40 protein-coding genes and 2 pseudogenes (1 of these 42 running past the window's edge) are annotated in these 57,671 nt (G+C 65.3%); 15 read left to right on the top strand and 27 right to left on the bottom strand.

Features of this window, described 5'->3' with window-relative positions:
- Positions 1 to 197: 197 nt before the first annotated feature.
- Both ABKS89_RS30355 and ABKS89_RS30360 read right to left on the bottom strand, forming a co-directional pair.
- Entirely contained in the window at positions 198 to 560 is a 363-nt protein-coding gene (locus ABKS89_RS30355; RefSeq protein WP_171039382.1) for a DUF3969 family protein, read from the bottom strand.
- Positions 547 to 4,845: pseudogene (locus ABKS89_RS30360) on the bottom strand (hemagglutinin repeat-containing protein); the annotation flags it as partial. The gene ABKS89_RS30355 and the pseudogene ABKS89_RS30360, both read right to left, overlap by 14 nt.
- Positions 4,846 to 5,333: 488 nt before the next feature.
- Here ABKS89_RS30360 and ABKS89_RS30365 point away from each other — a divergent pair.
- Complete coding sequence (locus ABKS89_RS30365; protein WP_348588816.1) at positions 5,334 to 5,660, top strand: hypothetical protein; 327 nt, start codon at positions 5,334 to 5,336, stop codon at positions 5,658 to 5,660.
- 386 nt (positions 5,661 to 6,046) lie between these two features.
- Here ABKS89_RS30365 and ABKS89_RS30370 read toward each other — a convergent pair whose 3' ends face one another.
- The 9 genes and pseudogenes from ABKS89_RS30370 to ABKS89_RS30410 form a co-directional block, all read right to left on the bottom strand.
- Positions 6,047 to 16,372: a two-partner secretion domain-containing protein gene (locus ABKS89_RS30370; RefSeq protein ID WP_348588815.1), complete on the bottom strand. Its 10,326-nt coding sequence runs from the start codon at positions 16,370 to 16,372 to the stop codon at positions 6,047 to 6,049.
- A 56-nt stretch (positions 16,373 to 16,428) separates the two neighbouring features.
- Positions 16,429 to 18,129: a ShlB/FhaC/HecB family hemolysin secretion/activation protein gene (locus ABKS89_RS30375; protein ID WP_348588814.1), complete on the bottom strand. Its 1,701-nt coding sequence runs from the start codon at positions 18,127 to 18,129 to the stop codon at positions 16,429 to 16,431.
- Positions 18,130 to 18,296: 167 nt separating this feature from the next.
- The gene (locus ABKS89_RS30380; protein WP_081519030.1) at positions 18,297 to 18,545 is read right to left on the bottom strand and encodes a hypothetical protein; all 249 of its coding nucleotides are present in this window, start codon (positions 18,543 to 18,545) and stop codon (positions 18,297 to 18,299) included.
- 278 nt (positions 18,546 to 18,823) lie between these two features.
- Positions 18,824 to 20,002 (bottom strand): gamma-butyrobetaine dioxygenase, encoded by a 1,179-nt coding sequence (locus ABKS89_RS30385; RefSeq protein ID WP_348588812.1) that lies wholly within the window; start codon positions 20,000 to 20,002, stop codon positions 18,824 to 18,826.
- A gap of 13 nt (positions 20,003 to 20,015) precedes the next feature.
- Entirely contained in the window at positions 20,016 to 20,945 is a 930-nt protein-coding gene (locus ABKS89_RS30390) for an alpha/beta hydrolase fold domain-containing protein (protein WP_518301066.1), read from the bottom strand.
- Between the two features lie 12 nt (positions 20,946 to 20,957).
- Positions 20,958 to 21,428: pseudogene (locus tag ABKS89_RS30395) on the bottom strand (thioesterase family protein); the annotation flags it as partial.
- 82 nt (positions 21,429 to 21,510) lie between these two features.
- A complete protein-coding gene (locus ABKS89_RS30400; RefSeq protein ID WP_348588811.1) occupies positions 21,511 to 22,476 on the bottom strand; it encodes an L-carnitine dehydrogenase in 966 nt (321 codons plus the stop codon).
- A 124-nt stretch (positions 22,477 to 22,600) separates the two neighbouring features.
- Entirely contained in the window at positions 22,601 to 23,485 is an 885-nt protein-coding gene (gene cdhC / locus ABKS89_RS30405) for a 3-dehydrocarnitine:acetyl-CoA trimethylamine transferase CdhC (protein WP_138213504.1), read from the bottom strand.
- An 87-nt stretch (positions 23,486 to 23,572) separates the two neighbouring features.
- The gene (locus ABKS89_RS30410; RefSeq protein ID WP_081519024.1) at positions 23,573 to 24,511 is read right to left on the bottom strand and encodes a choline ABC transporter substrate-binding protein; all 939 of its coding nucleotides are present in this window, start codon (positions 24,509 to 24,511) and stop codon (positions 23,573 to 23,575) included.
- A 228-nt stretch (positions 24,512 to 24,739) separates the two neighbouring features.
- Between ABKS89_RS30410 and ABKS89_RS30415 the strand changes: the two genes are divergently transcribed.
- Both ABKS89_RS30415 and ABKS89_RS30420 read left to right on the top strand, forming a co-directional pair.
- Complete coding sequence (locus ABKS89_RS30415) at positions 24,740 to 25,714, top strand: GlxA family transcriptional regulator (protein WP_348588809.1); 975 nt, start codon at positions 24,740 to 24,742, stop codon at positions 25,712 to 25,714.
- 240 nt (positions 25,715 to 25,954) lie between these two features.
- On the top strand, positions 25,955 to 26,425 hold the full coding sequence (locus ABKS89_RS30420) for a nuclear transport factor 2 family protein (RefSeq protein ID WP_138213497.1): 471 nt from the start codon (positions 25,955 to 25,957) through the stop codon (positions 26,423 to 26,425).
- Between the two features lie 179 nt (positions 26,426 to 26,604).
- Here ABKS89_RS30420 and ABKS89_RS30425 read toward each other — a convergent pair whose 3' ends face one another.
- From ABKS89_RS30425 to ABKS89_RS30440, 4 genes are all read right to left on the bottom strand, one after another.
- Positions 26,605 to 28,233: a GMC family oxidoreductase gene (locus ABKS89_RS30425; RefSeq protein ID WP_348588808.1), complete on the bottom strand. Its 1,629-nt coding sequence runs from the start codon at positions 28,231 to 28,233 to the stop codon at positions 26,605 to 26,607.
- Between the two features lie 140 nt (positions 28,234 to 28,373).
- Complete coding sequence (locus ABKS89_RS30430; protein WP_138213493.1) at positions 28,374 to 29,207, bottom strand: ABC transporter ATP-binding protein; 834 nt, start codon at positions 29,205 to 29,207, stop codon at positions 28,374 to 28,376.
- A complete protein-coding gene (locus ABKS89_RS30435) occupies positions 29,195 to 30,001 on the bottom strand; it encodes an ABC transporter permease (protein ID WP_088420737.1) in 807 nt (268 codons plus the stop codon). Before ABKS89_RS30435 ends, ABKS89_RS30430 begins: the two co-directional genes overlap by 13 nt.
- Positions 30,002 to 30,059: 58 nt before the next feature.
- Complete coding sequence (locus tag ABKS89_RS30440) at positions 30,060 to 31,034, bottom strand: ABC transporter substrate-binding protein (RefSeq protein ID WP_138213492.1); 975 nt, start codon at positions 31,032 to 31,034, stop codon at positions 30,060 to 30,062.
- Between the two features lie 318 nt (positions 31,035 to 31,352).
- Between ABKS89_RS30440 and ABKS89_RS30445 the strand changes: the two genes are divergently transcribed.
- The 5 genes from ABKS89_RS30445 (at position 31,353) to ABKS89_RS30465 (ending at position 37,909) form a co-directional block, all read left to right on the top strand.
- Positions 31,353 to 33,746, top strand: coding sequence for a carbohydrate-binding family V/XII (locus ABKS89_RS30445; protein ID WP_348588807.1), 2,394 nt, complete (start codon positions 31,353 to 31,355; stop codon positions 33,744 to 33,746).
- A 79-nt stretch (positions 33,747 to 33,825) separates the two neighbouring features.
- Positions 33,826 to 34,800, top strand: coding sequence for an AEC family transporter (locus ABKS89_RS30450; RefSeq protein WP_348588806.1), 975 nt, complete (start codon positions 33,826 to 33,828; stop codon positions 34,798 to 34,800).
- Positions 34,801 to 34,987: 187 nt separating this feature from the next.
- The gene (locus tag ABKS89_RS30455) at positions 34,988 to 35,524 is read left to right on the top strand and encodes an HI_0983 family protein (RefSeq protein WP_348588805.1); all 537 of its coding nucleotides are present in this window, start codon (positions 34,988 to 34,990) and stop codon (positions 35,522 to 35,524) included.
- Positions 35,525 to 35,812: 288 nt separating this feature from the next.
- Entirely contained in the window at positions 35,813 to 37,117 is a 1,305-nt protein-coding gene (locus tag ABKS89_RS30460) for a CitMHS family transporter (protein ID WP_138213488.1), read from the top strand.
- Between the two features lie 33 nt (positions 37,118 to 37,150).
- Positions 37,151 to 37,909, top strand: a complete 759-nt coding sequence (locus tag ABKS89_RS30465) for a TerC family protein (protein ID WP_138213487.1) — start codon at positions 37,151 to 37,153, stop codon at positions 37,907 to 37,909.
- Between the two features lie 90 nt (positions 37,910 to 37,999).
- On the opposite strand, the gene ABKS89_RS30470 is transcribed toward ABKS89_RS30465, so the two are convergent.
- The gene (locus ABKS89_RS30470; RefSeq protein ID WP_138213486.1) at positions 38,000 to 38,473 is read right to left on the bottom strand and encodes an LEA/WHy family protein; all 474 of its coding nucleotides are present in this window, start codon (positions 38,471 to 38,473) and stop codon (positions 38,000 to 38,002) included.
- Between the two features lie 17 nt (positions 38,474 to 38,490).
- Positions 38,491 to 39,798 carry a PQQ-dependent sugar dehydrogenase gene (locus ABKS89_RS30475; protein WP_348588803.1) on the bottom strand — a complete coding sequence of 436 codons (1,308 nt, stop codon included), beginning with the start codon at positions 39,796 to 39,798 and terminating at the stop codon, positions 38,491 to 38,493.
- Positions 39,799 to 40,137: 339 nt separating this feature from the next.
- Here ABKS89_RS30475 and ABKS89_RS30480 point away from each other — a divergent pair, with 339 nt between their 5' ends.
- A complete protein-coding gene (locus tag ABKS89_RS30480; protein WP_348588801.1) occupies positions 40,138 to 41,862 on the top strand; it encodes a Na/Pi cotransporter family protein in 1,725 nt (574 codons plus the stop codon).
- 98 nt (positions 41,863 to 41,960) lie between these two features.
- Complete coding sequence (locus tag ABKS89_RS30485; protein WP_138213482.1) at positions 41,961 to 42,995, top strand: AraC family transcriptional regulator; 1,035 nt, start codon at positions 41,961 to 41,963, stop codon at positions 42,993 to 42,995.
- An 83-nt stretch (positions 42,996 to 43,078) separates the two neighbouring features.
- Here ABKS89_RS30485 and ABKS89_RS30490 read toward each other — a convergent pair whose 3' ends face one another.
- Entirely contained in the window at positions 43,079 to 44,035 is a 957-nt protein-coding gene (locus ABKS89_RS30490) for an NAD-dependent epimerase/dehydratase family protein (protein ID WP_138213481.1), read from the bottom strand.
- A gap of 207 nt (positions 44,036 to 44,242) precedes the next feature.
- On the opposite strand from ABKS89_RS30490, the gene ABKS89_RS30495 reads away from it, so the two are divergent.
- Positions 44,243 to 45,616, top strand: a complete 1,374-nt coding sequence (locus tag ABKS89_RS30495) for a M16 family metallopeptidase (protein WP_348588799.1) — start codon at positions 44,243 to 44,245, stop codon at positions 45,614 to 45,616.
- Positions 45,617 to 45,641: 25 nt separating this feature from the next.
- Here ABKS89_RS30495 and ABKS89_RS30500 read toward each other — a convergent pair whose 3' ends face one another.
- Positions 45,642 to 46,193, bottom strand: coding sequence for a GNAT family N-acetyltransferase (locus ABKS89_RS30500; protein WP_138213479.1), 552 nt, complete (start codon positions 46,191 to 46,193; stop codon positions 45,642 to 45,644).
- Positions 46,194 to 46,317: 124 nt separating this feature from the next.
- Positions 46,318 to 47,607, bottom strand: a complete 1,290-nt coding sequence (locus tag ABKS89_RS30505; RefSeq protein ID WP_192225664.1) for an MFS transporter — start codon at positions 47,605 to 47,607, stop codon at positions 46,318 to 46,320.
- 427 nt (positions 47,608 to 48,034) lie between these two features.
- Here ABKS89_RS30505 and ABKS89_RS30510 point away from each other — a divergent pair, with 427 nt between their 5' ends.
- On the top strand, positions 48,035 to 48,691 hold the full coding sequence (locus ABKS89_RS30510; RefSeq protein WP_348588797.1) for a serine protease family protein: 657 nt from the start codon (positions 48,035 to 48,037) through the stop codon (positions 48,689 to 48,691).
- Here the strand turns inward: ABKS89_RS30510 and ABKS89_RS30515 are convergent.
- Both ABKS89_RS30515 and gltP read right to left on the bottom strand, forming a co-directional pair.
- Positions 48,673 to 49,902 (bottom strand): spore maturation protein, encoded by a 1,230-nt coding sequence (locus tag ABKS89_RS30515; protein WP_348588796.1) that lies wholly within the window; start codon positions 49,900 to 49,902, stop codon positions 48,673 to 48,675. The genes ABKS89_RS30510 and ABKS89_RS30515 overlap by 19 nt on opposite strands.
- 108 nt (positions 49,903 to 50,010) lie before the next feature.
- A complete protein-coding gene (gltP, locus tag ABKS89_RS30520; protein ID WP_138213474.1) occupies positions 50,011 to 51,360 on the bottom strand; it encodes a glutamate/aspartate:proton symporter GltP in 1,350 nt (449 codons plus the stop codon).
- Positions 51,361 to 52,044: 684 nt separating this feature from the next.
- On the opposite strand from gltP, the gene ABKS89_RS30525 reads away from it, so the two are divergent.
- Positions 52,045 to 52,704, top strand: coding sequence for a DUF3313 domain-containing protein (locus tag ABKS89_RS30525; protein ID WP_138213473.1), 660 nt, complete (start codon positions 52,045 to 52,047; stop codon positions 52,702 to 52,704).
- Between the two features lie 224 nt (positions 52,705 to 52,928).
- On the opposite strand, the gene ABKS89_RS30530 is transcribed toward ABKS89_RS30525, so the two are convergent.
- From ABKS89_RS30530 to ABKS89_RS30550, 5 genes are all read right to left on the bottom strand, one after another.
- Positions 52,929 to 53,399, bottom strand: coding sequence for an inhibitor of vertebrate lysozyme family protein (locus ABKS89_RS30530; RefSeq protein WP_138213472.1), 471 nt, complete (start codon positions 53,397 to 53,399; stop codon positions 52,929 to 52,931).
- A 38-nt stretch (positions 53,400 to 53,437) separates the two neighbouring features.
- Positions 53,438 to 53,599, bottom strand: coding sequence for a DUF1328 domain-containing protein (locus tag ABKS89_RS30535; protein ID WP_017518828.1), 162 nt, complete (start codon positions 53,597 to 53,599; stop codon positions 53,438 to 53,440).
- Positions 53,600 to 53,776: 177 nt separating this feature from the next.
- Positions 53,777 to 54,094, bottom strand: a complete 318-nt coding sequence (locus ABKS89_RS30540; protein WP_348588794.1) for a hypothetical protein — start codon at positions 54,092 to 54,094, stop codon at positions 53,777 to 53,779.
- A 279-nt stretch (positions 54,095 to 54,373) separates the two neighbouring features.
- The gene (locus ABKS89_RS30545; protein ID WP_138213470.1) at positions 54,374 to 54,808 is read right to left on the bottom strand and encodes a ferritin-like domain-containing protein; all 435 of its coding nucleotides are present in this window, start codon (positions 54,806 to 54,808) and stop codon (positions 54,374 to 54,376) included.
- A gap of 33 nt (positions 54,809 to 54,841) precedes the next feature.
- The gene (locus tag ABKS89_RS30550; RefSeq protein ID WP_348588792.1) at positions 54,842 to 55,696 is read right to left on the bottom strand and encodes a BON domain-containing protein; all 855 of its coding nucleotides are present in this window, start codon (positions 55,694 to 55,696) and stop codon (positions 54,842 to 54,844) included.
- A gap of 229 nt (positions 55,697 to 55,925) precedes the next feature.
- Between ABKS89_RS30550 and algB the strand changes: the two genes are divergently transcribed.
- On the top strand, positions 55,926 to 57,272 hold the full coding sequence (gene algB / locus ABKS89_RS30555) for a sigma-54-dependent response regulator transcription factor AlgB (RefSeq protein WP_348588791.1): 1,347 nt from the start codon (positions 55,926 to 55,928) through the stop codon (positions 57,270 to 57,272).
- Positions 57,269 to 57,671: the beginning of a KinB sensor domain-containing domain gene (locus tag ABKS89_RS30560; RefSeq protein WP_348588789.1), read on the top strand. It continues 1,391 nt past the right edge of the window; the window shows 403 of its 1,794 coding nt (coding positions 1-403); it begins with the start codon at positions 57,269 to 57,271; the stop codon falls past the right edge of the window. The genes algB and ABKS89_RS30560 overlap by 4 nt, the downstream gene beginning before the upstream one ends.

Below are 57,671 nucleotides of genomic sequence, written 5' to 3' on the forward strand. Positions count from 1 at the left end.
AAAGGCGCTATAGCGTGCCGATTCTGGGGATCCTGCTAGTGCGGCTCATCGCTACGCATCGACGACGGCCGCATTAGAGAAAAAGGGGACATAGCGAAAAAGCGGGCAGATTTATTTTATGTACTCTAATCCGGGCTCGTCAGCTGGCTTTTGAGTAGAAAAATAAATTCGCCCCTTGTCCTGCGTTCACCAAAGGGCTAATTACACAATTTTTTGGCAAACAAACGCTGTCCATCCTGAAGTATTTCCTCGATCTTCTTAATTTCACTTAGAGAGTCTTTTATAATTCCATCTATAACGTCCGGAAACTGATTTGGAATTAAACTCTCTACATCCTCCAGCTCACATCCTCTCTCAATCAAATCAACCAATCCACTAGAGCATCTAGAGCGAGCAAGCTGGGTCGCCATATATGGAGAAAACAATATGCGCTCCGCCTCAACTACACTAATTGACTTCTCCTTAAGAGCAAATGCCAAGCCAACAACAACAACAGAGAAGAACTTATCCAAAGCACTGGATTCAGCTGAGTCCACAACAAATCTTTCATCTACTTGCATTGCTCCACCCCGGCTTAACCTTAACATCAAACACCTTCCCGCTCTGGCTCTGAAAATAGTGCACTGAAACCCTATTTCCGGAAGAATCAAACCCATCTTTATAAATCTTTTTCCAGTCGCCTGACTCGACCTTTCTCAACTCAGAAAGCAGACTGGTTTCTTTAACCGTATTTTTCGTCGTTCCTCCGCGAAGTTCTTTAAATCCGTCTGGATACTTTGGTGCCACACGAATCGAATCGTAGACATTTTTAATCTCCGACTCACTATACATATTCCCAGGAGAGGGAATTTCCCCCACAGGCGATGTGGTGCTCCAACCGCCGTTTTGCTGCGCCTCACTCCCACCATTTGAAACTGGGAGGTCTACTCCACCATCTGCCCCATACCCCCCACTCCCCGGCTTCCAGAGCGTTGGATCCTCAGCCGGCGTGGTCAACGGCAGGTTGTCCTGCTGGACTATCGGGTTGTCATACAGGCCCGAAACCGCTCCCCCGTTCATGATCTTGTAGATCGCCAGCGCCGCTGCCAGGGTCGTAAGGTTCGTCGTCGAGGAAGCAGAGCCCGAGGTCCAGGTCGGCACACCGGTGGTGGGATCGAGGCCGTCGCCGCCGGAGGCGTCTCCAGATTGTTGTTTCCCCTGGCTGGCGAGGATGCCGGCGACGGTCAGAAGTACGCCAGTGACGCTGGGCCTGCCGTTGACACCACCACTAGAGGAAGCGTTCTGGACCAGCAAATCCAGCTTCTGCTGGGAGTCCAGGATCTGCAGTATTTTCTGGGCGCCCTTGGGGTCACGCTTAGCGACTTCAGCCAGGGCATCGGCGACCACCTGGCCCGCTTCGGAGTTGGCGTCACCTTTGAGTTGGTACTGGAAGAGCTTGCGCGCTGCGGCGCTGCGCTCCTCCGCCGAGCCATTGGCCAGGTCCCGGCGGGCCATGGCCTGCGGGATGCCCAGCGCTTCACCGACCTTGGTCACCGAGTTGGTGCTGGCGTACAGCTCCTCGCCCTTGTGCTCATCCTTCAGCAGCTCCTGCGCCTTGTCTGTATCGCGGTTGAGGCCTGCAAGGTCTTGCCCTGGGTTATCGCGCACGACGATCTCGCCGGCGCCCACGGTGGCGCGGTTGACCTGTTCGGCGTTACGGATGTCGTAGCTGCCAGCAATGAACTTGTTGGGGACCTGGGCCTGGTCGTTGGTGGTCTTGCCGTTGTCCTGGTTTTCCTTGCTGTTGTAGGCCATGCCCGAGGTGATATCGACGCTCTTGTAGCGATCCTTGTCGTACAGGTCGCTGTGGCCGAAGGTGCCGGTGTTGAGCAGCAGGTCGCCGGTGTTGCTGGCGATGACGGCGCCATCGAGCTGGGTGTGGCCTTCGGTGTAGATGTCGACGCTGTCGCGGCCCTGGATGCGGGTTTGCTCGCCGACCCAATTGCGCTTGCCGTCGGTCTTGCTGACGGAGATCGCGCCGCTGCCACCACCGAAGCCGCCCGAGCCGCTATGGCTCTGGCCGTTGCCTTCGATGCGATCCTGGTCACGCACGGAGGCGACGGTGAGGTCGCGACCGACGTCGATCTTCACGCCGCCACCTTCCACCGTAGCGCCGGCGATCAGGGTGTCGCGGCCGCTGCGCAGGTCGATGTCGCCACCGGCGTTGAGGTGGGCGTTGTTCTGCCGTGAGCCGTTCTGCTCCTGGTCGCTCCAGGCCACCGAGCCGGCGCCGTAGATGCCGCTGTTGGAGGTGTTGGTGCCGGAGCCGTTCGAGCCGATGCTGCTGGAGCCTTGCTGGCTGGCAACGTTGTAGTTGCCGACGCCGATGCCGACCGAGCCGCTGACGCTGTCGCTGTGGTCCTTGCTGCGGTAGTTGCTCTGGCTGCTCTGGATGCTCAGGTCGCGCCCGGCATCGAGCACGATGTTGCGCCCGGCGTCCGCCTGGGTGCCTTGCAGGGTGATGTCGCGGCCGGCCTGGGCAATGATGTCGCGCCCAGCGTTGAGGGTGGAATTGCGCGCGTCGTACTGCTGGGCTTCCCTGTTGCTTTGCTCCTGGTTGGCACCGACGTAGATGCTCGCGGAGGCGCCGGCATCGCTAGTGCCGTCGATGGTTTTCAGCACGCTGGAAACCTTGCCGAAGACGGTCTCGCCGTCGCCCAGGTGGCCGAAGTTCTGGATACCGGTGCTGATGCTCTGGCTGCCCTGTACGCCGATGCTGGCGCGCTGGTGCCGCTTGACCCGCTCCTGCTCGCTGGTGTCCTGCCCGGCATCGGCGACGATGTCACGGCCGGCGACCAGGCGAATGTCACGGCCGGCATCGAGGTCGCTACCCTGCTGGCGGATATCCCTGCCGGCGCGGATGTCGAGGTCTTCCCCGGCGCGAACCTGGCTGCCCGCCGCTGCCGTGTCGACCTGCTTGCCGTGCTCGGCATTCCAGTCGATACCCAGGTAGGCGACGCCGGTGGTTTCCTCGGCTTTCCAGCCCAGGCCGGTCTGACGCTTCTTGTCCCAGTCCTTGGCGCTGGAGGTGCTTTCACCGGGCAGAATGTTGACGTCGCGGTCGGCCTGCATGCCCACCGTGCGCTCAGCGGCGATGTTGCTGCCGACGACGTTGATATCGCGCGCGGAGGTCATGCGCACATCGCGCCCTGCGGCGATCTCGCTCGGAGCGTTGACGGTTTGCTCGCTGGTGTTGCCAGCCTTGCTCGCGGTGTTGATGGAGACGAAGTTGCCGGAGTTGCTGATGCCCCACTTGCTGCGCTGCTTCTCGGCATAGGAGGAACTGCTGTCACTGCCGGCGACGATGTTGATGTCGCCCGTGGCGTCGAGCTTGCCGGCGTGCAGTTCCACATCTCGCCCGGCGCCGATGCGACTGGCATTGACGTCGACGTTGCGCCCCGCCACGAGGACGGTGTCGTTGCCGCCCTGGAGGATCGAGCCGACCTGTTCGGTGGAGGCGCTGTTACGCACCTCTTTCATCTTGGAGACGCCGAAGGCGCTGGACTTGCTCTTGCCACTGGCGCTGGCCTGATCCTGCTCGGTAGCCAGGATGGCAATATCCCTCGTGGCACCGAGCATCAGGTCATTGCCCGCCTGCAGCTGGCTGCCGGCAACCACCAGATCGCGGCCGCCGTTCAGGCGAATGCCGCCGTCTTCGGCCTTGCTGATGTTGACGGTGAGGTCCTTGCCGGCCTGGATCACCGAGTCGACGTTGGCCTCGGCATAGCTCTCGGAGGTTTTGGTCTTGCTCTTGCCGAACGAGCCTTCCTTCTTCTTGTACAGGTAGGCGTACTGCTCGTTCTGTGTGGCGACGATGGCGACGTCGCGCTCGGCATCCAGGGCCACGTTTGCGCCGCCCTTGACCTGGCTGCCGATGACACCCAGATCCTGCCCCGCATACAGCGACACATCGCCGCCAGCGGTGAGGACGGTGGATTGCTGCTCGACCAAATCGTTCTTGCTCTTGGTCTTGCGCGTGTTGCTATAGCTGTGGCTCTCATCCGCCGCCGAGGCGAGGGTGACGTCGCGGCCGGCGCTCAGGGCGGCGTCGCGGGCGGCGTCGAGGCGGCTGGCGACGGCGTTGAGGTCGCGCCCGGCGCTGATGTCGAGGTCGCGGCCAGCGCTGGCTTCGGCGCCCAGCTGGGTGGTGGTTTCGCTGTAGTAGCGGCGGCCGTTGAGCTGGCCGTTGGTGACTTCTACCGAGGCGATGTTGACGTCGCGGTCGGCGCCGATGAACAGGTCGCCACGGCTTTGCAGCACGCCACCAAGGTTGCTGACGTCACGGCCGGCGCTGATGTCGAGGCTGTTGGCGGCCTCGATGCGGGCGGCGCTGTCGGCGAAGCTGGTGGTCCAGGTGCGGTTGGCGCTCTGCGCGCTGTCGATGCGGGTGACGCTGCGTTCGTTGATCACATCGCCGGTCAGTGCGGTGAGGCTGACATCGCGCCCGGCGATGATGCCGCCAGCGGCGTTGCGGATGCTGTCGTCGGCGAGCAGGTCGAGACGGTTGCCGGCCTGGATCAGCCCGCTGTTGCTCAGGTTGCTGGCACTGGCGCTGAGGTTGTTGCTGGCGCGCAGGGTGCCGGCGTTGTTGAGTGCGCCGCCGCTGATGAGGGTGACGTCCTGGCCCTGGATCAGCGCGCCGGTGGGGGCTAGGCGGTTTTCTGCCTGGGCGAGGTAGAGCACCGGGACGAGGACCTTCTCGCCGTTCACTTCGGCTTCTTCGAGCCAGACGATGTCGTGGGTCAGGGCCGCGACCTGTTCGGCGGAGAGGCCTACGCCGACGGAGAGCTGCAGGCTGTCCTTGTAGGGCGAGCCGGGGTTTGGCAACGCGTGCGTTGCCCCGGCGAGCGACCCGCCAGGGATGGCGGGGCCGGGGGTGCAGGAGAGCGACGGGGTTGCGACAGGGATGTCTGCACCGTGCTTCCCGCACTAAATTCAGATCAGGTTGTTAAAGATCGAAAAGACGAATTTCCGACCTTAGCGAACTCGATCGGGAAACCCGTCAGCCGTTTCCCAAGACCTTGCGGGACGTAGTGGATTGCGCGCAGAGGCGTAGAAAGCCGCCATCTGAAAACGATAAAATCACCACATATTTTCGACAGTACGCAGCAGGTTGGCGACCGTTTATCGCAAGATCGACTCTTCGGCCAGCGGCGTATAAACAGAACATGATCCTGAACTGCCGAACGGCGCGGATCACGTAAAGGAGTTTCAACAGAACGAAAAAGACGCGAGCCGACGGTGCGTCAACACCGCCGACCCGCTAACCACAAGCAGCTAGAAAGGAGCTGACCATGGCTGACGCCAATCATACGTCACACCCGTCCACACGTCCCGCCGTCCACGGGTTTATCCCACTGGCGACGGCTTCACAGCACAGTCACTTTCCACGGGACGCCACGCTGTTCCTGAACACCGATGCGCCCGCCGAGGCGTTGTATGACGCGGCGGTAGATCGGCTCGGCGCCGTACTTGACCTGCTCGCCGTGCTGGAAAGGGTCGATGTGGACGACATACCCATCAGGAACGTTTTCCAGATCAGCCGCGCGCTGCTGTTGCTGATCTCCGATGCGCAGTCGTTGTATCAGGCCGATCACGAGCAGCGAGGCAGACGGCGGTAAATCGCAGGCAATAAAAACCCCAGCGCGGTGGCTGGGGTTTTTATTTCAAGAGAACATTACAAGGGATTCTCTTTTAGGTAAGACCGTAGGTCTCGGTCTGCAACTCCAGGAGCCCCTGCACTCAACCATGCTTCAAATTCTTCAGGGTGCGGACTTAAATACTTGCCGCCCTTGCTCTGCGTGGCGGATATATTGCCAAACTCTGACACAAACCTTAAATGATGAACCACTAGAATCCAAACCCTTCTAAGCTCCGGACTCTGAGGGGCTCCTTCCGAAGCATCCGATATATAGACAGAATCCCCCTCAACAAAGTCAAGGACGTCTTTCACTCTGCCAGAGCGAATTAGACTTCTGATTATCTCAACCTTGTCCATGACTTAGCCTCACTGAAGAAACTTTACGCTAGTCCCAGAAACATCAACACTCCTGAAACCCAGAGCGTTCATTGTCTTACCTAATGGAGTGCTCCATACAGCTTGCTCCTTAGAAAACCCTGCTGCGGTTCCAGCTCTGAAAGCATCAAGGTTGTCCTTTCCTAACTGTGCTGAAACCGTTTTAACCTTATCCGGACCGACTGTTTCAATAGCCCTAGAGACCATCTCGCTGCCAACACCCTTTCCAGAGACAGTTGTACCGTACCAGTCAATGTGCAGATTCCCATCAGGTGAGTAACGAGCAACTAAATCACTTTGAGCGAATTTGCTATCTACAATCGCACCGGACTTATCGAATTTCTGTCTAGCAGACAGCTCGACATCGACATACCCATCTGATTTATTCGCAACTTTTGTTTCAAAGTTGAGGCCTGTCCTCTCTGCAGGAACAAATCCTTTGGCAGCCCCAGTTCCTTTTGCAGCATCACCCCCAAGTTTACCTATATCACCGACTGCCCCAATCTGACCAGCCTTGCCACCCGCTACGGGCATCTCAGCAATTGCGTTGAGCACATTCTTCGTAGCGGTCGGCAGCTCTGCGGCAATCTTCGCGCCGCCACGCACTGCAGTCAGTACACCTACAATCTCAGCAGCAAAGCGACCACCTTCAACGCCGGCGGTGACTGAGCCTTGCCAGCCTGCATCGTTGTAGGCATTGGTGAGATTGTTTGCGCGCTCTTCCAGGCCTTGGAAGTAGTTATCGCCAAATTGCTGCCTGAATTCCGGGGAGTTAGCCAGTAGACGCAACGCGTCCATGGTCTCAGGCAGATGAGTCGCGAGCTGGTACAACCCTTCCGCTGTCTCTGCCGCCGAAAGGCCAATACCACCGCCGACGCCCACGACTATACCGACATCCTGCATGGCATCGGTCATTGCCCACTTGGCTTCCACGCCCGTTCTGCAGAACACTTTCTGCTTACAGCCCTCAAGCTCCGCGTCTTTTTGCGCTTCCTGCTCGTGGCTCAAGTAGTTGTACTGTGCCGAGTTCTTAGCGACCCAGGCTCCACTGGAAAGGTCACCCGTATCGGCATCTGGATTCTGCGCAGCAGCAGCGAGGACACCGACGACCTGTGCACTCATGGTCACCAGTGCTTCGCGATTATCTGGGCTCAGGTTCTTAAAGACTCCATCCAGGCTTGCCACGAGAGCTTCGTTGGCGCCAGCAGCTGCAGCGCCTGTGGCAAAGCTGCCGCCACTGGCCTCGGCAACCATGCCCCCCATCAAGGCGTGCAAGGCAACCATTGAAGGGCTACCCGGCTGTAGGCTGTTAGCCTTACCGAAGTCACCTACAGCATTGAAACCAGCAGCGGCAAACGTGTTGTAAAGGCTGTTTTGTAGTGCATCTCCCAGGCTGCCACCTTGCCCTAATGCTTGGCTAAGCAGAGCGGAGGTAGTGTTCTGCATCGCCTGGTTGGCGGCGAAACTACCAACACCTGACCATGTGCTCAGGTCAGCGACCGTCTTGCCATTAACAACTCTGACGTTGGTATTGGAGCCACTCCAGTCATTGAACCAACCTGCTGTGGCACCGCCGACGGCCCCGGCAATCGCGGCCTGTTTCAGGCTGTCACTGCCAAGAGTGTCGCTGAGGGTTTGGCCAAGGTTGCCCTTGTTGTTGATAAAGCTAACGCCAGCAGTTCCCGCCAGACTTCCCGCGGCGCCGACGCCGATGCCAGTGGCGACGGTACCCGCACCTGCAGCACTCAACGCTCCAGCGGCAGCAATGCCACCAGCAGCTGCCGCCACAATGGCCACGATAAGCTGTGTCGCCGGCCCCATGCCCGAGTGGCTGTAGTCCCAGCTGTCATGGATCTCTTTGACGCGCCTCCAGTCAACATCGCCGCGTTGCTCGGCCTCTTTCAGCCAGGCCAGCTTCGGATCAGCCTGCACCATCGCATCGATGGTCTGGCTCACGGTTTTCTGATCGATATGCTTGATATCGATCTTCAGCCCTTCCACAGCGCGGATGGTCAAATTGCCTCGAGCGAGCAATTCGCTTTGCCGCAAAGTTTCGTCGGTCTGCCCTTCGCCTTTGGAGCTGGTCCAAGCCAGGTCACCCTTGCTTTTCTCGTGGCTCTCCTGATGCAGGTCTTTCACTGCCTCAAAGGTCACTTCACCACCACTGACGATGGCAATGTCGTTGCCCGCCTCCAGCTTGGCGCCCTGGTACTTCTGGTCGCCGCCGCTGAGCAGGGTGATGTCGGAGCCGGCGCTGATTTCGCTGCCCACGGCGCGGACGTCGGTGACTTCGTCACGCTGGGTTTTCTTCTTGCCCCAGCCGCCCTTCTCCTCCATGTCATATAGCGAGTAGTCGCTGTCGTTGGCGGCGAGCAGTTCGATCTTGTCGCCGGCGACCAGGTAGGCCTCGTTGCCGGCGCCGATCTTGCTGCTGACGAGGGTGAGGTTTTCGCCCGCGCTGATCAGGACATCGCCACCGGCGTTGACCTCGGTGGCCTGCTGGCCGACGTGGTCTTCCTGGGTGGTGACCTTCTTGCCGCCGCCCTTGTACTTGGCGTCGCTGTGCTCTTCGTTGGCGGCGGAGGCGAGGACTACGTCGCGCCCGGCGCTCATGGCGATGTCGCGGGCGGCGTCGATGCGGCTGGCGACGGCGCTGAGGTCGCGGCCGGCGTTGAGTTCGAGGTTGCCGCCAACCTGCACCTCGCTGCCGTGCTGGGTGACGCTGGTGACGTTGCCGGTGATGCGGCGGCTCTGGAAGTCGATGCTGTCGACTTCCTGCGCGGCCTCCAGGCGCAGGTCGCGCCCGGCGGTGAGGTCGGCATTGCCGCCGGCCTGGATGACACTGCCGGCGCTGATCAGGTCGCGGCCGGAGGTGATCTCCAGGTCGCCTCGGGCTTCGATGCGGGCGGCGTTGTTGGCGATTTCCTTGTGGATGCGGTGGGCGTCGTTGCTGGCGTCGACCGAGGTGATGCTGCGCTCGTTGATGACGTCACCGGTCAGCGCGGTGAGGCTGACGTCGCGGCCGCTGATGATGCCGCCAGCCGCGTTGCGGATGCTGTCGATGGCCAGCAGATCGAGACGGTTACCGGCTTCGATCATGCCGCTGTTGGTGATGTTGGCGGCGCTGGCGGCGAGGTCGCCGCTGGCGCGCAGGGTGCCCTGGTTGGTCAGGTTGCCGCCGCTGATCAGCGACAGGTCGTTGCCCATGATCAGGGCGCCATTCGCCGCCAGGCGGCCATCGGCCTGGGCGAGGTAGAGTACCGGCACCAGGACTTTTTCACCGTTGATGGTGGCTTCTTCGAGCCAGACGATGTCGTGGGTCAGCGCGGCGACCTGCTCGGCGGAGAGGCCGACGCCCAATTGCAGTTGGAGGCTGTCCTTGTAGGCGATGGCGTTGTCCATCAGGTACTTGAACAGGGCTTCGTCGCTGGCCATGCCGTCGATGTAGCGTTGGCCGGTGCGGGCGACCACCGCCTGCTGGATCAGGCGCTGTTCGTAGAGGCCGTCGCCGAGGCGCTTCTGTGCCTTGTCCGGGTCGTAGCCGAGCTGGCCGAGCAGGTAGTCGGAGCCGAGGAAGCTCTTCAGGTTGGTCAGCTCGGGGTTGGTCTCGATCAGGTATTTGTGGCTGTTGTCCGGCGTAGCGCTGCTGGGCAGGCCCTGCACGCGCGGGACGTTGATGGCCGCACCCGACTGAGCATCAGCGGCGGCGGCATTGCCACCCGGAGCAACGCTGCCCGCGCCAGCCGCAGCGCCGTCGAGGCTCCGTTCGCGCTGCGCGGCGCTGATGCTCTGGCCGCTGAAACTGAGATCGCCCGCACCCTGCACAGTGCCGGTGCTGCCGCCGGTGCCGCCCTGCCCGCTCAGGCGGAAGAGGCCGTTTTCGCCCTGCGGCAGGCTGAAGCCCGGCAGGGTGACGGGGTTGACCTGTTTCTGCGCGAGGTCCGGCGGCAGCTGCGAGGTGATCGCCAGCTGGACGGTGGTGGCGCCGTTGGCAACGCCGACGTCGCGCGGACTGATGGTCTGGGCGCCGGCGTCGCGCTTCACCACGCTGTTGTCGAAGCTGTCGCTGGCATTGATCGTCACATTGCCGGTGGCCTGGATCACCGCGGAGGCGGCGGGCGTGCCGGAGACAGGGATGACGGACTCGGTCATGCTCCGAAAGGCTTTTCCCTCCGGATAGCCACCAGACTCAAGAATCTGCAGTCGAGTCAGTGCGCCGGGACTGTAGTCTGACGAGTTGGGATCGTTGTAACGGTTGTAGAGGTCTTTGTTGTTCCGAACGGCCCAATACAGGTTGTCATCACGCGAATAGAAGCTGCCATCAAGGTGACGCTCTTCCCCACCCGCGGCGCCCTGGTTGCGGAAGGTGGCCGTCTGGATGTCGATATTGCCGCCCGAGGCGATGCTGCTGTAGAGGTTGTCGAAGGAGTCGCCACGGAAGCGGAAGTCGCCGCCAGCGGTGATCGAAGCTTGAGGCGCGTCCTTGAGGATGATGTCCTCATAGCGCTCCCAGGACTGGAACTTGAATTCGCAGCCCTTGCCATCGCAGACGTCGTCGGCATACATGCGGAAATTGCCGGCAACAATGCGCTCGCCGATCTGGAAGTCGTCGGCACGGCGGTTGTCGAAATCCTGCACCAGCAGGGTCATGGCCCCGCCGCTCTCGAAGCTGCCGGAGATGTTTTGCACGCTGCTCGCCCAGCCGTCCTGGTCGTTGGCGGCGATATGCAATGTGCCCAGGCTGTAGAGGTCGGCGTTGCGGTTGATGAAATTCTGCGTGCGCAACTGCATGTTGCCGCCGCTGAAGATCAGGCCGTTCTCGTTGAGCAGGTTGGGCGTGCCGAGGTAGAGGTTGCCGGCGGCGCCGAGGGTGCCGCGGTTGTTGAGGCTGGCGGCGCTGACGCGCAGGTCCTGGGTGGCGGTCAGGCGACCGCCGTTGTCGAGGGTGCCGCTGCTGTTGATGAGGGTCGTCGCGCCACCACCTCCAATGCTGCCGCTCTGGCCGATACCGATGTAGCCAGCGCCGAGGGACAGGCTGCCCAGGCTGCTCAGGCGGCCATCGGCGGTGTAGTTGCCGCTCAGATCGAGATCGAGCGTGCCATCGCTGGCGATCAGGCCGGCGTTGGCCCAGTTGCCGCCGCGGCCGACGAGGCTCTGCGCGGCCAGCAACTGGCCGTACGACCCCTGGTCGAGCTGACCGATGTCCAGGTCCAGGTTGCGCGCCTGGATGATGGCGTTGTTGGTCCAGCTGGCGGCCTGGTAGGTGAGGCTGCCGTTGGAGGTGAAGTTGCCGCCGGCAAGGCCGGCCTGGCCGAGGTCGACGCCGAAGGTGCCGGTGCCGACGTGCAGCACGTTGCCGCCGCCGTTCTGCAGGGCGCCGGTCTGCAGGATCAGGTCCTGGGTGGCACCTTCGATGCGGCCGAGGTTGTTGTTGAGCAGGCCGCCGCTGACGATCTTCATCTGGCTGGGGCTGGCTGCGCGCAGCAGGCTGACGGGCGTCTGGCCGAGTGCGCGGATTGCGCCGACCACGTTGTTGATGCTGGCCGCGCCGAGGGTCAGGTTGCCGCTACTTTCGATCAGGCCGAACTGGTTGTTCAGCGCGCCGTTCAGGCTGGCGTCGATGTGGCCGGCGCCGATCTTGCCGCCTTGGTCAAGTGCTGCGCCGTCGTTGAGCAACTGGTTGCCGCGCAGGTAGAGCAGGCTGCCGGCGTAGAGCCCACCGCCCTGGTTGTTCAGGTCGGTGGTGCTGATGCGGTTGTCGCCGCTGACCGCCGAGAGGTGGCCGGCGCGGTTGTCGATGCCGCCCGTGGCGGTGATGTCGAGGCCCTTGGCCTGGGTGGTGCCGGCGTTGTTGCTGAACTGGCCGGTGACCAGCTTGAGGTTGCCGTTGGCGGCATTGATGACGCCGCCGTTGCTGTTGTCGAGGCTGGCGCTGCCCAGATCGAGCTGGCCGGTCTGGCTGATGATGCGGCCGTTCTGGTTGCCGAGGGCGCCGGTGGTCTTGAGGGTGGTGTCGCCCTGGCCCTGCAGGGTGCCGCCGCCGTTGGCGATGCTGGCGGCGCTGACATTGAGCTGGCCGGCCTTGCTGAAGACCAGGCCGTCCTGGCCGTTGAGCAGCTCGGCGGTGAGTTGCAGGATCAGGTCGTCTTGCGCGGCCACGGTGCCACTGACGCTGTTGTCGAAGCGCCCGGCGAGGACCTTGAGCAGCCCCTGGCTGGCGAGCTGGCCGCCACGGTTTTCCAGGCTGCCGACGCTCAGGTTGAGCGGGCCGCCGCTGGCGATTTTCGAGCCGGCACCGTTGTTCAGCAGGGCGCCGAGCAGGCCCAGGCGCAGCGCGCCCTGGCTGACCAGGCTGCCGCCGCTGTTGTTCAGGCTGCTGGCGTCGTAGTCGATGCTGGCGGCGCTGATCTGCCCGGCGCGGTTATCCACAGCCTTGGCGCTGCCAGTCAGGTCGCCTTGGGCACTGAGCAGGCCGCCGTTGCTGTTGTCCACATCGCCGCCCACGGTCAGGCCGAGCCCGCCCTGGGTGGAAACGATGCCGCCGGCGTTGTTCAGGTTGCCGGCGCCAAGGCCGAGGTTGCCCTTGCTGACCAGCGCGCCGGCGCCGTGGTTGTCGAGCGCGCCGCTGACCGTCAGGGTCAGCGTGCCATCGCGGCTGGAGAGCGTGCCGCTGCTGCTGTTGTCCAGGCTGGCGGCGTTGACCACCAGGCCTTGCCAGCCGGAGAGCAGGCCCTGGCTTACGTTGCGCAGGGCGCCGGCGTTCAGTTCGAGCTGGCCGGCGCTGATGATCCGGCCGCTGTCGCCGTTGTCGAGCTGGCCGCTGGCAGTGAGCGCGAAGCCCTGGCTGGCGGAGATTTCCCCGCCACGGTTGTCGAGGTTGCCCAGGCCGTTGATCTGCAGGGCGCCAGTGGCGCTGAGCAGGCCGCCACGGTTGTCGAAGTCGCCGCGCAGGGCGCCGTTGCCCAGGTCGAGGGTGATCTTGCCTTCGCCGATCAGCGCGGCCTGGCGCTGGATCAGCTGGGCGACGATCAGGTGCAGGTCGCCCTTGGCGGAGATTTCCCCGCCGCCGGTGGATTCGAGCTTGCCGCCGCGCAGGGTCAGCGCGCCCTGGCTGGTGATCAGGCCACCGGGTTTGCCGGTGGCGCTGGCGCCGTTGAGGACGTTGCCGGCGCCGAGGTCGAGGCCCTGCGCACCGCTGATCACGCCATCGCGGTTGTCGAGGTCGGCGGTGCTGGCGTCGAGACGGCCCTGGGCGAGCAGGCGGCCGTCGCGGTTGTCGGTGCTGCCGGTGGCCAGCAGCAGGTCGCCGGTGGCGGACAGCAGGCCGCCCTGGTTGTTCAGGCTGGCGCTGCCGACATCGAGCTTGCCGCTGGCGACCAGTGCGCCGTCGCCGTGGTTGTCCAGCGCGCCCTGGCTGCGCAGCAGCAGGTCGCCGCGGCTGGCTAGGGTGCCGCCCTGGCTGTTGTCGAGGCTGGCGGCGTTGACGCTGAGGCCGTTGCTGCCGGAGAGGACCCCGGCGTTGCTGTTGTTCAGTGCGCCGCTGGTGAGGGTCAGGCGGTCGCCGGAGAGAATCTTGCCGCCCTGGTTGAGCAACGCCCCGGTAGTGAGGGCAAAGGCGCGGTCGCTGGAGATTTCGCCGCCCCGGTTGTCGAGGCTGGCGACGTTGCGCAGCACCAGTTGGCCGGGGCTGCCGAGCAGGCCGCCGGCGTTGTTCAGGGCGCCGCCCTGGAGGTCGAGGTCGACACCGCCCTGACCTATCAACTGGCCACCGCCGTGCTGGTCGAGGCCAGCGATGCGACCGTCGATGAGACCGCGCGCGGAGAGACTGCCGCCCTGGCTGTTGTCCAGCTGGGCGGTGGCGAGGTGGATGGCGGCGTCGGTGACGATGCGACCCTGCTGGCTGTTGTCGAGCTTCGCGCCTTGCAGGCGGATGTCGCCAGCGGCGCTGAGGATGCCGCCGGCGTTGTTCAGGTCGGCGCCGGCGAGGTCGATGCTGCCGTCGCTGAGCAGCTTGCCGCCGCGGTTGTCGAGGGCACCGGCGAGACGGGAGAACAGCAGGCCGGCACTGGAGACCGCGCCCCCACGGTTGTCGAGGCTGCCGGCGTTGAGGGTCAGGCTGCCCTGGCTGAGCAGGGCGCCGTTACCACTGTTGTCGAGCGCGCCGGCCAGTTGCAGCCAGAGGCTGTTCTGGCTGTTCACCCGGCCGCCCTGGCTGTTGTCCAGGCTCTGCCCGGTGATGCTCAGGCCGTCGCGGCCGGCCAGGGTGCCGGCGCGGTTGGCGATGCGCTGCACCTGCAGGTCGAGGCCGGCGTCGCCGATGACCTTGCCGGCGCCGTTGTCCAGGCTGGCAGCCTGCACAGCGACCTTGGCGCGGCTGGAGATTTCGCCGCCCTGGTTGAGCAGGTCGGTGCCTTTGACGCTGACGCCGTTGTTGGCGGCGATGAGGCCGCCGTTGCGGTTGTCGAGCAGCCCGGCGTCGAGGTTCAGCGCGCCCTGGGCGAGCAGTTCGCCGCCCTGCTGGCTGAAGCTGTCGGCCTTGGCCTGCAGGTCGCCCTTGGCATTCACGCTGCCCTGGGCGTTGTTCACCTGGCTGGCCGTCAGGCGCAGTGCCGCGCCGCTGTCGAGGGCGCCGCCCTGGCTGTTGTCCAGCTGGCCGACGTCGAGCTTCAGGTCGCCCAGGCTGCTGATCACGCCCAGCGCGCTGTTGTTCAGGCTGGCCCCGGAAAGGGTCACGCCGGCATCGCCGACCACCAGCCCGCCACGGTTGTCGAGGTTGCCGGCCTGCACGCCGAGCGCGCCCTTGGCCGAGAGCAGGCCATCGGCCTGGTTGTCGAGCTTGTGCTGGACGCGGGCCTGCAGGGTGCCGTTGCTGACCAGAGTGCCCTTGCCGCTGTTGTCCAGGCTGTCGAGGGTGAAGTCCAGCGACTGCTCGGCGGAGAACAGGCCGAGGCGGTTGTCCAGCGCGCCGCCGCTGACTTGCAGGCGGTTGGCGACGGCCTGGCCGTTGCGGTTGTCCAGGCGCGCGGCGTTGAGCGTCAGTTGATCGCTGGCGAGCAGGCGGCCCTGGCGGTTGTCCAGGCTGGCAGCGCTGACGCGGGTGGTGGCGCCCTTGAGCGCGCCGCCCTGGTTGTCCAGGGTGCCGCTGGCGTTGGCGTCCAGGTTGCGGCTGGCGACCACGCTGCCGCTGTTGCGCAGGGTCTGCGCGGTGATCGCCACGTCGCCCTGGGCGTTGCGGCTGTTGTCCGGGTTGACGCCGGCTTCGACAACGCCGCTGTTGCTGACCTGAGCGGCAGTGAGTGCGACACGCTGGCCGGCCGCGAGGCTCTGGCTGTTGCTCAACTGGCCGCTGGCGTTCAGCTCGGCGACGCCGCCGGCATAGGCCGGGCCGGTGACGGCAATGTCGCTGGCCTTGGCGCGCAGGTTGCCGGCGGCGCTGGTGCGGGCCAGGGTCAACTGGCCGTTGGCGTCGATCTGGATATCCCCGCCGCTGGCGGCCATGTTGCCGGCGAGCTTTACGCCCACGCCCTGCTCGGTGCCCACCAGGCGGATGGCGCCGGCGTACATGCCGCCCAGCGCGGAGCTGTCGATCGCCAGTTGCGGCTTGGCGCTGCCGTCGTCGGCCTTGGCGGTGGCGGCGAGGGTCTCGGCGTCCACCTGGTTGCGGCCGGTCACCACGGCGAGTTGCTGTGCGTAGAGGTCGGCGTTGAGCTTGGCGCTGCGGGTGATCAGCTCGAACTGGTCGAGGTTGCTGGCATTCAGGCCGGCGCCTTCGACGCTGATCTCGCCGCCGTCGACGTCGTAGCCACGCAGGCGCTCGCCATCCATCAGCGGCTTGCCGGTGGTCAGGGTGGCGCGCGGGGTATTGATGAAGCCGCAACCGTTGCAGGTGATGCCGTGGGGGTTGGCGACGATGACGTGGGCGGCCTGCCCGGCCACTTCGGTGTAGCCGCGCAGTTGCGAGGGGTTGGCCCCGGTGACTTCGTTGAGGATCTTGTTGGCCGCGCCGCCCTTGAGGTTCGGGTTGCCGACGATGATCCCGCCCAGTTGGGTGGACTGGGTCTTGCCGGTGGCGTTGTTGAGAATCAGGCCGTTCTGCTCGACGTTGTAGTCGCTGAACTTGTTGTGGGAGAGGCCCGCGCCGTTGGGCGTGGCGATGTTCACCACGGGCACGCCGTTGCCCGCCGCACCCAGGTGCGTATTGCCACCGGCTGCCGCGTCTACCGCCAGCTCGGCCGCTGCCGCGACGATGGGGTTGAGGATCAGGATGCCGGCAAGCACGCTGGCAATGGCCTGGTACAACGGGTGGCGTACGTCCATGTGGGAATCTCCCAAGTGCTGGCAGGTGCCAGCCATTAGCTAAAGAGCGAATCGGTTCAGAAGAAGAGGTCGACGCGGAAATACACCGGGTGCTCGCGTCGCTCGATGATGTCGGGGCGCTCCAGGGAGCGCGCCAGGGTCACGGAGGCGGCGGCGTACTGCCCGCGCGCGCTGAACTCCAGGCCGTGGCCGCTCATGCGTCCGGAGAGGCCCGGGTTGTATTGGCCGTGCTCGATGGCACCGAAGTCGTAGGCGTAGGCCACGCCGTACTCCTGCACCCAGGGCAGCAGCGGCTCCCAGGTCACGGCGCGGCGCCAGCGCAGCTGGTTGCGCCAGTAGTAGCCGGAGTCGCCGGAGAGCGTCTGGTCCTTGAAGCCGCGGATCGAGCTGAGGCCGCCCAGGCTGATGCGCTGCGGGCTGTAGAGCACGTCTTCGCTGTGCTGGCCGGTGGCGAGGCTTTCGAAGCTGAAGGCTTGCTCCCACAGCGTGAACGGCTGCAGGTAGCTCAGGGTCAGGCTGTACTTGTTGTAGCGGGCGGTGGGGCTGCCGTGCGGGGCGCCATGCTCGTCATCCTGCGCGCCGAAGGCGCCGATGCCGCGCTGCCAGCCGATGTCGGCGTTGACGAAGGCACTGCCGATGCGCCGGCCATGGTTGAAGCCCAGGTTGAATTCGCTGAGGTGGGTGCTGGAGACGTCGAGCAGGGTGTCGTCGATGTAGTTGCGCGTGCGCTGGTGGCTGAGGCCGAAGTTCACCCCGGTCTTGCTCACGTCGTCGCGGTACAAAACACGCTCGGCGCCCAGCTGATGGGTCTCGTTGTCGCCGTCGTACTTGAAGGCGAAGCCGGCATCTTCGTTGCGGGTGCGGTAGTAGTTGCGGCTGTAGCTGTAGTTGAAGGTCCACCAGCCGTAGGGAACGCTGTACCACAGGCTCTGGTTGTCGGAGTGCTTCCAGTGGTCGCTGACCACGTCCTCGCCGTAGCGCAGGCCGAACTGGTCGGCCAGGCCCAACGGGCTGTCCCAGTCGAGGCCGACGCCGGCCTGCTGTTCGCCGGAGGTCGCGTCGCCGTTGTTGTCGCGACTGGCGGAGACGCGCCAGGGCTTGCTGCGCTCGCCCTTGAGCTGCACGCGGCTGCCGCCGACTTCCTTGCCCGGCACCAGCTCCATCTGCGCCTGACGCGAGGGCAGACGGTTGATCTGGTCGACCAGCTGTTCCAGGTCACGCAGGTTGAGGACTTCGCCGGTGGTGCCGGGGAAAGTCATCGCCAGCTCGCGTTCGCTGGCCAGCCCGGACTGGTCGAAGCCCTCGAGGCGGCCCTCGACGACGATGATCTTCAGCTCGCCGCTGGAGAGGTCCTGTTGCGGCAGGTAGGCGCGGGTGGTGACGAAGCCGCGCGAGAGGTAATGGTCGGTGATGCCCTTGAGCAGCTCGTTGAGCTGGTTCACGCCCAGGCATTGGCCCTGATACGGCGCCAGCAGCGCTTCGCGCGAGCGCGCGTCGAGGTGCTCGGCGCCTTCGAGGCTGATGCTGCGGATGGCGAAGCAACGGGTGTCCGGCGCGGTGGTCGGCGGCGCTTCGGTCGGCGCCTTGCCGGGGAGCTGCTGGAGCTCTTCCAGGCGCTGGCGCTGTTCGCGCAGCAATTGTTCCTGGCGCTGGCGCTGAAGGTCGTTGTCACCCGGCGAGGGGAGTGGCGCGGCAAAGCTTGCCGAGGCACAGCAGAATGCCAGGACGGGCATCCAGCCACGGTAGAGAGCATGCATCCTTACGATCCCTGTCGTCTGGCCGTGCGGCCAGTTCATCTAAAAAGACGAATTGGATCATATTTGATACATGATGCCCTTAGGCCATTACCCCGACGAACTGTAAGCCATTTCCCAATTTCTGGGAGATGCGGCGCACAAACGACGCTTGCCTGTGCGCCTGATTGTCACACTTTGGGTACCAGCGCCGGCAGCAATTGCCGGGAGATCGCCTCGCGCACGGCGGGCAGCAGGGTCGCATTCCCGGCGAGCATTTCCTCCACCAGGCGGCGCAGCGCCAGCGAGCGCTCCGGGGTCAGGCCGCGCACGGCGTATTCGCAGGCCTGCTCGGCGGTGATGCCCGGCGGCACGGCGAAACCCAGCGCTTGCAGGCGTTCGCGGAAATCGTCCTGGTCGATCAGGTCGGCGTGCATCATCGCGGGTCTCCTTGGGAGCGGCAGGGGTCTGCATCGATTCTGGTAAGCCCGGCGGGGCGCGGCAAGCATCTGTCCGACGGAATGTCCGCGGCGGGCAAGCGCAGGTCGTTTTCGGCTAACCGAGGCGGCGGCGCGACGCGCAGACTGGCTTCCATACCCTGCAGCTGGCACCGGCGCCAGCTGCGGGGCCTCGCACACTGAGAGCCTGCACCGGCTCGATTTGTCCCCTGCCGCGCGTCGGGCGCCGCAGGGGATTTTTTTGTCCGGCTTGCGCCGCTTCACTGCTCGCGCTGCAACACCAGGATGCGCGACAGCAGTTCGTCGCGGTCGATGTAGCAGCCCTGCAGGTGCCGTTCGCCGCTGGCCGGGTCGAAGGCGGTGCGGGCGTGCAGGGTGCGGCGGTTGTCGAAGCACCACATCTGCCCGGCGCGCAGCTTCTGTTGCAGGCGGAAGCGCGAGTCACGGGTGAGCGTGAGGAAGGCGCGCCAGGCGTGGTACAGCGCATCCATGCGCTCGGCCGGGGCGTCGAAGGGGCCGCGGAGGAAGTTGGCGATGCGGATTTCGCTGATCTCGCCCCGCGCGTCCAGGGCAATCACCGGCGCCAGGCAGCGGTAGTCGCTGCGGCGGTCCTTGTTGCGGAATTCAATGGGCATCTCGCACAGCGTGCGGAAGTCTTCCGGCGCTTCGTCGCGCAGCGCCCGGGCAATGGCGAAACCGTCGACGAACACGCTGTCGCCGCCGTCGGCGTTGTTCACCAGGCAATGCAGGAATTGCAGCCCCGGTTGCAGTTCGCGGGTCGGCAGGTCGGTGTGCAGCGGCAGGTTGAAGGCGGTGTAGGCGTTGCTGTCGGCGGCCTCGGCCTTGGACTTCACATCGAACAGCACGCCGAAATTGGTCTCGCGGATAAAGGCGATGCGCTGGGCGATGCGATGCAGGGAGCCGGGCGCGGTGGGCACGCCGTCCACGCGGCTGAGGCCGAGGTCGCGCAGGGCGAGCATCCATTCCAGCAGCGCCGAGTCGTCGTCCATCAACTGGTCGTGCTGGAACACCGGCACCTCGAAGTCGCGGCGCCAGACGCGGGTGGTCTGGTGCGCGGCTAGGCGTTCGGCGCGGGACTCGTCGTCATAGGCGTGGGCGCGCAGCCAGCCCGGGTCGTACTGACTGCGGTGGCCATCGCTCCAGTGCAAACACAGATAGCCCAGTTCGATGGCGGCCCGCTCGGGCGCAAGATCGGCGGGCACGTCGATGACCTCCAGCACCTGCTCGCGGGTGACCGCGTAGACGCATTCGCCGCACGGGCAGTTGTCGCGCAGCCACTGGTGATGGAAGGGACTGACGCGGCCGTCGTCCCATACCAGGTCGAGGCGGTTGGCCTGCGGGCGCAGCGAGGTCAGCGCGGCGGTCTGTGGATAAGTGCGCCAGTCGGCGATGGTGGGACGTTCCAGCGTCGTTTCCATGCTCTTCTCCTTGTCAGCTCAGGCTGCGGCGCAGGGCCGCGATCAGGGCGCCGCGCAGGGCATCCACCTCCGCCACGCGCCGGGCGCGAAGGCAGCCGTGGACGAGCCCGGCACCGGGGAAGTAATCCACCGCCACGCCGGCTTCGCGCAGGCGGTCGCGGTACAGCGCTCCGTCGTCGCGCAACGGGTCGAACTGGGCGACGGCGATGAAGGCCGGCGGCAGGCCGCCGAGGTCTTCGGCGAGCAGCGGCAGCGCCAGCGGGTCGCGCCGGTCGGCGGGGCGCGAGAGGTAGGCGGCGAGGTATTCGTCCACCGCCGCACTGGTCATCAGCGGCGCGTCGGCGCAGGTGGTGCGCGAGGGTGTGTCGCGGTTGCCCAGCGCGGGGTAGATCAGCGCCTGGGACAATGGCTGCGCTTCGCCGCTACCGCGCAGGGCCAGGCACAGCGCCGCGGCGAGGTTGGCGCCGCCGCTGTCGCCGGCGACCGCGATGCGGGTTTTATCCACAGGCTCGCCGAGGCCGTCCTGGTGAATCCGCCGCCAGGTGTCGAGGCAGTCGTTGAGGGCCGCGGGATAAGGGTGTTCGGGCGCCAGCCGGTAGCTGATGGCGATCACCAGTGCGCCCAGTTCGGCGGCCAGGGGAATGCAGATCATGTCGTGGGTGCGGGCGTTGCCCAGCACCCAGCCGCCGCCGTGGATGTAGAACACCGTGGGCCAGCCATTCGCCGGCGGTGCGCCTTCGGGCCGGTAGAGGCGCAGCTCGACCAGGCCGTCAGGCTGCACGTCGCGCACCAGCAGGCCCGGCGGAATCGGTGGCGCAAAGGCGGCGGCCATGCGCTCGTAGTTTTCCCGCTGGGCGGCGAGCGTGGGGCCTTCCAGTGGGTGAGCTTCCGTCTCGGTGACGAAGGCCTGCATGGCATCGGACAGCGGATAGCGCCGGCTCATGCCCGCTCGGCCCGGCAGGCCGATGACGCGGCCGACGTAATCCGGGCGCGGCAGCGGGCGATGGGCCTCGGCCAGCGCCAGCACGCGCTCGAGTACCACGCCTTCGAAGGGTGCCGAGCGCGCGCCGCCTTCGAGGTTCACGTGCAGCAGCATCTGTTCGCTGGCGGCCAGGGCGAGGTCTTCGTTGGCGCGGTGCAAGCTGTGGAAAACCTGCAGGCGCTTGCGGTCGTGGGCGATCAGTTGGGTGCGCACTTCGACCTTCTCGCCCTCCTTCACCTCGTGCAGGTAGTTGAGGTGCACCTCGAGGGTGAACAGTGAATCGTTGGTCGCCGCGCGGTGCTCGGCGTCGAGCCCGAGGTGGTCCATCAGGGCGTCGGTGGCGTAGCTGAACAGCAGCAGGTAGAAGGCATCGCGCAGGTGGCCGTTGTAGTCGGTCCACTCGGCGAGGATGGGGGTTTCGTAGGTTTTCAGGGCGTGGGTCATGTTCGCGTCCGAAGAGCCCCTCTCCCCGGCCCTCTCCCTGAAGGGAGAGGGGGTGGTTTGGAGCGAATGATGAACCGTGAGGTTAGTCGGCGAAGGCGAAGCCGTGCCTGGACTTGGTCTCCTTGATCGCCCCGAGCACCGCCAGCAGGCAGTCGTCGCGGTAGCGCTCCAGCTCGGCGATGCTGCGGCTGCCCTGCTGCTCGGAGGTACCTTCCACCACGCGGTCGATCAGGGTGTCGGTCAGTTCCGGGGCTGGCAGGTAGGTCCAGGGCAGTTGCAGCGCCGGGCCGAACTGGGCCATGAAGTGGCGCATCCCGGCATTGCCGCCGGCCAGGGTGTAGGTGAGGAAGGTGCCCATGAAGGACCAGCGCAGGCCGGCGCCGAAGCGGATCGCGTCGTCGATCTCGCCGGTGCTGGCGACGCCGTCGTTGACCAGGTGCAACGCTTCGCGCCAGAGGGCTTCGAGCAGGCGGTCGGCGATGAAGCCGGGGACTTCCTTGCGCACGTGCAGCGGCCGCATGCCGAGGAACTGGTAGACCTGGATGGCGGCCTGCACCGCTTCCGGCGCGGTCTTCGCGCCGCCCACCACTTCCACCAGCGGCAGCAGGTACACCGGGTTGAACGGGTGGCCGACCACGCAGCGCTCGGGGTGCGTGGCGTCGGCGTAGAACTCGCTGGGCAGCAGGCCCGAGGTGCTGGAGCCGATCAGGGCGTCGGGCTTGGCGGCGGCGCTGATCTTCGCGTGCAGCTCGCATTTCAGGTCGAGGCGTTCGGGGGCGCTTTCCTGGATGAAGTCGGCATCGCGCACGCACTCTTCGATGGTGGCGACGAAGCGCAGGCGATCGGGCGAGGCGCCGGGGGCAAGGCCGGCCTGTTCCAGCGCCGGCCAGGCGTTGGCGATGCGCGCACGCAGCGCGGCTTCCGCGCCGGGCGCTGGGTCCCAGGCGATGACGTCGAGGCCATGGGCCAGGGCGCGGGCGACCCAGCCGCTGCCGATGACGCCGCTGCCGAGAGCGGCGAAGGTCTTGATTTGGGTGATGAAGGACATGGGTGGCTCCGGAAAGGTGGCGGGGCGTCGGGTTCTTCGTAGGGCGCATAACGCGCAGCGTTATCCGCCGATCCTGTTCGGCGGCGGATAACCCGTTCCGGGTTACTCGCCCTACGGTTCGCAATCAGCGGGCCTTGAGGTTCATCTTCCTGCGCCCCTCGGCCGGGGTCAGGGCGCGGCCGCCCAGGCGCTCGATGATCTCGATGGCGCGCTCGACCAGTTGGCCATTCGTGGCGTGCACGCCACGGTCCAGCCAGATGTTGTCCTCCAGGCCGACCCGCACGTTGCCGCCCAGCAGCATCGCCTGGGCGACCATCGGCATCTGCGAGCGGCCGATGCCGAAGCCGGCCCAGGTCAGGCCGTCGGGGATGTTGTCGGCCATGGCCTTCATGGTGGTGGTGTCGGCCGGGGCGCCCCATGGGATACCGAGGCAGATCTGGATCAGCGGGTCTTCCAGCAGGCCTTCCTTGAGCATCTGCCTGGCGAACCAGAGGTGGCCGGTATCGAAGATTTCCAGCTCGGCCTTCACTCCCAGCTCGGTGATGCGCCTGGCGCCGGCGCGCAGCTGGGCCGGGGTGGAGACGTAGATGAAGTCGCCGTCGCCGAAGTTCAGGGTGCCGCAGTCCAGGGTGCAGATTTCCGGCAGCAGCTCCTCGACGTGCTTGAGGCGCTCCAGCGGGCCGACCAGGTCGGTGCCGGCGCCGAACTCCAGCGGCTGTTCGCCCTGGCCGATCTGCAGGTCGCCGCCCATGCCGGCGGTGAGGTTGATGATGATGTCGGTGTCGCTCTCGCGGATGCGTTCGACCACTTCGCGGTAGAGGTTCACGTCGCGGCTGGGCTTGCCGGTCTGCGGGTCGCGGACGTGGCAGTGGGCGACGGTGGCGCCGGCCTTGGCGGCCTCGATGGCGGCGGCGGCGATTTCCTTGGGGGTGACGGGAATGGCCGGGTGCTTGCCGACGGTATCGCCGGCGCCGGTCACCGCGCAGGTGACTATCACTTCATGGTTCACGGTGGCTGTCCTTCTTCGGGTCGAACGAACCCACTGCGCGCCGGAGGACGCGCAGGGAGTTGCTGGTGGGAGGTGTTTGTCCGGGCGCTATTTCAGCGAGGCCTGGACGGCGGCGAGGCCATCCTTGCCGTCATAGGTGGTCACGCCGTCGAGCCAGGCCTTGAGCGGCTCGGGGTTCTGTTTCAGCCAGGCCTTGGCGGCGTCCACCGGCTGGCTGCGGTCGAGGATCGGCACCATCACCTGGCTCACCTGCTCGCTGCTGAACTTGAGGTTGTGCAGCAGCTTGGCGACGTTGCCGCACTGCGCCTGGTAACCGCCGGCGGTCATGATCGAGACGGTGGCGGAGCCTTCGTCGGGGCCGAATACGTCGTCGCTGCCGGTGAGGTATTTCATGTCGATCTGCAGGTTCATCGGGTGCGGCTTCCAGCCGAAGAACACCACCCACTGCTTGCGCTTGATGGCGCGCTTGACAGCGGTGAGCATGCCGGCCTCGCTGGACTCGACGATCTGGAAGCCCTTCAGGCCGAACTTGTCGTCGGCGATCATCTTCGCGGTGATGCGGTTGGAGCCGCTGCCGGGCTCGATCAGGTAGATCTTGTTGCTCAGCTTGTCCTTGAACTTGGCGATGTCGGCGAAGGTCTTCAGACCGCCGTCATAGACATAACTGGGGACGGCGTAGGTGGACTGCGCGTCGGGCAGGGTCGGCGGGGTGATCACGTCGATCTGCTGCTTGTCGAGGTAGGGTTTGGCCACCGGCTGCATGGTCGGTTGCCAGTAGCCGAGGAAGACGTCGAGCTGCTTGTCGGCCATGCCGGCCAGGATGATCTGCTGCGAGGCGCTGGTCTGCTTGACCTTGTAGCCCAGGCCGTCGAGCACGGCCTCGGCCACGGCGCTGCTGGCCACCACGTCGGTCCAGTTCACCGTGCCCATGCGCACGTTCTGGCACTGGGCGGGCTCGGCGGCCCAGCTGGTGCTGGCGGCGAGCATGAGCGCGGCACAGCCGAGCGCTTGGATCGATAGCTTCATGACTTCTCCCTCAAGGCCTTTGCGGCATTGGTTATCGTTGTTGTGTGTCATGCGGCCCCTCACGGGGGGCTGTGGTGATCAAATTACGCAGCTGCGGGGGAGGTGGATCGCACTGCGGCGACCAGCTCTTGCACAGCAGCGACCTCCCCGATTGCCAGGGCGACGTCCTTGGTTCATAAGCATGGGCTCAGCTGCCACCCAGCTGCCCCCAATTGCACGGTACCCGCCATGTCCCAAGACTTCTGGTTCCTGCTGTTGCCCGGTTTTTCGGTGATGGGTTTCGTCTCCGCCGTGGAGCCGCTGCGGGTGGCCAACCGTTTTCGCGGCGAGCTGTATCGCTGGCACCTGATGAGCCTGGACGGTGGGCCGGTGCTGGCCAGCAACGGCATGTCGATGAACGCCGACAGTGGCCTGGAAGCGCTGCGCGAGGGCGACACCCTGCTGGTGGTGGCCGGCTTCGAACCGCTGCGCGCCTGCACCCCGGCGCTGCTGCACTGGCTCAAGCGCCTGGACCGCGACGGCGTGATCCTGGGCGGCATCGACACCGGCAGCTTCGTGCTGGCCGAGGCCGGGCTGCTGCAGCGCCAGCGCTGCACGGTGCACTGGGAGGCGCTGGATGCCTTCCGGGAGACTTATCCACAGGTGCAAGCAACCCAGGAGCTGTTCGAGATCGACGGGCCGCGCATCACCTCCGCCGGCGGCACCGCGTCCATCGACCTGATGCTCGACCTGATCGCCCAGGCCCACGGGCCGGAGCTGGCGGTGCAGGTGTCGGAGCAGTTCGTGGTCGGGCGCATCCGCACTCGCCAGGACCACCAGCGCCTGCAGGTCGCCAGCCGCTACGGGGTGAGCAACCGCAAGCTGGTGCAGGTGATCGGCGAGATGGAGCGCCACACCGAGCCGCCGCTGTCGACGCTGGAGCTGGCCGAACGCATCCAGGTGACCCGGCGCCAGCTCGAGCGCCTGTTCCGCCTGCACCTGAACGACACGCCGTCGAACTTCTACCTCGGCCTGCGCCTGGACAAGGCACGCCAGCTGCTGCGCCAGACCGACATGAGCGTGCTGGAGATCGGCGTGGCCTGCGGCTTCGAGACGCCCTCGTACCTGTCGCGAAGTTACCGGGCGAAGTTCGGCGTGTGCCCGAGCCAGGATCGGGTGGGGTTGCGCAAGGTGGCCGCGAAAGCTGTTCTGCCACAGGCATAAGTCTGGTGCCTGGGCGGTTCCGTCACCCCCAGGATGTATGGCGGCTGGACCTGTAGGAGCGCGCCATGCGCGCGATCGCGGGCATGGCCCGCTCCTACAATGAACAGCTCGGTGCAGGACCGCTGCTACGAAAAGCAAAAGCGATTGGCAATATCTGTGGGATTACCGTCATTTACCCCATCCAGGGTCGGGCGGAGTATGGAGATCAGGTTCAAACCCTCACTGCCTTCGGAGACCACCATGAGCGAAACCCGTCCCCCTCTGCCGCCGTTCACCCGCGAAACCGCCATCCAGAAAGTCCGCCTCGCCGAGGACGGCTGGAACAGCCGCGATCCGCACCGCGTGTCGCTGGCCTACACGCCGGACAGCCGCTGGCGCAACCGCGCGACCTTCGTCCAGGGCCGCGAGCAGATCGTCCAGTTCCTCACCGCCAAGTGGGTGCGCGAGCAGCAGTATCGGCTGATCAAGGAACTCTGGGCCTTCACCGACAACCGCATCGCCGTGCGCTTCGCCTACGAGTGGCACGACGACTCGGGCAACTGGTTCCGTTCCTACGGCAACGAGAACTGGGTGTTCGACGAGAACGGCCTGATGTTCGAGCGCCACGCCAGCATCAACGACCTGCCGATCAGCGAGGACGAGCGCCTGTTCCGCTGGCCGCAGGGCCGCCGGCCAGACGATCATCCGTCGTTGAGTGAGCTGGGGCTGTAAGGACAGTTATCCACAGGGACGCCGGAGGCACCCGCAGGATGGCGTGGAGCGAAGCGATACCCATCGTCAGCCGATACGCCCTGTGGAAAACCCTGTAGGGCGCATAACGCGCCAGCGTTATCCGCCGCAAAGGGCCGGCGGATAACCTGTTCCAGGTTATCCGCCCTACCATTCGGCTATCAGGCCGGGACTGCCTGGGCGGGAGCGGCCGACGTCGCGCGGCTCTCTTCCAGGATCATCGCCGCCGCGCGCTCGCCGAGCATGATGCAGGGTGCGTTGGTGTTGCCGCTGATGAGCGTCGGCATGATCGACGCGTCCACCACGCGCAGTCCCTTCAGGCCGTGAACGCGCAGGCGCAGGTCGACCACCGCCTGCGGGTCTTCGCCCATCTTGCAGGTGCCCACCGGGTGGAACACGGTGGCGGCGTATTCGCGCAGGTGCTCCAGCAGTTGCTCGTCGGTCTGCACCTGCGGGCCGGGGAGCATCTCGGCGCCACGGATGCTGTCGAACTCCGGCTGGGCAAGGATCTTGCGCGCCAGCTTCACGCCTTCCACCAGCACGCGGCCGTCTTCCTCGTTGGCGAGGAAGTTGTAGTCGATCTCGATGTCGCCACCGGGCTTCACCCGCAGCTCGCCGATGCTTTTCGGCCGCAGCACGCAGGTGTGCACGGCGTAGCCATGGCCCCATTCGAACAGGCGGCCACGGTGGCTGCGGTAGCCGGGCACGAAGTGGAACTGCACGTCAGCCAGACCATCCGCCAGAGGTGTGCGGGCGAACCCGCCGGCCTCGACGTAGTTGGTGGTCAGCCAGCCCTTCTTCGCCAGCAGATACTTGAACGGCGAGAGCAGGATCTGCGGCAGCGAGCCGAGGGAGAAGCCCAGGCTCAGCGGGCTCGGCGAACGCACGGTGACCAGGCCGTCGAGGTGGTCCTGGAGGTTCTTGCCCACACCCGGCAGGTCGTGTTTCACCGGGATGCCGGCGGCTTTCAGTTCGGCCGCCGGGCCGATGCCGGAAGCCAGCAGGATCTGCGGCGAGCCGAGGGCACCGGCGGTGAGGATCACCTCGCGGCTTGCCTGCAGGCGTTCGCCGCTGCGCAGTTCGATGCCGGTGACGCGCTCGCCGTCGAGCAGCAGGCGGCCCACCTGGCGGTCGGTCAGCACAGTGAGGTTGGGGCGCTGCAGCGGCGCGACGAAGGCGCGGTAGCTGCTCAGGCGCTTGGCGTCCTTCTGGGTCAGGTTGTAGATGCCGACGCCTTCGAACTCGCGGCCGTTGAAGTCATCGTTGCGGCGCAGGCCAATCCGTTCGCCGGCCCTGATGAACAGGCTGGACAGCGGGTTGGGGTCGCGCGGCTTGTCCACCACCAGCTCACCCAGGGTGCCGTGCAGCGCCGGGTCCTGGCCGAGCAGGTTGCGCTCGGATTTCTTGAAGAACGGCAGCACTTCCTTCCAGCCCCAGCCGGGGCAGCCTTCGGCTTCCCAGCGGTCGTAGTCGGAAGCGTGGCCGCGGATGTAGATCATGCTGTTCATCGAACTGGAGCCGCCCAGCGCCTTGCCACGCGGGCAGTGCAGCGAGCGATTGTTCAGGCGCTTCTGCGGCGCGGAGTAGAAGTTCCAGCTGAACACCTTGCTCTTGTACAGGGTGATGGTGCCGGCCGGGGTCTGCACTCGCGGGCTGGCGTCGCTGCCGCCAGCCTCCAGCAGGCAGACGCGCACCGACGGGTCGGCGCTCAGGCGGTTGGCCAGCACGCAGCCGGCGGAGCCGGCGCCGACGATGAGGTAGTCGTAGGTGGAATCGTGGTTTGAAGACAAGGCGGGGCTCCCATTGAGTCTTGCGTGAATCGCAGAACCCCTCACCCCAACCCTCTCCCGAGGGGAGAGGGGGCCGAACGGTGCTGCAGCGAATCACCGCATCGGCCGGCGCCCTGCAGGAGGCGCCAGCCAGCGGCAGGTCAGTGCGCTTCTTCCAGGTCGTCGTGCAGCAGCCCGAGGATCTCGCGCTTCATCTCGATGAACTGGCGGTCCATGACCATGTCCAGCGAGCGCGGGCGCTCGATGGGCACGTCGAGGATGCGCTTGATGCGGCCGGGGCGAGCGCCCATGACGTAGACGCGGTCGCCCAGCAGGATGGCCTCGTCGATGTCGTGGGTGACGAACACCACGGTCTTCTTGCTGTGGTCCCACACGCGCAGCAGCAGTTGCTGCATCTGCATGCGGGTCTGGCTGTCGAGCGCGCCGAAGGGCTCGTCCATCAGCAGGATCTGCGGGTCGTTGGCCAGCGCGCGGGCAATCGCCACGCGCTGCATCATTCCGCCGGAAAGCTGCTTGGGATAGTTGTTCTCGAAGCGGCGCAGGCCGACTTCGTCGAGGTAGTAGTCGACGATCTCGCGGCGCTCGGCCGCCGGCATGCCGCGGCGCTTGAGGCCGAACTCGACGTTCTGGCGCACGGTGAGCCAGGGAAACAGGGTGTAGCTCTGGAACACCATGCCGCGGTCGGCGCCGGGGCCGTCGACCAGCAGGCCGCCGACGTAGATGTCGCCCTCGGTGGGCTCGGCCAGGCCTGCGGTGAGGTAGAGCAGGCTCGATTTGCCGCAGCCCGACGGGCCGACGATGACCGCGAACTGTTGGTCCGGCACCTCGAAGGAGACGTTCTCCAGCGCGCTGAAGGTGCCGCCGTCCGGCGTGCGGTAGCGCAGGCTGACGTTCTCCACCCGCAGGCGGGCCGGGTTGGCAGCTTGCTGACCGGTCACGGCGGGTTCTTCCTGCTTGATCGCTACTGCGCCCATGACGCCACCTTCAGTCGGATGAATCGGAAGAGTTGGTCGGTGATCAGGCCCAGCAGGCCGATGATGGCGATGGCCAGGAAGATCACGTCGACCTGGAAGCCACGCATGGCCTTGAGGCTGATGTAGCCCAGGCCACTGGAGGCGGCGACCAGTTCGGCGACCACCAGGTAGGTCCAGGCCCAGCCCATGGTCACGCGCAGGGTGTCGAGCACGCCGGGCAGCGAGGCCGGGCCGAGCACGTGGAGGACCACGTCGCGACGGTTGCAGCCCAGGGTGTAGGAGGCGTTCACCAGGTCCTTGGCGACGCCGCGGGAGACGTCGGCGATCATCACCAGCTGCTGGAAGAACACGCCGAAGATGATCACGGTGACGCGCTGTTCCAGGCCGATGCCGATCCACAGGATGAACAGCGGTACGAAGGAGGTCACCGGCAGGTAGCGGATGAAGTTCACCAGCGGTTCGAGGAAGGCCTGGACGATGCGGAAGCTACCCATCAGCAGCCCCAGCGGCACCGCCACCAGCGAGGAGACGATGAAGCCGATCATCACCACCTTGACGCTGGCCATCACGTGGGTGGCGAGGGTACCGTCGCTGGCCAGGCGCACGCCGGCCGCGAGCACCGCGTCCGGGGTCGGCAGGAACATCGCCGGTACCACGCCGCCGTAGGAAAGCCCGGCCCACAGGCCGAACACGAGGAGCCAGCACAGGGTGCCGGCGGACCAGACCAGCTTCAACGGCAGGTCGACCTTGGGCGTCAGGCAACGGCTGAGCCAGGATTGCGAACGACGAGGCATCGCGGATTCCTCCAGGCGAGCGGCGCCAGGCCGCCCGCGGGGACAGAGAGTGAGACGGTTACTCGGAGACGAAACGCGGGTCGACCAGGTCGTCGTAGCTGACTTCCAGGCGCTTGCCCTGCAGGCCGCTCCAGGTCTCGTTGGCGAGACGGATCAAACCCTTGATGTCGCCGGGCTTGCCGGGGGTGCCAATGAGCTGCTCGCTCATCGCCTTGTCGTAGAAGCGCACGCCCTTGGCGGCATCGGCCAGGGCCTTGGGATCGGAGAGGTAGCCGCCGACACCCTTGGCCATGATCGCGTAGGCCTCGTCCGGGTGCTCCTTGGTGTATTGCACGGCCTTGTACAGGCCCTTCACCAGGGCCTTCACGTCTTCGGGCTGCTTCTCGATGACGTCGCAGTTGAGGGCGACCACGTCGACGATCACGCCGGGGGTGGTGGAGCTGTCCACCAGCACCTTGCCCTGCTGCTTCTCGCGCACCAGCGAGAGATGCGGCTCCCAGGTCACGGCGGCGGGCACGCGGCCGGCGATGAAGGCGCTGGCGGCGTCATCGGCGGTCATGTTCTGCACCTTGATGTCGCTCATGTTCATGCCGGCGTGCTTGAGCAGGTAGGCCAGCCAGAACTGCGAGACGGAGCCTTCGTTGACCGCCACTTCCTGGCCCTTGAGCTGGGCCAGCGAGGTGACGTCCTTGCCCACCAGCACGCCGTCGCCGCCATGGCTGTCGTCCAGCGCGGCCACGGCCTTGAAGCAGAACTTGGGACGGTACTTGAGGATTTCGTCGATGGTGGAGGCGGAGCCGGACAGCTGGCCGGAGGCCTGGGCCGCCATGTACATCGAGGCTTCCTCGATGGTGGTCAGCTGCAGGTCCAGGCCCTGCTCCTTGAAGTAGCCCAGGTCGCGGGCGAGGTACAGGGTGCCGTAGCCGACCCAGGTGGTGTGGCCGATGGACAGGGTGCCGGCCTGCGCGCCAGAAACGGCGGCTAGAGCCAGGGCGGAACACGCGATGGAACGCACGAGCAAGGACTTGATCATGAAGCACTCCCACAGCCGGTTGGCTTTTTTGTTGATTTACTGCGGCAGTGGCCAGAAGGCCGGTAGAACCGGGACATGCGCGGCATCGAGCTCTATGGCTCAGCGTCTGAAGGCTTTGTCTCGCGACATGTCTGACAGACCGATGGTCGCCGAAGCGGGAGGCTCGGAAAATTATTAAATATGTCGTTGCGCCATAAGAAAAAGCTGCCTTGCCGGCGAAATTGCACCAGCATGGCGCAGGGGAGAACTCGGACACGCGCGGGTACTTTCGCGCTGCACTAAGGTTGAACGCAGCTCTCCTCAAGGAAGGTTTCCAACATGGCTTTACGTCCCGTTCTGTCAGCCCTGGCGCTCGCCATCGGGCTCTCGCTGCACCCCGCTCTTTCCTTCGCCGCCGCCCCCCAGGCCCCCGCCGTCACCGAGCTGAAATGGCCGCGGGACTTCGCCCTGGGCGAGCAGCACGTACAGATCTTCCAGCCGCAGATCGAGGGCTGGGACGGCACCCGCATGAGCGGCCGCGCGGCCATCGCCATCGGTCCCGCCAACGGCGCACCGACCTACGGCGTGGCGCAGTTCTCCGCCGCCGCCGCCATCGACAAGGCCACGGGGCTGGTACAGCTCACCGACCTGCGCATCGACAAGGTGGAAGTGCCCACCGCCCCGGACAGCGCCGGCAAGGTGCGTGACGCGCTGGTGGCGCGCCTGCCCAAGGACGGCCTGACCGTCTCCCTCGATGAGCTGCAGGCCAGCTACGCGGTGAACCAGCAACTCGACCAGCTGCGCCATGTGGAGGTGAAGAACGACGCGCCGCAGATCGTCTTCGCCGCGATCCCGACGGTGCTGGTGATGATCGATGGCCAGCCGAACTGGCAGGCCCTGCCGAGCAGCGACTTCCAGCGCGTGCTCAACAGCCGCGTGCTGGTCCTGCGCGACGCCCAGGGCAACCACTACCTCAATGCCGCCGGCAACTGGTACACGGCCCAGGCGCTGGATGGCAGCTGGCTGGTGCTGAGCCAGCCGCCCAAGGCGCTGCTCAACGCGCAGCAAGTGGCGGAGAAAGCCGGCCCGGTGGACGCCCTGCTGCCCAAGGACGGCAAGGTGCCGGGCAAGGCGCCGGCGATCCTGGTGGCGACCCGCCCCACGGAACTGATCGTCAGCGACGGCACCGCACAGATGCAGCCGGTCGACGGCGTCAGCCTGCTGACGATGAAGAATGCCGACCACGCGGTGTTCGTCGATCCGACCCACAACACCTGGTACGTGCTGCTCTCCGGCCGCTGGTTCAGTGGCCCCGGCGAGCAGGGCCCGTGGCAGTTCGTCGAGGGCAAGGACCTGCCCGCCGACTTCGCGAAAATCTCGCCCAAGGACCCGAAGGCCAACGTACTGGTATCGGTGCCCGGTACTCCGCAGGCCAAGGAAGCGGCCATCGCCGCAAGCATCCCGCAGACGGCCTCGGTCTCGCGCAGCAAGGCGACCATGAAGGTCAGCTACGACGGTGCGCCCAGCTTCCAGCCCATCAGCGGCACCAGCCTGCAGTACGCGGTGAACACACCGACGCCGGTGATCGAGGTTGCGCCCAACCAGTTCTTCGCCGCCACCAACGGCGTCTGGTTCGTTGCCCCCAGCCCCACCGGCCCATGGCAGGTGGCGACCGAAGTGCCGGCAGCGATCTACGGCATCCCGCCCAGCTCGCCGGTGTACTACGTGACCTACGTGCACATCTACTCGGTCACCCCGCAGACCGTAGTGGTGGGCTACACGCCCGGCTACCTGGGCGTGGTGGTGAACAGCGACGGCACGGTGGTCTACGGCACCGGCTACACCTACCCGGCGTACGTCAGTCAGACCGTCTACTACGGCTATCCGCCGACCTACGGCTACGGCGCGGGCTTTGCCGTGGGCGCGCTGACCGGCTTCGCCTTCGGTTACGCGGCGGGCGCCTACTGGGGTTCCCCGGAACCCTACTGGGGCCCGTACTGGGGCCCCTATCCGCACGGCGGCTGGAGCTACGCCAACGTGAACCAGGCGAACTTCTACGGCCGCTGGGGCCAGGGCACGGTGACCCACGCCTACGGCTACAACGGCTGGACCGGCACCCAGTGGCAGGGCAGCTCGGCGGTGGGCTACAACCCGCGCACCGGTACGCACTTCCAGGGCGCCCAGGGTTCGGCCTTCAATCCCTACACCGACGAGGGCGCGGCCGGGCGGCGCGGGGCTTACTCCAACGCCTCCACCGGCATGTCCGGCGCGGGCCGCAGCGGCGTGGCCTACGACGCCGACAGCGGTGACTTCAAGGCCGGCCAGCAGGGCATCCAGCACAACGCCCAGACCGGCCGCACCACCATCGCCGAGCGTGGCGTCTCCGGCGACGTGGACGACGGGCGCGGCAGCTACGACAAGCAGAACCAGGGCATCAGCTACAACCGGCGCACCGGCAACGCCGTGGCCTGGAAGAACGGCGACGTCTACGCCGGCCACGACGGCAACGTCTACCAGCACACCGACAGCGGCTGGCAGCAGCACACCAGCAACGGCTGGCAACCGGTACAGCAGAACCAGGCCAACGTCCGCAGCCAGCTGGACCAGCAGTACCAGTCGCGGCAGATCGGCCAGCAGCGCTTCAACCAGACCCAGAGGCAGTGGGGCGGCGGCGGCTTCGGTGGCGGGCATTTCGGCGGGGGCCATTTCGGTGGAGGGGGCTTGCGCCGCTGAGCCTGTGGACAAGGTTTTCCACAGCACTGGTGACTGTGGAAAACCACTCCGGGCGAGGCGAAAAACTTATCCACACGCCTTGCCCTTCCCCGCACGCCCTCGGCAAGATGCCCGCTCCCACCACCATCGCGGGGTTGCCGTGACCGCTCTGTTCCAGGCCCTCTGGCCGTTGTTCGCGCTGATCGTCGGCGGCTTCGTGCTGCGCCGCAAAGGTTTCCCCGGCGATGCCTTCTGGCCGGCCGCCGAGCGGCTCAACTACTTCATCCTGTTCCCCGCGCTGCTCGCCAGCAGCCTGGCCAGCGCGCCGCTGAACGACCCCGGCCTCGCCCGCCAGGCGCTGGCGGTGATGCTGGGCCTGGGCATTGCCTGGGTTGTCCTGCTGGTCGTCAAACGCCTGCGCGGCTGGAACGCCGCACGTTTCGGCGCCATCGCCCAGGGCGTTTTGCGCTTCAACACCTACCTGGGACTTGCCGCTGTCGGCAGCCTGTACGGCAAGCCGGGGCTGACCCTGGCCGCGCTGATGCTGGCGCTGATGGTGCCGACGGTGAACGTGATGTCGGTGTGGGCGCTGACCGCCGAGCGCGGCATCAGCCTGCGCTCGCTGCTGCTGCCGATCGTGAAGAACCCGCTGATCCTCGCCTGCGTGGCCGGCGCCGTGCTCAACGTGACGGGCATCGGCCTGCCCGGCGGCACCGACCGGCTGTTCAATCTGCTCGCCGTGGCCAGCCTGCCGCTGGGCTTGCTCTGCGTAGGCGCCGCGCTGCAGCCGCAGGAACTGCGCGCAGAAGCCTCGGCGCTGGGCTGGAACTGCGCGATCCGCCTGCTGGCCATGCCGCTGCTGGCCTTCGCCATCGCCCGCCTGCTCGCCTTGCCGCCCCTGGAAAGCGCGCTGCTGGTGCTGTTCTTCGCCTTGCCCACCGCCCCGACCGCCTATGTGCTGACCCGCCAGCTGGGCGGCGAGAGCGGACTGATGGCCGGGATCATTACCCTGCAGACGTTGCTGGCCGGCGCCAGCCTGCTGGTGGTGATGGGATTGATCCAGACGCTCGCCTGATCATTCTCGGGCATTGTCTGCTGGTCCCATCGAATTCCCTCCATCGCAACGACGGTCGCGCCGCGGGCAATTTCGCCCGGCGGACGCCTATCGCCGGCACCGTGATCCACAATGGAAGCAGGCGATCCTGGCGTGGTCGGGCAGCTGAGCTGACGCCACCGTTTTTCTCTCACGACGAGGCAACACCGTGCGTCTCTGGCTGATCCTGCTGGCTCTGATTGCTCCTCTGTCGTGGGCCGCGAGCGTGACGAAGGAATTCACCTTCGCCGGTACCGACTACTTCCATCGCTGGTCCCGGGAGGATCAGCACGAGTTCACGCCACAAGGCCAGGAGGACCTGGCGAAATGGCAGGACATGCTCACCCTGCACCGCTACACGGCGGCCCGGAACGCCGAGCAGATGGCAGCCGTGGCCAACGCTGTGCTGGATAACTACAAGCAGCAGGGCGCGATGATCCTCAAGGTCGACGCCAGCCCTGCCCGGGGCAGCCAGCCCGCGGTCTATTTCATTGCCGCCGTGTTCCCGCAACCGAGCTTCATCGAAGCGGTGTTCACCCGCCTCAAGCTGGAGAACGGCGCGGGCACTGGGGTGATCTACTCCCACAGGCTCTACGGCAAGACAATTGGCGAAAGCATGAGCGCCTGGCTCAAGGCCAACGCCGACGCGCGGGAAAACGAGCTGATGGACTGGCAGCCGCCAGTCAAAGCTTTCCAGCGCCGCTGAATCAGCGCGGGGAAGACTCGCTGCCAGGCTGTCGCGGGCATCGCCCGCTCCTAGAGAAATCGCTCCGATCAGCGGTCATCGTCCGCGAAAGCCTGCTGAAAGCTTGACCCCCTAGCATCGCCGCCTCGGTCCTCCCGGCCGGACCTGCGTTCGCGCAGCGTACAAAAACAACAATCGGTGATCGCCCATGCCCCGTTTCCTGTCCCTACCCGCCCCGACTCCGTCCGCACCGCGCGTGCTTACCCACAGCCGCTGCTGAATCCCCCGCGCCGACCCGGAGTTATCCCCATGCTGACTTTCCTCGCCTTCGCCATGGTGGCGACCTTCATGTTCCTGATCATGACCAAGCGTCTGTCGGCGCTGATCGCGCTGATCCTGGTCCCGATCGCCTTCGCCCTGCTCGGCGGCTTCGCCAAGGGCCTGGGGCCGATGATGCTGGACGGCATCCGCACCCTGGCGCCGACCGGCGTGATGCTGATGTTCGCCATCCTCTACTTCGCCATCATGATCGACTCCGGACTGTTCGACCCGGCGGTGCGGCGCATTCTCAGGCTGGTCAAGGGCGACCCGCTGAAGGTGTCGATGGGCACCGCCGCGCTGGCGATGATCGTCTCGCTGGATGGCGACGGCTCGACCACCTACATGATCTGCGTGGCGGCCGTGCTGCCGCTGTACAGCCGGCTGGGCATGAGCCCGCTGCTGATGGCCTGCCTGATCATGCTCTCCAGCGGCGTGCTGAACATGACTCCCTGGGGCGGCCCGACCGCCCGCGCGGCCAGCGCGTTGCACGTGGACCCGGCGGACATCTTCGTGCCGATGATCCCGGCCATGCTCGCCGGGATCGCGGCGATCTTCGGCCTGGCCTGGGTCTACGGCAAACGCGAGCGCGCCCGCCTGGGCGAACTGCACCTGCCCACCGACCACGAGGCCATGGCCGAGGTCAGCGTTTCGCAGTTCCCCGAAGCGCGCCGGCCGAAGCTGCTGTGGTTCAACGCGGTGCTCACGGTGGTCCTGATGGGCACCCTGATCGCCGGCCTGCTGCCGATGCCGGTTCTCTTCATGATCGCCTTCGGAATCGCGATGATCGTGAATTATCCCTGCATCATGGAGCAGAAGAAGCGCATCGGCGCCCACGCCGAGAACGTCCTCGCGGTGGTCTCGTTGATCTTCGCCGCCGGGGTCTTCACCGGGATTCTTTCCGGAACGGGCATGGTCGAAGCCATGTCGAAAAGCCTGCTGGCGGTGATCCCGCCGGCGCTGGGACCGTACCTGGCGACCATCACGGCGCTGGTGAGCATGCCGTTCACCTTCTTCATGTCGAATGACGCTTTCTACTACGGCGTGCTCCCGGTACTCTCCCAGGCCGCCGCGCAGTACGGCATCACCCCGGTGGAAATGGCCCGCGCCTCCATCGTCGGCCAGCCGGTACACCTGCTCAGCCCGCTGGTGCCCTCCACCTACCTGCTGGTGGGGCTGGCCAAGGTGGACTTCGGCGACCACCAGCGCTTCACCCTCAAGTGGGCCGTGCTGGTGTGCCTGGCGATCCTCGCCGCGGCCCTGCTGCTGGGCCTGTTCCCCCTGTTCAGTAAATGAACAGCTTAACGACTGACTTCGAGTACCGATTAAATGGAATGGCTCACCAGCCCTGAAATCTGGATTGCGTTCTTCACCCTGACTGCCCTGGAGATCGTCCTGGGCATCGACAACATCATCATGATTTCCATCCTGGTCGGCCGCATGCCCAAGCACATGCAGCCGCGCACGCGCTTCTTCGGGCTGGCGCTGGCGATGGTCACGCGCATCCTGCTGCTGCTCTCGATCACCTGGGTCATGCGTCTCACCGCGGACCTGTTCCAGGTGTTCGGCCAGGGCATCTCCGGGCGTGACCTGATCCTGTTCTTCGGCGGCCTGTTCCTCCTGTGGAAAAGCAGCAGCGAGATATTCCACGGCCTGGAAGGCGAGGACGAAACCGAGGGCGAACCCAAGAGCGTGATGGGCGGCTTCATCGGCACCATCATCCAGATCGCCATCATCGACATCGTGTTCTCGCTGGACTCGGTGATCACCGCCGTGGGCATGGTCTCCAACGTGCCGGTGATGGTCGCGGCGATCATCGTCGCGGTGCTGGTGATGATGCTGGCGGCCGGCGCCATCAGTGACTTCATCGACAAGCACCCGTCGCTGAAGATGCTCGCGCTGTCGTTCCTCATCGTGGTCGGCACCGTGCTGATCGCCGAAGCCTTCGAAGTCCACGTGCCCAAGGGCTATGTCTACTTCGCCATGGCCTTCTCGCTGGCGGTGGAAGCGCTGAACATCCGCATGCGCACCGCGCGCGGCAAGAAGGAAGACCCGGTGAAACTGCGCAAGGACATTCCGGGGCAGTAATTCACAAGCGTTATCCACCGGCAGTGCATAACAGCCGGGCCATAAAAAACCGGGCTATCCACAGCCCGGTTTATCCACAGCAGTTCGACATCAAGGGCGTGCGACCGGCTCCGGCCAGTTCAGTACGCCCTTGTCGTTGAAGCGCACCGTGCCGAACAGACCACCCGCCAGCTTGCCGTTGATCTCGTAGGGCATGCCCTGGCGCGGCGGCCCGCCGGACAGGCCCCAGGCCTGGCGGAGGGCGGAGAAGGCCGAGATGCTCACCGGCACGCTGATCACCGTTTCACCAAAGCGCGGCACCTGCCCGCTGGCATCGCTCACCCCGCTGGCCAGCGGCTGGCCGTTCACTGACAGGTCCAGGGCGATGCCGTTGTAGTCGATAGCCTGGTCATTGGGGTTCTGCACCCGCAGCTTGACCGTGAAGCGCGCCTCCATGCCCTGCCCGGTTGCAGGCTCCAGGCCGACCAGATCGATGTTCAGCGGGTCGCGCGTGCCGAACAGGCTGCTGCAGGCGCCCAGCGCCAGCAGCAAGGTCATCAGGGCAATACGCCGGGCAATCGCCATGCTCCCTCCTTGTCCATTCACTTCAGGGTCGCCGGGCGCAGGCGCCAGACGGTGTTACCCACATCATCGGCCACCAACAGGCCGCCAGACTTATCCACAGCGACGCCGACTGGCCGGCCCATGGCTTCGTCGTTGTCGTTGATGAAGCCGTCCAGCACCGTCACCGGCTGGCCATTGGGTTTGCCGCCGCCGAAGGGGATGAACACCACCTGGTAGCCGCTGCGCGGCTTGCGGTTCCACGAGCCGTGCTGGCCGATGAACACACCGCCACGATAGCGCTCCGGCAAAAGGCTGCCCTGATAGAAGGCAAGGCCGAGGGAGGCGGTATGCGCGCCGAGGGCGTAATCCGGCACCAGCGCCTCCGCTACCCTGTCCGGGCGCGGTGGCTCCACGCGCTTATCCACATGCTGGCCGTAGTAGCTCCAGGGCCAGCCGTAGAAGCCGCCGTCCTTCACCGAGGTCATGTAGTCGGGCACCAGGTCGTTGCCCAGTTCGTCGCGTTCGTTGACGGCTGTCCACAGGGCGCCGCTGTTGGGTTCCCAACCCAGCCCGTTGGGGTTGCGCAGGCCGGAGGCGAACACCCGCACGTTGCGATTGGACAGGTCGATCTGCAGGATCGCCGCGCGGTTCTTCTCCGCATCCAGGCCGTTCTCGCCGACGTTGCTGTTGGAGCCGACGGTGGCGTAGAGGTAGCGGCCATCGGGGCTGGCGAGGATGTTCTTGGTCCAATGGTGGTTGATCGGCCCGCCCGGCAGGTCGACGACCTTCTCGGCCTTGGCGCTGATCGTCGTCTCACCGGTCTTGTAGGGAAAACGCACCACCGCGTCGGCATTGGCGACGTACAGCCAGTTATCCACAAGTGCCATGCCGAAGGGCGAGAACAGGCCTTCGAGCAGCACGCTGCGCTGCTCCGGCACGCCGTCGCCGTCGGCATCGCGCAGCAGAGTAATGCGGTTGGCGCTAGGTACGTTGGCGCCGGCCTTCTCCATCACCTTGCCGGCGACCCAGTCCTTCAGTCCGCCGGACTCTTCCCTGGGTGGCGCCGAGCTTTCCGCCACCAGCACGTCGCCGTTGGGCAGCACGTAGAGCCAGCGCGGGTGCTCGAGCTTGTCGGCAAAGCGCTGCACTTCCAGGCCTTCGGCCGCGCGCGGCTTCTGCTCGGCGGGCCAGCCGGTGGCATTGGCGATGTTGACGGTAGGCAGCAGGCTGCTCTGCGGTTCCGGCAGCTGCGGTTGCGGCCCGGTACCGGCGGTGAACGGCAGCGCGGACTTGTCGCCACAGCCGGTAACCGCCAGCGCAATCAGGAGGGGGAACGACCAACGCATGGGACTTCTCCTCGACCCTTGGTGTGTTTCTTTCAGCAAATGGACAGGCAGTCTAGACATTACCGCTCGCCATTCCGTGCGAAATAACCGATGCAAAGGCGCTCGCATCCGCTTTTGATCGGCTTTACTGACAGACAGGATTGCCGGCAAATCAGAGATTTGGCGAACCCTCAAGGAAGAACGAGGGTCTACCATGACAGTCTTGTGACAATCGCCTGAGCGTTGCCGTGTCCTTCTCGGCCCTCCGCGCTGTCTGTACGGAGCCGCGGGCGAGGTCGTTACAGGGTCCGTTGACGGACGCACCGCCCACGGGCCCGCTTGAGTGCGAGGGGGCCCGACATGCTCAAACTGCTCGATCTGCTCTCTGCCGTCGCCCTGTTGGTGTGGGGCACACATATCGTCCGCACCGGTATTCTCAGGGTCTACGGCAGTAACCTGCGAAAAATCCTCAGCCGCAGCGTGGAGAAGCGCCCGCTGGCCTTCGCCGCCGGCATCGGCGTCACCGCTCTGGTGCAGAGCAGCAACGCCACGGCGCTGCTGGCCACCTCCTTCGTCGCCACCGGGCTGATGGCCCTGGCGCCAGCGCTGGCGATCATGCTCGGCGCCGACGTCGGCACGGCGCTGATGGCGCGGGTGCTGACCCTGGACCTGTCCTGGCTGTCGCCGCTGCTGATCTTCTTCGGGGTGATCTTCTTCCTCGGCCGAAAGCAGACGCGCCTCGGCCAGATCGGCCGGGTGTTCATCGGCCTGGGGCTGATCATCCTCGCGCTGCAGCTGATCGTTGCCGCCGCCGAGCCCATGACCCAGGCCAAGGGCGTGAAGGTGCTGTTCTCCAGCCTTACCGGCGACGTGATGCTGGACGCCCTGACTGGCGCGCTGTTCGCGATGATTTCCTACTCCAGCCTGGCCGCCGTGCTGCTCACTGCGACATTGGCAGCCTCCAAGGTGATCTCGCTGAAGGTGGCGCTGTGCCTGGTGGTCGGCGCCAACCTGGGCAGCGGCATCCTGGCGATGATCAGCGCCTCCTCGCAGAACGCCGCCGGTCGCCGCGTGGCGCTGGGCAGCCTGCTGTTCAAGGTCGCCGGTTGCGCCCTGGTGCTGCCGCTGGTGGGCCCGCTGGCCGAGTGGATCGACCACTGGCAGTTCAGTGCCGCCGAATTGGTGATCGCCTTCCACGTGCTCTACAACGCCACCCGCTGCCTCGCCTGCCTGCCGCTGACCGGGCAGATGGCGGCCTTCTGCACGCGCATCATGCCCGACCGCCACTCCCCGGAAGACACCGTGCGCCCCCGCCACCTCGACCCGGCGGCGCTGGATACGCCGAGCCTGGCGCTGGTCAACGCAGTGCGCGAAACCCTGCGCATGGGCGATATCGTCGAGCAGATGCTGAACAACCTGATGCAGGTTATCCACAGCGGCGACCCGCTGCTGGGCAAGGAGATCCGCAAGCAGGACGATGATGTCGACGCGCTCTACACCGCGATCAAGCTGTACCTGGCGCGCATGCCCCGCGAGGACCTGAGCGAAGCCGACAGCCGCCGCTGGGCGGAGATCATCGAGCTGGCGATCAACCTGGAACAGGCCGGCGACATCATCGAGCACATGCTCGGCGCCGTGCAGGACAAGAAGACTTCTCGCAGCCGCTCCTTCTCCGACAACGGCCTGGAGGAGATCACCGTGCTGCACGGCCAACTGGTGGCCAACCTGCGCCTGTCGCTCTCAGTGTTCCTCAACGGCGACCAGGAAGGCGCCAAGCGCCTGCGCCGCGCCAAGCAGCGCTTCCGCCTGCAGGAGCGGCGCTTCGCCCACTCCCATGTCGACCGACTTCGCCAGCAGGTGGTGCAGAGCATCGAGACCAGCTCGCTGCACCTTGATCTGATCAGCGACATGAAACGCTTGAACTCGCTGTTCTGCGCCATCGCCTATGCTGTTCTGGACAACCCCGATGCCAGCAGTTCGGCAATCGGCGAACCTGTGGAAGACGAGGACTTCGTCGAACGCGAAGTCGAAGCGGTACAGGATCACCAGCGGCCGGTTCCCCCCGGCTCCAGCGCGACGGGTTGATGGCCAGGGGGCTTGTACGAACGTTCCGTCGGAACCTTCGCCAGCCCCTACAAAGTCCTGATATCACGACGCCCAGGGTTCGGGCAGAATCCGCCGCCATGGAAGCATGCACTCAATCCCAACGCCCTCCCTCGGTCAGCGCCAGCCTGACCCAGGCCATCCTGCTGGCGGCTGTGCGTCTCGGTCTGAACCGCGACGCGCTGCTCGCTGCCAGCGGCATTCACGAATCCCAGCTCAGCGACCCGGACGCGCGCATCGACTTCGCGCTGCAGGAGCGCATGTGGCAGGTGATCCAGTCCGACCTGAAGCATGACGAACCCGGCCTGGCCATGGGCCGTGCGCTGTCGCCGGCGTCCTTCAGCGCGCTGGGCTACCTGCTGCAGTCGAGCACCACGATGGGTGACGCCCTCGAGTCGGCCATGCGCTACCAGCGCCTGGTGGGCGAAGGCGGCCAGGTATCCATCGAGGCCCAGGCCGAGATCATCTGGGTGAGCTACCGCCCGCTGAATCCTGAACCTCCGGCCACCCGCGCCCGCGCGCTGGCGCTGCTGGGGTTCTGGTCGCGGCAGTTGCGCGCCCTCCTCAGCGGCCTGCAACTGGCCGGCTGCCGATTCATGCACAGCCAGCCGGAAAGCCTCGCGGACTACGAAAAGGCCTTCGACTGTCCTCTGCAATTCGACGCGATGGACTACGCCTTGGGCCTACCCCGGGCGCTCATCGACGCCCCGCTGCCGCAAGCCAACCCGCCGCTGCGCGACCTGCTGCGCCAGCACGCGGAAGGCCTGCTCGCCCGCTTGCCCAGCGCCAGCGTCAGCGGCCGGGTGGTCGCCCTGCTCGGCGAGCAGCTGACCCGCGGCGAACCCGGCCGAGCCGCCGTCGCCAGCGAACTGGGCCTGAGCGAGCGCACACTGCAGCGCCGGCTGGCGGAGGAAGGCAGCAGTTATCAACAGCTGCTGGCCGATACCCGGCGGCAATTGGCGGAGCGCTACTTGGGGGAAGGCAATCTGCCGGCCACGGACATCGCCGCCCTGCTCGGTTATTCCGAGCCCAGCGTGTTCTTCCGCGCTTTTCGCCACTGGACGGGGCTGACGCCGGGCGAGTACCGCCAGCGGCGGCGCCAGTCGGAGAACTGACGAGGGCTGCCAGGAGCCGATCCCAGAGATCGGCTCACAGGTTTTTCAACAGACTTGTCTACAGGTTTTCCACAGATCGGAAATCAGCCGTTCGGGCCCCGCGCGGCCAGATAGGCCAGGAACGCCTCGCGGCTGGAGTAGCGCGGCTCGTAACCGAACTCTTCCTTCAGCCGGCGGTTGTCCAGCACCGGCCGGTAGCGCAGGTAGTCCACCTGTTCGGGCCCGAAGCGCGACAGCCCCAGCGGCTTGAGCAGCCCCAGCCCTACGCGCATCAGGCTTGCCGGCATGGGCCGGTAGGGTTTGTTGAGCAGGCCGGCGATTTCGCGCATGGACAATGCGCCGTCGCCGGCGAGGTTGTAGATGCCCTCGCTGCCGCGTTCCAGCCCCTGGCGAATCACGTTCACCACGTCCTGGTCCCAGATGAACACGAAGCGGCTGCGATGCCCGAGCACTCCCACCAGGGTGGGGCGCGCGAACAGCTCGGCCAACGGGTTATGCACACGCCTACCGAGGATGGTGCCGGGGCGCAGGATCAGCTGCTTGAGCTGTGGATAACGCTCCCGCGCGTTGGCCAGCAGTTGCTCGATCTCCTGCTTGCAGCGGGCATGGAGCAGATGGGGATGACCGCGCAGAGGATGCGATTCGTCGATCCATTCGGCGTTGTCGCGGTGAAAACCATAGGCAGCGCCGGAACTGGTGACTATCAGTTGCTGGACGCCGGTGTCCCGTGCCGCTTCGATCAGCGCACGGGTGCCGCCGACTTCGATGGCATGGCGCTTCTGCGGCGTCATCTCCCGCGGCGGATTCACGACCGCAGCCAAATGGACGATCGCGTCAGGCTTCCAGTGCTCCACGCAGGCCCGCGTATTGGCGGCCACGCTCAGGTCCAGCGTTACCGGCTCGATGTTCGGCCGCAGGCCCTGGGACTTGATCCGCTGCATATCGGCGGCAATGAGCGTCCAGTCCAGATGCTGGACGGCAAGCTCATTGAGCAGGCTCTGCCCGAGAATTCCCGCGGCGCCGGTAACCAGGACACGCATGTAGCCTCCAGATCGCTCCGCGCGGAACGAACAACGGGTCCATCACTGAGGTTAGATGATCTGAGCGTAGTGGCGTGGTCCGGCAGCCACAGTGACCTTGCAAGCCAGCGCCCATGACCGAAGATGCCACCCGACAAAGGTTGAACGCGGTGGGTTCGCGCCGGTCAATCCGCTATCCTCACGGCTTTGCGTTCAGGCACACCGCTCATGCGTTGGTTGTTCGTCCCCCTGTTGTCCCTGCTGCTCAGCGCCTGGTCCCATGCGGACCAGCGACAGACGGTCGAGGCCTACCAGCTGGCGAACGGCATGGGCGTGCTGTTCAAGCCCACCCGCGAGAAGGGCCACGTGTCGATCCGCCTGATCGTCGGCGTCGGCTTCAGCGACTTCAGTTGCCGTGACCGGCAGCTTCCGCATCTGATGGAACACCTGTTCTTCAGCGGCCTGGACGGCGGCGACGAGGCCGACCTGGAAGCGCGCATGCAGGCCCTGGGCGGTCAGTGGAACGCCTATACCAGCGAGGGCGACACCGCCTTCGTCGTCGAATCCCCCGCTGCCACCCAGCGCCAGGTGCTGGACCTGCTGCTGGAAATCATCACCCGCACCCAGCTCGACCAGCGCAAGATCGACTCCGCCAAGCAGGTGCTGGTGCGCGAGGACGGCGGCCACTATTCGCACCTGCAGCGCTGGCTGGATCACCAGAACGTCAGCCGCGCCGGGCAGGAACAACTGGCCGTGGAGCTGGGACTGTCCTGCGATGAGCGCGCACCTGTGGATAACCTCACCCAGCCCCAGCTGGAGCAACTGCGCAAGGACTGGTACGTCCCCGGCAACATGACCCTGATCATCGTCGGCGACCTCGACCCGCGCCTGCCGGTCTACCTGGGCCGCACCTATGGCGCGCTGGTCGACCACGACACGCCGGAGCGCCGTGACCTGCCACAAATGAAGAAAACCGCCGAGCGCCAACGCAACCTGACCACCGGGTTGTTCGGTGAAAGTGCGGTCCTGCAATGGATATTCCCCGAGCCCGAAGATGCCGATGGCGCCACGCTGGACCTGCTGCAGGCCTACCTGAACGACGCGCTCTACACCGAGCTGCGCGTGCGCCGCGAGCTGTCCTACGGCCCCTGGAGCGAACGCACCGCCTGGGCCAATCAGGGCTTCATGAGCCTCAACGCGAACGTCGAGCGGGATGAGCAGGAAGTGGCGCAAAAGGCCCTGAGGGAGCTGGTGGAGAAGATCCGCCAGGAAGGCCTCGACCCACAGCGCTTCGCCCGCATCCAGCGCGTAGCGCGGGCGCAACTGGCGTGGAGCACACCGGGTAATTCGACGCTGGCGGATTACTACTGGGGCGCGCTGGCGGACTTCGACGACGGCAAGTTCCCGGACGAGGACAAGCGCCTGGCGAAGGTCAGCCTGGCCCACGCCAGCGACGTGGCGAAGCAGTTGTTCAAGGACGAGGGTTATCTGCGCATCGAGAAGCCGCTGCTGGATGACGACATGGTCTATCCGCTGGCAGCGCTGGGCGCGGTGTTGCTGGCAGTACTGCTGGGGCTGGCGCTGTGGCGCCGACGGGGCTGAAACCCCGTCGGAACGCCTTCAGGCTTCAGAGTGCGAGGCGGCGAATGACCTGGCAGGAATCGTCCGGGTCGACCTGGGCGCGGAAGCCCAGTTCGCGGGCCATGTCACGCATGTCGCGGTCCATGGACGAGTCGATCGAGTACATCTGGTGGAAACCATTGCGCTTGGCCACGTCGATCAGGTGGCGCATCAGCGCAAGACCGAGGCCCAGTTGCTTGAACTCGTCGGCGACGGTCACCGCGCATTCGCACTGCTGGTTATCCACAGCCGCGTAACGGCTGATGCCGACTTCGCGCAGTTCGCCATCCACATGGGTCAGGGCGATGAAGGCCATGGTGGTCTGGTAGTCGACGTCCATGAGGCGATCGAGCAGCCGGTCATCGATCTTCACTTCGCCATGGAAGCGGAACTTGCGGGTCATGGGGGACAGGCGCTCGAGGAACAGACGTTCGCGCTCGCGGTCTTCCGCGCGCAACGGGCGGATCAGCACATGGCTGCCGTCGTCGAGGGTTTCTATCCAGTGATCGGCGCCAACAGCCCCGAGGGCTGCGAGCTCGGCGGTGGTGTGGGTCATCATGACGCGTTCTCCGCTGGCGAGGAGGGATTGGGATGACCCTATCCTTCTCCCGCCGGTGCCGGGCGAGCCTGACCTGGGTCAATGCCGCCCGGAACCGTGCTGGGGCAGAACGTCGCAGCCGGCCTCAGGCGCTGGCGGCCAGGGCCCCGGGGCGCACACGGGCGCCCTTGCGGAACAGCACCAGGGTGGCGAGCAGGCCGAGGGCTGCTGCACCGCTGAGCCAGATGCCCGGCGCGGCCTTGTTGTCCAGGGTGTGGATAAGCCAGGTGCAGACCGCCGGGGTGAAGCCGCCGAACGTTGCGGTCGCCAGGCTGTAGGCCAGGGAGAAGCCGGTGGTGCGCACGTCCGCCGGCATGATCTCGGTGAGCGCAACGACCATCGCGCCGTTGTAGCTGCCATAGAGGAAGGACAGCCACAGCTCCACTTCCAGCAGGCGCGCGAAGCTCGGCTCGGCCACCAGCCAGGACAGCATCGGGTAGGCGGTGACCAGCGCCAGCACGGTAGCGGCCAGCAGCAGCGGCTTGCGCCCGATGCGATCGGACACCGCGCCCATCAGCGGCAGCCAGATGAAGTTGGACAGGCCCACGCACATGGTCACCAGCAGGCTGTCGAAGTCCGACAGGTGCAACTCGTTCTTGCCGAAGGTCGGAGTGTAGGCGGTGATCAGGTAGAAGGACACGGTGGTCATCACCACCATGGCGGTGCCGGCCAGCACCAGGCCGAAGTTCTGGCCGATGGAACGCAGCACCTGGCTCAGGGTCGGGCGATGCTTGCGCTGCTGGAACTCGGGGGTTTCCTCCAGCGAGCGGCGGATGATGAACAGCGCCGGGACGATCAGGCAGCCGACGAAGAAGGGCACGCGCCAGCCCCACTCGCCCATGTCCTGCGGGCTCAGCCAGTGGTTGAGGATCACGCCCAGAAGACCGGCGAAGACCACCGCGACCTGTTGGCTCGCCGACTGCCAGCTGACGAAGAAGCCGCGCTTGCCAGGGGTGGCGATTTCCGCCAGGTACACCGAGACGCCGCCCAGCTCCACGCCAGCGGAGAAGCCCTGCAGCAGCCGGCCGAACAGCACCAGCAGCGGCGCCGCCACACCGAGCGTGGCGTAGCCTGGGACGAAAGCGATCAGCAGGGTGCCCATGGCCATCAGGCCGAGGGTGATAATCAGCCCCTGGCGGCGGCCGTGGCGGTCGATATAGGCGCCGAGGAAGATGGCGCCGAGCGGGCGCATCAGGAAGCCGGCGCCGAAGGTCGCCAGCGACAGCATCAGGGAGGCGAAGGGGTCATCGCCGGGGAAGAAGGTCTTGGCAATGGCGGTGGCATAGAAGCCATACACCATGAAGTCATACATCTCGAGGAAGTTGCCACTCACCACACGGAAGACGGCTTTGGCTTTGGAGTTGTTCGAGGCCATAAGAACATCACTCAGGGCTGTTACACGGGGGACTTCCCGGAAGGGAAATCGATGATCCCCATCCGCGGCAGGCAGGCACTGGATGGGTGATTGATTTGTAACCCTATGTGTAAAAGCCTCTGCTCGACAATCTAAAAATGGCTGAAAGGCCCATATTTACTGGATTTGAAAGCTTGGCGAAAGCTTCATGACCGTTCGTCGGCATACCGTGTTTAGCGATCAAGCTCTCACTTTTCTAAATACATTAAAATCAATAGATAAGTTACTTGACTACTTATATATTCAACTTCCTACGCAGTTAACTGTAGGAAACTTTCATTATTCAAGATAATTCCCAATGAAATATCGCAAGTAAGAATCTTATTTTTATATAAGAAATTTCCCTGATTAGAAGTTAGCTTTTCCCACAAAAAGGGAGAGCTTTCACATGAAGAATCTGTGGGGAGTTTTGTTGCTGTGTTCCCTGGCCGGCTGCAACGGCTGGGTCTCACCGGAAACCGATGGCCGTCTGACGGAGCGCTACTTCACCGTCCTCTCCGGCCCGCCGATTCCGGGTTTCATCGTTGCCTCCGCGGTGCAATGGAATGCCGATTACGCCGTGACCGCCGCTCATACACCTTTCCTGCGCAACCAGGCCTATCGCTGCAGCACCGGCTGCGACCTGCTGTTCATCGAGCACAAGTCCGATGGCGCCGTGCCGCAATGGCGACAGTTCCGCGCAGGCGAGGCGGTCACGGCGCTGGGCAGCAGTTCGTTGCTGATACCGATGAGCAGCGTGGGCAAGGTCTGGCCGGTGCCCTTCGTCGATGACGGCTCGGCCAGCGGCGAACGCTACGGCGTGCACGACGCGGCCATCGCCAAGGGCATGTCCGGCGGGCCGCTGATCGGCAGCGACGGTAGCGTGCTGGGGATCAACATCGGCTTTCAGGCAGGCTTCCGGCCGCCGGCGAACCGCCCGGAGCTGGCCGGCATGTCACGCCTGAGCGTCTTCGTGCCCTACAGCGTGATCCAGCGCGAGTGGCTGCTGTTCCAGGCCCAGTCGGCGCGCAAGGCCACTCACGCTCTTCAGGCGAAGAACCAGTAGCAAACGCCGATGGACGCCAGTACGCCGGACAGGTCCGCCAGCAGCGCGCAGCCCACGGCGTGGCGGGCGCGCTGGATGCCGACGGCGCCGAAGTACACGGCGAGCACGTAGAAGGTGGTTTCGGTGCTGCCCTGCACAGTGGCGGCTACCAGGGCCGGAAAACTGTCCACGCCATGGGACTGCATGGTCTCCAGCAACATTGCCCGTGCGGCGCTGCCGGAGAACGGCTTGACCAGGGCGGTGGGCAGCGCATCGACGAAGCGGGTGTCCCAGCCCGCGCCTTCGACTACCCAGCGGATGCCGTCCAGCGCCATCTCCAGGGCACCGGAGGCGCGCAGCACACCCACCGCACAGAGCATCGCCACCAGGTACGGCAGCAGGCTCTTGGCAACGTCGAAGCCTTCCTTCGCACCTTCAACGAAGGTTTCGTACACCGGCACCTTCTTCAGCCAGCCGACAACGAGGAACAGCATGATGATGCCAAACAGCGTCAGGTTGCCCAGCAACGACGACAGCTGCGCCAGCGCGGTGGCGGACAGCCCCGCCAGCAGCGCCATGAAGGCGCCCAGCGCCAGCGCGCCGGGAATCAGGTACGCCAGCACCACCGGGTCCCACAGACGCAGGCGCTGCATCACCGCCACGCTGAGCAGGCCCACCAGCGTGGAGGCGCTGGTGGCCAGCAGGATCGGCAGGAATACCAGGGTCGGGTCCACCGCACCCTGCTGGGCGCGGTACATGAAGATGGTCACCGGCAGCAGGGTCAGCGACGAGGCGTTGAGCACCAGGAAGAGAATCTGAGCGTTGCTTGCGGTGGTGCTGCTGGGGTTGAGTTCCTGCAGCGCCTTCATCGCCTTCAGGCCGATAGGCGTGGCGGCGTTGTCCAGGCCCAGGCCGTTGGCGGCGAAGTTCAGGGTGATCAGGCCGATGGCCGGGTGGCCGGCGGGCACTTCCGGCATCAGGCGGCGGAACAGCGGGCCGAGCAGCACTGCGAGCTTTTCCACCAGGCCGGCCTTCTCGGCGATGCGCAGGAAGCCCAGCCACAAGGTCAGGGTGCCGAACAGCAGCACCATGACTTCGACTGACAGCTTGGCCATGGCGAACAGGCTCTCCACCATGGCGGCGAACACGGTGGCCTCGCCACCCAGCAGCCAGCGGGAAAGCGCGGTGACCGCCGCGACGATGAAAAAGCCCAGCCACAGGCCGTTGAGCATGCGATGTCCCCCTTGGAATGGCCGCGATGATAGCGGCACGAGCCCGTCCTACGCCAGAAACGACAAGGCCCCGGACGAAACCGGGGCCTTGTGGCTAACCCTTTCAGGTCAATGCATGGCCGGGCTTTCTTTGCTGTCGGAACCTTCCCCTTCGAGGAATTGTTCTACGCGGCCGTTACGCATGGCTTCCCAGTAACGGGCGCCTTTCTGCGCGTCGTACACGCCTTCCCACTTGGAGATGACCAGGACCGCGAGGGCGTTGCCGATCACGTTCAGCGCGGTGCGCGCCATGTCCATGATGCGGTCGACGCCGGCGATGAAGGCCAGGCCTTCCAGCGGAATGCCCACGCTGCCCAGGGTCGCCAGCAGCACCACGAAGGAAACACCCGGCACGCCGGCAATGCCTTTCGAGGTGACCATCAGGGTCAGCACCAACATCAGCTGCTGGCCGATGGACAGGTCGATGCCGTAGAGCTGGGCGATGAAGATCGCCGCGATGCTCTGGTACAGGGTCGAGCCATCGAGGTTGAACGAGTAGCCGGTGGGCACCACGAAGCTGCTCACTGCCTTGGGTGCGCCGTAGGCTTCCATCTTCTCGATGATGCGCGGCAGCACGGTCTCGGAGCTGGCGGTGGAATAGGCCAGGACCAGCTCGTCCTTGAAGATGCGCATCAGCTTGATGATCGAGAAGCCGAACAGGCGTGCGGCCAGGCCCAGCACCATGAAGGCGAAGAAGGCGATGGCGAAGTACACCAGCAGCACCAGCTTGGCCAGCGGCAGCAGCGAGGCGAAGCCGAAGTTGGCGACCGTCACCGCGATCAGCGCGAACACGCCGATGGGGGCGTAGCGCATGATCATGTGGGTGACGCGGAACATGGCCTCGGCCACGCCCTGGAACATCTTCACCAGCGGCTCGCGGGTCGGCGCCGGCAGCGAGGACAGACCCAGGCCGAACATCACCGAGAAGAAGATGATCGGCAGCATCTCGCCACGGGCCATCGCCGCGAAGATGTTCGACGGGATCAGGTTGAGGATGGTCTCGATGAACGCGTGGTGGTGTTCGACTTCCTTGGCAGTCTGCGCGTACTGGGAGATATCCACAGTGCCCAGGGTGCTCATGTCGATGCCGGCGCCGGGCTGGAAGATATTCGCGAGCAGCAGGCCGACCACGATGGCGACCGTGGTGATGATTTCGAAATAGATGATGGTCTTCAGGCCGATGCGGCCGAGTTTCTTCGCATCACCCATGCCGGCGATGCCGACGATGAGCGAGGAAATCACGATCGGTACGACGATCATCTTGATCAGGCGGATGAAGATGTCACCCGCCGGCTGGAGGATATTGCTGATCCACCAGGCCTTTTCCGCGCTGAAGTGATTGAGCGCGGCGCCCAGTGCGATTCCGAGTACCAGGCCGATGAGGATCTGCCAGGCGAGGCTGAGCTTGGCTTTGCCCATAGTGAGTCACCCTTGATTCTTGTGGAAGTCGGGGTCGCCGAACCATCGGGATGCCGACGGCCAGCGAAAAAAGGGGCGCATGATTCCGACCCACCCTTTCCCCGTCTAATGCCGGAAACGCCTACCCCATGCACAATCGGCATAGGAAAAGGCATCTGAAACCTTGGTTCCAGGTCATGAGACCCTTGATTTTCTGCATGACACAGGTTCCTCAACGCCTGTCACGCAGCGCTCTTCAAAGCCGTCTAGGCTTGGTGCAAAACGGCCATCAATGGCCCGGATTGATCGGTCAGGAAGGTCGGGACGTTCGGGTCGCGGCTTCTTGTTACCGGATGTACGGTCGCCGTCCGGGGACCGTCAGGGATGGTCGAGGGCGAGCAAAGGGCCCTTCGACTGCAAGGCTGGCGGGAATGCGGGCGCTCCTGTGGATAAGTCGCCGGATTCCGCTCTTCATTGTTGCGGTGGCTGGTTCCCGGGAAGTCGGGTAAATCGACCGACGGGAATCGGCGAGTGATTGTAGGACGTTTCCACAGCACTCCGAATTGACTGACATCAGTGAAGTTCAACCGGCTTCGAGCGTGCGTGCGGATACCCTGCCGCCACGACCGCGACAGCCGGGTAGCAACGGGTTGTTGAATGTGTGGTGAAAGCACAACGCGGTGACACTCTGGATAAGGACGCTCTATGACGCGACGCTACGTAGTACCCACCCTGCTTTTCGCTGGCGCCCTGGCGCTGACCGGCTGCTCCAGCCAGAAACCGGACGCCTCGCAATACTCGGGCTTCCTCGGCGACTACTCGCAACTCAAGCCCGCCACCTCCCCCAGTGGCCAGCCGGTGCTGCGCTGGGTCGACCCGGACCTGAAGCTGCAGAACTACAGCTCGGTACTGGTCGAGCGGCCGGTATACTACCCGCCGCCCAAGCCGAACGAGAACATCGACCAGAAGACCCTCAATGAAATCCCCGATTACCTGAAGAAGCAGGTCGAGCTGCAGCTGGGCAGCCGCTACCGCATCGTCCAGCAGGCTGATCGCGACACCCTGGTGCTGCGCACCGCGATCACCGGGGTGAACATCTCCACCGAAGGCCTGAAAGCCTATGAGGTGATCCCGATCGCCCTGGTGGTTGCCGCGACGACCACGGCGATTGGCACCCGCGACCAGGACACCGAGGTCTACGTGGAATTCGAGGCTCTGGATGGCGCGACCAGCAAACCGGTCGCCAAGGTGGTGCGCAAGGGCGCGGGCAAGACGCTGGAGAACACCAGCACTCACCTGAATCTGACGGACCTGAAACCGGTGCTCGATGGCTGGGCGCGCGACGCGGCCAACTTCAAGCCCTGATCCGCTGCTGCCTGATGCAGGCGCAATAAATGAAGCGCTCGGGAGCCGACGCGAGAATCCCGCGTCGGTTCCGGAGGCTTTGCCTGGCCCGGCCCGCTGATGCGGAGGTACCCCCTGTACCCCTGGGTCATTCAGGACCTGACGCATCCCGAACATCCCGGCCCCTTGGCCGTGCGTACGCCTTCTGGGTACGCGTATCTCTCAGAAACTGCCTGCTGGTAGGGTCAGTACCAGTTCGGATCACTCTTGAGCTGGTCGTCGAGGATCCGTTTCACCGAATCGTCCGGCTCACCCAGCCAGCGGAAACTGGCGTGTTTGCTCGGAGACTTGTCCGCCGGAAGGTTCTCGGGAACCTTCACGTAAAGCGCGTAGGCCTTGTCCTTGTCCCAGGTAAAGGCCACGTACAGCCGGTGGGCGGCACAGTTGTGCGCCTCGCACAGCTCGCCGACCAGGTACTTGTCGCCCTGCTCGTCCACCGCCTGCATCGGCGTCGCGGTGCCGCTGAGGTTCATCACCCAGTCGGGCAGTCGGCTCTCGTCCTTGACCACCGATTGCCAGGTGTCGCGGTACTGCGGGTCACTGGCCACCAGTTCATTCAGGCGGTACTGCGCGTCCTTGTCCGCCTCAGCAGCCAGGGCCTGGGCCCCGGCGCCGAGCAGAACAGCCGACAGCAGCAGATTGCGGGTAAAGCTCATCGCTACGCTCCTTGTTCAACGTCCACCGGTCCGGAGCGTCAGCCCCGGCGACGGCCCATGAAGAAGGACACGATGAACAGCACCAGGAAGATCACGAACAGGATCTTGGCGATGCTGGTCGCGGCGCCGGCGATACCACCGAAGCCCAGGACCGCGGCGATGATGGCGATGATCAGGAATGTCAGTGCCCAGCTAAGCATGGGGTCTCTCCTCTTCTCGTTGTCGGTACGGCACCGCTTCGGGTACCTGCTCCGGAGTCAGCACAAGGCAGTCTCCGGAAGGGGTGTCCGCCCGGGCGCTTCCGGGCACTGCGGACCTGTCGGGCAAGCCAGTGGCCTGCCACCGATTCAGAAAGCCGTTGATTCGGAAACAGGGGGTCAGAACACCCAGCCACCCTGCGGGCGAACCATCGGCTGGACCTGAGCCTGGGTTTGCGCCTGCGGCGCTTGCAGCACCTGGGGCTGGTTGCGGGCGGGGGCGGCCTGTGGATAACGCGACGCTTCGCGGTACAAATCGGGGGTGCTGGAGGCGGCCGGAACGTAGGCGACCGGTGCGCTGGCGGCCTGGGCCTGGGAAACCTGCATCTGCAACTGCACCTGGTTGACCAGCAACAGCAGGAGGGCACCGGCGAAGAAGATCCGGCTCCACACATCGATACGCGCGACTTGCACTTGGCTGTTGGTTTCGCTGTTCATCCCGTTTCTCCTGCCCGTCGCCGATCTGTCTGTCGAACCTTGAGGTGGTTTCCTTGACCTTTCCGGTTCTCGTCGTCGCGGGTGGTTCTGTTGACTGTCTTGCAGTAGGAATTGCACGCCGCATGCCAGTCTGATGAATCTTTACTTTTCCTTTTAAATCAATTAGTTAAATATGGTACCAAGGTACCTTTCTGCCGCATCCTGCACGATGGGTCGGGATGAGTCGTGCGATTTGCAATCCCGACGGCAGAGCGCCTCCCTGCGCTCTTGTGAACCGCATCACTTCAGCGAGTGCTTCAGCTCGCTCATCTGGTCGTGGCAGGCCCGTACCTTGGGCAGTTCGGCGCGCAGCAGCGCCTGGGTTTCCGGCGTGCCTTTCTCCAGGGCGTCCTCGAAGGCATGGAGGATGCGGTCCTCGGCTTCCTCCAGCTGGGCGACATAGGTGGCGCCTTCGTCGCTCGCCAGGGTCGCACGGGTGTCTGCATAGACCTGGCGCAGCTTGCCCATCAGCGTGCCCCCGGTAGCGGGGTCCTCGTGGTTGGCGGCGACCTTGCCGGCCAGGGCGTTGATCACGTCGGTCTTGGCCTGCGCCATGGACTGGAACAGCCGCTGCAGCCGGGCGTCCTTCACTTCCTGGATGGCATGCTGGTAAAAGCGCTGGCCGTCACGGGTTATCTCGATGAGTTCGTTGAGCTGACTGGTCGTGCGAGTCATGACAGGTACTCCTGCAAAGGAAGGGTGGAAGAGTCAGGCAGCCTGGCCGGCCACCTTCAGCGCAGTGGCGTCCACCTCACGCACACCACGGGTCTTGCGGGCGGAATCGATCAATTGCTGGCGCTCGTCGGCGTTGGGCACCTGGCCACTGAGGGTGACCACGCCGTCACGGGTGGAAACGCCGATGGACAACCCCTGCAGCGCATGGGCGGAGAGGATGCCGGCCTTGATCTGGCTGGTGATCCAGGCATCGCTCACGGCCGCCTGGGCATCGCCGACGGACTTCTCGAATGTCTGCGTGGAGGCCACGTCCGGGTCGACCTTCAGACGGTTATCCACAGCGCTGACACCTTCGGTCTGCGCCGCCAGGTGGGCAGCCTGCTGGCTCGCCTCCTCGCTGATCACCGTGCCTTCGAGGGTGACCGCGCCGGACTTGCTGGTGACCTTTATATCCAGGCCCGCGCTGCGTTTCTCCAGCAGCAGCTTGGATTTCACCTTCGCCGCCAGCGTGGCGTCGTCCCACTTCTGCACCACGCCTTCGTCCTTGGTGGCGTCGGCCTTCTGTGCGTCGGCCAGGGATACGTCGACGCCCAGCTGGTTATCCACAGCCGTGATGCCTTCGACGCTGCCGGCGATCTGCCCGGCCAGCGCCTTCTGTTCTTCGCTGGCCACGGCGCCGGTCAGCTGTGCGCGGCCGTTCTCCACATCCACCTTGATCGCGTAGGGCTTGAGTTCGCGGTTGAGGTTGATGGCCGTCCAGATCGAACCTTCCTGGCGCGCTTCGGCCAGTTGTGCGGTCAGCCCAGCCTCGGCGGCGTGGCTGGCCAGCGGCTGCAGGGCAAGCAGCGCGGAACCCAGGACAAGGACAAGGATCTTCGGGTTAGGCATGGCGGGTCTCCGACAAACGATGGTGCAGCATTGGATTCGCAAGCGCCGTGCCAGTGCGATTTGTGGATAAAATTCTTGTAATTCAATGTGTTGAATGGTCTGTGCATAACCCGGACTGTGCACCCTGCCCGAGGGACCCGAAAGATTCTTGCAACTTGCACGAAAATCCCTGGACTAAGAAAAATCACACCCCTTACAACAACGAATCACACAACGAGGAAATCGCTGAATGGACGCAACGCCTGAACAGCAAGGCCGGATCCTGCTGGTCGATGACGAGTCCGCCATCCTGCGCTCGTTCCGCTACTGCCTGGAGGACGAGGGCTACAGCGTGGCCACCGCCAGCAGCGCGCAGCAGGCCGAGAACCTGTTGCAGCGCCAGGTGTTCGACCTGTGCTTCCTCGACCTGCGGCTGGGCGACGACAACGGCCTGGATGTGCTGGCGCAGATGCGCGTGCAAGCGCCCTGGATGCGCGTGGTGATAGTCACCGCGCATTCGGCCGTGGACACCGCCGTGGATGCCATGCAGGCCGGTGCCGCCGATTACCTGGTGAAGCCCTGCAGCCCCGACCAGCTGCGCCTGGCCGCCGCCAAGCAGCTGGAAGTGCGCCAACTCACCGCGCGCATCGAGGCGCTGGAAGGCGAGATGCGCAAGCAGGGCGATGTGCTCGAATCCCACAGCCCCGCCATGGCCGCCGTGCTGGAGACAGCCCGCCAGGTGGCCGCCACCGACGCCAACATCCTCATCCTCGGCGAATCCGGCTCCGGCAAGGGTGAGCTGGCGCGCGCCATTCACGGCTGGAGCAAGCGGGCGAAGAAGTCCTGCGTGACCATCAACTGCCCTTCCCTCTCCGCCGAACTGATGGAGAGCGAACTGTTCGGCCACAGCCGCGGCGCATTCACCGGCGCTACCGAAAACACCCTCGGACGCATCAGCCAGGCGGATGGCGGCACGCTGTTCCTCGACGAGATCGGCGATTTTCCCCTCATCCTGCAGCCGAAACTGCTGCGTTTCATCCAGGACAAGGAATACGAACGGATCGGCGACCCGGTCACTCGCAACGCCGATGTACGCATCCTCGCGGCCACCAACCGCGATCTCGCCGGCATGGTTGCCCAGGGCACCTTCCGCGAAGACCTGCTCTACCGTCTGAATGTCATCGTGCTGAATCTGCCGCCACTGCGCGAACGTGCCGAGGACATCATCGGACTGGCCGAGCGCTTCCTCGCCCGCTTCGTGAAGGACTACGGCCGCCCCGCTCGCGGCTTCACCGACGAGGCCCGCGCGCTGCTACGCCGCTACAACTGGCCGGGGAACGTTCGGGAGCTGCGCAACGTGATCGAAAGAGCGAGCATCATCTGCAATCTTGATCTTATCGGTGTCGAACAGCTTGCTATCGGAGAGCAAATCACCAGTTCTGCGCCGCGCATCGGCGAGGCCATGAGCCTGGAAGAACTGGAGAAAGCCCACATCGCTGCCGTCATGGCCTCCAGCGCAACCCTCGACCAGGCCGCCAAGACCCTGGGGATCGACGCTTCCACCCTCTATCGCAAGCGCAAGCAGTACAGCCTGTGAACCTGCCGATCCCGATGACGCTGCGCACGAGGCTCTTCCTGAGCATCTCGGCGCTGATCACGGTAGCGCTGCTGGGCCTGCTGCTCGGGCTGTTCAGCGTGGTGCTGACCGGCCGCGAGCAGGCCCAGCTGATCCAGCGCAACTTCGACGCCATCGAGGTCAGCCAGCGCCTGCGCCAGGCGCTTGGCGACGAACTGGTGCAGGTACTCAGCGCGCGGCCCAGCCCGGAACGCCTGGAGCAGGCCCGCACGCACTTCGCCCAGGCGCTCGAGCAGGGGCGCACGCTGGCGCGTACCAGCAGAGAGCGCCAGGCCATGACGGAAATCGCCGATGCTCACCGCCTGTTCGTCGAGGCAACCGATACGCCCGGCCCCGGTCGCCCGGAACTGCTGGAAGACA

Source organism: Pseudomonas sp. LABIM340 (genome assembly GCF_040017195.2).
Taxonomy (GTDB): Bacteria; Pseudomonadota; Gammaproteobacteria; order Pseudomonadales; family Pseudomonadaceae; genus Pseudomonas.

What these genes read in the sequence shown, in the direction of transcription:
- ABKS89_RS30355 (WP_171039382.1), bottom strand. Translation starts at nt 560, where the DNA reads ATGCAAGTAGATGAAAGATTTGTTGTGGACTCAGCTGAATCCAGTGCT.
- ABKS89_RS30365 (WP_348588816.1), top strand. Translation starts at nt 5,334, where the DNA reads ATGGCTGACGCCAATCATACGTCACACCCGTCCACACGTCCCGCCGTC.
- ABKS89_RS30370 (WP_348588815.1), bottom strand. Translation starts at nt 16,372, where the DNA reads ATGGACGTACGCCACCCGTTGTACCAGGCCATTGCCAGCGTGCTTGCC.
- ABKS89_RS30375 (WP_348588814.1), bottom strand. Translation starts at nt 18,129, where the DNA reads ATGCATGCTCTCTACCGTGGCTGGATGCCCGTCCTGGCATTCTGCTGT.
- ABKS89_RS30380 (WP_081519030.1), bottom strand. Translation starts at nt 18,545, where the DNA reads ATGATGCACGCCGACCTGATCGACCAGGACGATTTCCGCGAACGCCTG.
- ABKS89_RS30385 (WP_348588812.1), bottom strand. Translation starts at nt 20,002, where the DNA reads ATGGAAACGACGCTGGAACGTCCCACCATCGCCGACTGGCGCACTTAT.
- ABKS89_RS30390 (WP_518301066.1), bottom strand. Translation starts at nt 20,945, where the DNA reads ATGAGCCGGCGCTATCCGCTGTCCGATGCCATGCAGGCCTTCGTCACC.
- ABKS89_RS30400 (WP_348588811.1), bottom strand. Translation starts at nt 22,476, where the DNA reads ATGTCCTTCATCACCCAAATCAAGACCTTCGCCGCTCTCGGCAGCGGC.
- ABKS89_RS30410 (WP_081519024.1), bottom strand. Translation starts at nt 24,511, where the DNA reads ATGAAGCTATCGATCCAAGCGCTCGGCTGTGCCGCGCTCATGCTCGCC.
- ABKS89_RS30415 (WP_348588809.1), top strand. Translation starts at nt 24,740, where the DNA reads ATGTCCCAAGACTTCTGGTTCCTGCTGTTGCCCGGTTTTTCGGTGATG.
- ABKS89_RS30420 (WP_138213497.1), top strand. Translation starts at nt 25,955, where the DNA reads ATGAGCGAAACCCGTCCCCCTCTGCCGCCGTTCACCCGCGAAACCGCC.
- ABKS89_RS30430 (WP_138213493.1), bottom strand. Translation starts at nt 29,207, where the DNA reads ATGGGCGCAGTAGCGATCAAGCAGGAAGAACCCGCCGTGACCGGTCAG.
- ABKS89_RS30435 (WP_088420737.1), bottom strand. Translation starts at nt 30,001, where the DNA reads ATGCCTCGTCGTTCGCAATCCTGGCTCAGCCGTTGCCTGACGCCCAAG.
- ABKS89_RS30440 (WP_138213492.1), bottom strand. Translation starts at nt 31,034, where the DNA reads ATGATCAAGTCCTTGCTCGTGCGTTCCATCGCGTGTTCCGCCCTGGCT.
- ABKS89_RS30445 (WP_348588807.1), top strand. Translation starts at nt 31,353, where the DNA reads ATGGCTTTACGTCCCGTTCTGTCAGCCCTGGCGCTCGCCATCGGGCTC.
- ABKS89_RS30460 (WP_138213488.1), top strand. Translation starts at nt 35,813, where the DNA reads ATGCTGACTTTCCTCGCCTTCGCCATGGTGGCGACCTTCATGTTCCTG.
- ABKS89_RS30465 (WP_138213487.1), top strand. Translation starts at nt 37,151, where the DNA reads ATGGAATGGCTCACCAGCCCTGAAATCTGGATTGCGTTCTTCACCCTG.
- ABKS89_RS30470 (WP_138213486.1), bottom strand. Translation starts at nt 38,473, where the DNA reads ATGGCGATTGCCCGGCGTATTGCCCTGATGACCTTGCTGCTGGCGCTG.
- ABKS89_RS30475 (WP_348588803.1), bottom strand. Translation starts at nt 39,798, where the DNA reads ATGCGTTGGTCGTTCCCCCTCCTGATTGCGCTGGCGGTTACCGGCTGT.
- ABKS89_RS30480 (WP_348588801.1), top strand. Translation starts at nt 40,138, where the DNA reads ATGCTCAAACTGCTCGATCTGCTCTCTGCCGTCGCCCTGTTGGTGTGG.
- ABKS89_RS30485 (WP_138213482.1), top strand. Translation starts at nt 41,961, where the DNA reads ATGGAAGCATGCACTCAATCCCAACGCCCTCCCTCGGTCAGCGCCAGC.
- ABKS89_RS30490 (WP_138213481.1), bottom strand. Translation starts at nt 44,035, where the DNA reads ATGCGTGTCCTGGTTACCGGCGCCGCGGGAATTCTCGGGCAGAGCCTG.
- ABKS89_RS30495 (WP_348588799.1), top strand. Translation starts at nt 44,243, where the DNA reads ATGCGTTGGTTGTTCGTCCCCCTGTTGTCCCTGCTGCTCAGCGCCTGG.
- ABKS89_RS30500 (WP_138213479.1), bottom strand. Translation starts at nt 46,193, where the DNA reads ATGATGACCCACACCACCGCCGAGCTCGCAGCCCTCGGGGCTGTTGGC.
- ABKS89_RS30505 (WP_192225664.1), bottom strand. Translation starts at nt 47,607, where the DNA reads ATGGCCTCGAACAACTCCAAAGCCAAAGCCGTCTTCCGTGTGGTGAGT.
- ABKS89_RS30510 (WP_348588797.1), top strand. Translation starts at nt 48,035, where the DNA reads ATGAAGAATCTGTGGGGAGTTTTGTTGCTGTGTTCCCTGGCCGGCTGC.
- ABKS89_RS30515 (WP_348588796.1), bottom strand. Translation starts at nt 49,902, where the DNA reads ATGCTCAACGGCCTGTGGCTGGGCTTTTTCATCGTCGCGGCGGTCACC.
- gltP (WP_138213474.1), bottom strand. Translation starts at nt 51,360, where the DNA reads ATGGGCAAAGCCAAGCTCAGCCTCGCCTGGCAGATCCTCATCGGCCTG.
- ABKS89_RS30525 (WP_138213473.1), top strand. Translation starts at nt 52,045, where the DNA reads ATGACGCGACGCTACGTAGTACCCACCCTGCTTTTCGCTGGCGCCCTG.
- ABKS89_RS30530 (WP_138213472.1), bottom strand. Translation starts at nt 53,399, where the DNA reads ATGAGCTTTACCCGCAATCTGCTGCTGTCGGCTGTTCTGCTCGGCGCC.
- ABKS89_RS30535 (WP_017518828.1), bottom strand. Translation starts at nt 53,599, where the DNA reads ATGCTTAGCTGGGCACTGACATTCCTGATCATCGCCATCATCGCCGCG.
- ABKS89_RS30540 (WP_348588794.1), bottom strand. Translation starts at nt 54,094, where the DNA reads ATGAACAGCGAAACCAACAGCCAAGTGCAAGTCGCGCGTATCGATGTG.
- ABKS89_RS30545 (WP_138213470.1), bottom strand. Translation starts at nt 54,808, where the DNA reads ATGACTCGCACGACCAGTCAGCTCAACGAACTCATCGAGATAACCCGT.
- ABKS89_RS30550 (WP_348588792.1), bottom strand. Translation starts at nt 55,696, where the DNA reads ATGCCTAACCCGAAGATCCTTGTCCTTGTCCTGGGTTCCGCGCTGCTT.
- algB (WP_348588791.1), top strand. Translation starts at nt 55,926, where the DNA reads ATGGACGCAACGCCTGAACAGCAAGGCCGGATCCTGCTGGTCGATGAC.